Source organism: Nitrosospira sp. Nsp1 (assembly GCF_900100985.1).
Taxonomy (GTDB): Bacteria; Pseudomonadota; Gammaproteobacteria; order Burkholderiales; family Nitrosomonadaceae; genus Nitrosospira.
The window spans coordinates 1-53,627 of the sequence record NZ_FMUF01000021.1; the positions used below are offsets into that span (position 1 = coordinate 1).

The 53,627-nt window shown below is 51.8% G+C and carries 47 protein-coding genes and 1 pseudogene; 31 read left to right on the forward strand and 17 right to left on the reverse strand.

Annotation, left to right across the window (positions count from 1 at the left end):
- Positions 1–270: pseudogene (locus BLP78_RS11975) on the forward strand (IS5/IS1182 family transposase); the annotation flags it as partial.
- A gap of 291 nt (positions 271–561) precedes the next feature.
- On the opposite strand, the gene BLP78_RS11980 reads toward BLP78_RS11975, so the two are convergent.
- On the reverse strand, positions 562–1,476 hold the full coding sequence (locus BLP78_RS11980) for an MlaA family lipoprotein (RefSeq protein ID WP_090459562.1): 915 nt from the start codon (positions 1,474–1,476) through the stop codon (positions 562–564).
- A gap of 353 nt (positions 1,477–1,829) precedes the next feature.
- The gene (gene murJ, locus BLP78_RS11985) at positions 1,830–3,368 is read right to left on the reverse strand and encodes a murein biosynthesis integral membrane protein MurJ (protein ID WP_090459503.1); all 1,539 of its coding nucleotides are present in this window, start codon (positions 3,366–3,368) and stop codon (positions 1,830–1,832) included.
- A 449-nt stretch (positions 3,369–3,817) separates the two neighbouring features.
- Between murJ and rpsT the strand changes: the two genes are divergently transcribed.
- Positions 3,818–4,084, forward strand: coding sequence for a 30S ribosomal protein S20 (rpsT, locus tag BLP78_RS11990; protein ID WP_025040602.1), 267 nt, complete (start codon positions 3,818–3,820; stop codon positions 4,082–4,084).
- A gap of 177 nt (positions 4,085–4,261) precedes the next feature.
- Here rpsT and BLP78_RS11995 read toward each other — a convergent pair whose 3' ends face one another.
- Together BLP78_RS11995 and BLP78_RS12000 are read right to left on the reverse strand one after the other, a co-directional pair.
- Positions 4,262–5,038: a slipin family protein gene (locus BLP78_RS11995; protein ID WP_090459505.1), complete on the reverse strand. Its 777-nt coding sequence runs from the start codon at positions 5,036–5,038 to the stop codon at positions 4,262–4,264.
- A 29-nt stretch (positions 5,039–5,067) separates the two neighbouring features.
- Positions 5,068–6,465, reverse strand: coding sequence for an NfeD family protein (locus BLP78_RS12000; protein ID WP_090459507.1), 1,398 nt, complete (start codon positions 6,463–6,465; stop codon positions 5,068–5,070).
- Positions 6,466–6,609: 144 nt separating this feature from the next.
- Between BLP78_RS12000 and BLP78_RS12005 the strand changes: the two genes are divergently transcribed.
- The 5 genes from BLP78_RS12005 to BLP78_RS12025 all read left to right on the forward strand — a co-directional run bounded on the left by BLP78_RS12005 (position 6,610) and on the right by BLP78_RS12025 (position 13,108).
- Positions 6,610–8,589 carry an aminotransferase class I/II-fold pyridoxal phosphate-dependent enzyme gene (locus BLP78_RS12005; protein ID WP_090459509.1) on the forward strand — a complete coding sequence of 660 codons (1,980 nt, stop codon included), beginning with the start codon at positions 6,610–6,612 and terminating at the stop codon, positions 8,587–8,589.
- 362 nt (positions 8,590–8,951) lie between these two features.
- The gene (locus tag BLP78_RS12010) at positions 8,952–10,124 is read left to right on the forward strand and encodes an aspartate aminotransferase family protein (RefSeq protein WP_090459511.1); all 1,173 of its coding nucleotides are present in this window, start codon (positions 8,952–8,954) and stop codon (positions 10,122–10,124) included.
- Positions 10,125–10,212: 88 nt separating this feature from the next.
- On the forward strand, positions 10,213–11,136 hold the full coding sequence (gene argF, locus BLP78_RS12015) for an ornithine carbamoyltransferase (RefSeq protein WP_090459564.1): 924 nt from the start codon (positions 10,213–10,215) through the stop codon (positions 11,134–11,136).
- Positions 11,137–11,310: 174 nt separating this feature from the next.
- Complete coding sequence (locus tag BLP78_RS12020; protein ID WP_371128881.1) at positions 11,311–12,552, forward strand: argininosuccinate synthase; 1,242 nt, start codon at positions 11,311–11,313, stop codon at positions 12,550–12,552.
- Positions 12,553–12,622: 70 nt separating this feature from the next.
- Positions 12,623–13,108 (forward strand): YajQ family cyclic di-GMP-binding protein, encoded by a 486-nt coding sequence (locus BLP78_RS12025; RefSeq protein WP_090459512.1) that lies wholly within the window; start codon positions 12,623–12,625, stop codon positions 13,106–13,108.
- Positions 13,109–13,514: 406 nt separating this feature from the next.
- Here the strand turns inward: BLP78_RS12025 and BLP78_RS12030 are convergent, their stop codons facing one another.
- From BLP78_RS12030 to BLP78_RS12055, 6 genes are all read right to left on the reverse strand, one after another.
- Positions 13,515–14,231 carry a type 1 glutamine amidotransferase gene (locus BLP78_RS12030; protein ID WP_090459514.1) on the reverse strand — a complete coding sequence of 239 codons (717 nt, stop codon included), beginning with the start codon at positions 14,229–14,231 and terminating at the stop codon, positions 13,515–13,517.
- Between the two features lie 156 nt (positions 14,232–14,387).
- Positions 14,388–14,906 carry a FecR domain-containing protein gene (locus BLP78_RS12035; protein ID WP_090459567.1) on the reverse strand — a complete coding sequence of 173 codons (519 nt, stop codon included), beginning with the start codon at positions 14,904–14,906 and terminating at the stop codon, positions 14,388–14,390.
- A gap of 107 nt (positions 14,907–15,013) precedes the next feature.
- A complete protein-coding gene (locus tag BLP78_RS12040; RefSeq protein WP_090459516.1) occupies positions 15,014–15,433 on the reverse strand; it encodes an ExbD/TolR family protein in 420 nt (139 codons plus the stop codon).
- Positions 15,433–16,197, reverse strand: coding sequence for a MotA/TolQ/ExbB proton channel family protein (locus BLP78_RS12045; protein ID WP_090459518.1), 765 nt, complete (start codon positions 16,195–16,197; stop codon positions 15,433–15,435). Before BLP78_RS12045 ends, BLP78_RS12040 begins: the two co-directional genes overlap by 1 nt.
- Before the next feature lie 3 nt (positions 16,198–16,200).
- Positions 16,201–16,881, reverse strand: a complete 681-nt coding sequence (locus tag BLP78_RS12050; protein ID WP_090459519.1) for an energy transducer TonB — start codon at positions 16,879–16,881, stop codon at positions 16,201–16,203.
- The gene (locus BLP78_RS12055) at positions 16,862–17,344 is read right to left on the reverse strand and encodes a thioredoxin domain-containing protein (RefSeq protein WP_025040589.1); all 483 of its coding nucleotides are present in this window, start codon (positions 17,342–17,344) and stop codon (positions 16,862–16,864) included. The genes BLP78_RS12050 and BLP78_RS12055 overlap by 20 nt, the downstream gene beginning before the upstream one ends.
- Positions 17,345–18,066: 722 nt before the next feature.
- Between BLP78_RS12055 and BLP78_RS12060 the strand changes: the two genes are divergently transcribed.
- The 4 genes from BLP78_RS12060 to BLP78_RS12075 all read left to right on the forward strand — a co-directional run bounded on the left by BLP78_RS12060 (position 18,067) and on the right by BLP78_RS12075 (position 19,929).
- The gene (locus BLP78_RS12060; RefSeq protein ID WP_090459568.1) at positions 18,067–18,639 is read left to right on the forward strand and encodes an RNA polymerase sigma factor; all 573 of its coding nucleotides are present in this window, start codon (positions 18,067–18,069) and stop codon (positions 18,637–18,639) included.
- A complete protein-coding gene (locus BLP78_RS12065; RefSeq protein ID WP_090459521.1) occupies positions 18,636–19,004 on the forward strand; it encodes a DUF3619 family protein in 369 nt (122 codons plus the stop codon). Before BLP78_RS12060 ends, BLP78_RS12065 begins: the two co-directional genes overlap by 4 nt.
- Positions 18,986–19,369: a DUF3106 domain-containing protein gene (locus BLP78_RS12070; RefSeq protein WP_090459523.1), complete on the forward strand. Its 384-nt coding sequence runs from the start codon at positions 18,986–18,988 to the stop codon at positions 19,367–19,369. The genes BLP78_RS12065 and BLP78_RS12070 overlap by 19 nt, the downstream gene beginning before the upstream one ends.
- A gap of 80 nt (positions 19,370–19,449) precedes the next feature.
- A complete protein-coding gene (locus BLP78_RS12075; protein ID WP_371128882.1) occupies positions 19,450–19,929 on the forward strand; it encodes an RDD family protein in 480 nt (159 codons plus the stop codon).
- 124 nt (positions 19,930–20,053) lie between these two features.
- Here the strand turns inward: BLP78_RS12075 and tldD are convergent, their stop codons facing one another.
- The 4 genes from tldD to BLP78_RS12100 form a co-directional block, all read right to left on the reverse strand.
- Positions 20,054–21,514, reverse strand: a complete 1,461-nt coding sequence (gene tldD, locus BLP78_RS12080; RefSeq protein WP_090459524.1) for a metalloprotease TldD — start codon at positions 21,512–21,514, stop codon at positions 20,054–20,056.
- 34 nt (positions 21,515–21,548) lie between these two features.
- Complete coding sequence (locus BLP78_RS12085; protein WP_090459526.1) at positions 21,549–22,412, reverse strand: carbon-nitrogen hydrolase family protein; 864 nt, start codon at positions 22,410–22,412, stop codon at positions 21,549–21,551.
- Between the two features lie 417 nt (positions 22,413–22,829).
- Entirely contained in the window at positions 22,830–23,423 is a 594-nt protein-coding gene (locus BLP78_RS12090; protein WP_090459528.1) for a GNAT family N-acetyltransferase, read from the reverse strand.
- 601 nt (positions 23,424–24,024) lie between these two features.
- A complete protein-coding gene (locus BLP78_RS12100; protein ID WP_256330255.1) occupies positions 24,025–27,858 on the reverse strand; it encodes a YhdP family protein in 3,834 nt (1,277 codons plus the stop codon).
- A 219-nt stretch (positions 27,859–28,077) separates the two neighbouring features.
- Between BLP78_RS12100 and glnE the strand changes: the two genes are divergently transcribed.
- The 5 genes from glnE to BLP78_RS12125 all read left to right on the forward strand — a co-directional run bounded on the left by glnE (position 28,078) and on the right by BLP78_RS12125 (position 34,396).
- Complete coding sequence (gene glnE / locus BLP78_RS12105) at positions 28,078–30,867, forward strand: bifunctional [glutamate--ammonia ligase]-adenylyl-L-tyrosine phosphorylase/[glutamate--ammonia-ligase] adenylyltransferase (RefSeq protein WP_090459532.1); 2,790 nt, start codon at positions 28,078–28,080, stop codon at positions 30,865–30,867.
- Positions 30,868–31,029: 162 nt separating this feature from the next.
- Positions 31,030–31,950, forward strand: coding sequence for a branched-chain amino acid transaminase (locus tag BLP78_RS12110; RefSeq protein ID WP_090459533.1), 921 nt, complete (start codon positions 31,030–31,032; stop codon positions 31,948–31,950).
- Positions 31,951–31,988: 38 nt separating this feature from the next.
- Entirely contained in the window at positions 31,989–32,195 is a 207-nt protein-coding gene (locus BLP78_RS12115; protein WP_090459535.1) for a zinc-finger domain-containing protein, read from the forward strand.
- A gap of 109 nt (positions 32,196–32,304) precedes the next feature.
- Positions 32,305–33,681 carry a phosphomannomutase/phosphoglucomutase gene (locus BLP78_RS12120; protein WP_090459537.1) on the forward strand — a complete coding sequence of 459 codons (1,377 nt, stop codon included), beginning with the start codon at positions 32,305–32,307 and terminating at the stop codon, positions 33,679–33,681.
- 214 nt (positions 33,682–33,895) lie between these two features.
- Entirely contained in the window at positions 33,896–34,396 is a 501-nt protein-coding gene (locus BLP78_RS12125; RefSeq protein ID WP_090459538.1) for a low molecular weight protein-tyrosine-phosphatase, read from the forward strand.
- A gap of 149 nt (positions 34,397–34,545) precedes the next feature.
- Here the strand turns inward: BLP78_RS12125 and BLP78_RS12130 are convergent, their stop codons facing one another.
- Complete coding sequence (locus BLP78_RS12130; protein WP_090459540.1) at positions 34,546–37,395, reverse strand: Rne/Rng family ribonuclease; 2,850 nt, start codon at positions 37,393–37,395, stop codon at positions 34,546–34,548.
- Between the two features lie 465 nt (positions 37,396–37,860).
- On the opposite strand from BLP78_RS12130, the gene BLP78_RS12135 reads away from it, so the two are divergent.
- The gene (locus BLP78_RS12135; protein WP_256330256.1) at positions 37,861–38,832 is read left to right on the forward strand and encodes an RluA family pseudouridine synthase; all 972 of its coding nucleotides are present in this window, start codon (positions 37,861–37,863) and stop codon (positions 38,830–38,832) included.
- A gap of 185 nt (positions 38,833–39,017) precedes the next feature.
- The gene (locus BLP78_RS12140) at positions 39,018–39,968 is read left to right on the forward strand and encodes a S49 family peptidase (protein ID WP_090459544.1); all 951 of its coding nucleotides are present in this window, start codon (positions 39,018–39,020) and stop codon (positions 39,966–39,968) included.
- 20 nt (positions 39,969–39,988) lie between these two features.
- Here BLP78_RS12140 and BLP78_RS12145 read toward each other — a convergent pair whose 3' ends face one another.
- Both BLP78_RS12145 and BLP78_RS12150 read right to left on the reverse strand, forming a co-directional pair.
- Positions 39,989–40,696 (reverse strand): SAM-dependent methyltransferase, encoded by a 708-nt coding sequence (locus tag BLP78_RS12145; RefSeq protein ID WP_090459546.1) that lies wholly within the window; start codon positions 40,694–40,696, stop codon positions 39,989–39,991.
- Positions 40,693–41,289, reverse strand: coding sequence for a Maf family protein (locus tag BLP78_RS12150; protein WP_176752860.1), 597 nt, complete (start codon positions 41,287–41,289; stop codon positions 40,693–40,695). The genes BLP78_RS12145 and BLP78_RS12150 overlap by 4 nt, the downstream gene beginning before the upstream one ends.
- 225 nt (positions 41,290–41,514) lie before the next feature.
- Here BLP78_RS12150 and BLP78_RS12155 point away from each other — a divergent pair, with 225 nt between their 5' ends.
- The 13 genes from BLP78_RS12155 (at position 41,515) to BLP78_RS12215 (ending at position 53,352) form a co-directional block, all read left to right on the forward strand.
- On the forward strand, positions 41,515–42,012 hold the full coding sequence (locus BLP78_RS12155) for a YceD family protein (protein ID WP_090459547.1): 498 nt from the start codon (positions 41,515–41,517) through the stop codon (positions 42,010–42,012).
- Between the two features lie 25 nt (positions 42,013–42,037).
- Positions 42,038–42,217, forward strand: coding sequence for a 50S ribosomal protein L32 (rpmF, locus tag BLP78_RS12160; RefSeq protein ID WP_025040569.1), 180 nt, complete (start codon positions 42,038–42,040; stop codon positions 42,215–42,217).
- Between the two features lie 55 nt (positions 42,218–42,272).
- A complete protein-coding gene (gene plsX, locus BLP78_RS12165; RefSeq protein WP_090459549.1) occupies positions 42,273–43,334 on the forward strand; it encodes a phosphate acyltransferase PlsX in 1,062 nt (353 codons plus the stop codon).
- Positions 43,331–44,290 carry a beta-ketoacyl-ACP synthase III gene (locus tag BLP78_RS12170; RefSeq protein ID WP_090459551.1) on the forward strand — a complete coding sequence of 320 codons (960 nt, stop codon included), beginning with the start codon at positions 43,331–43,333 and terminating at the stop codon, positions 44,288–44,290. Before plsX ends, BLP78_RS12170 begins: the two co-directional genes overlap by 4 nt.
- Positions 44,291–44,497: 207 nt before the next feature.
- Positions 44,498–45,436 (forward strand): ACP S-malonyltransferase, encoded by a 939-nt coding sequence (fabD, locus tag BLP78_RS12175; protein ID WP_090459576.1) that lies wholly within the window; start codon positions 44,498–44,500, stop codon positions 45,434–45,436.
- 82 nt (positions 45,437–45,518) lie between these two features.
- Complete coding sequence (gene fabG / locus BLP78_RS12180; protein WP_090459553.1) at positions 45,519–46,259, forward strand: 3-oxoacyl-ACP reductase FabG; 741 nt, start codon at positions 45,519–45,521, stop codon at positions 46,257–46,259.
- 161 nt (positions 46,260–46,420) lie between these two features.
- Complete coding sequence (gene acpP, locus BLP78_RS12185; RefSeq protein ID WP_011380423.1) at positions 46,421–46,657, forward strand: acyl carrier protein; 237 nt, start codon at positions 46,421–46,423, stop codon at positions 46,655–46,657.
- A 35-nt stretch (positions 46,658–46,692) separates the two neighbouring features.
- Positions 46,693–47,940 carry a beta-ketoacyl-ACP synthase II gene (gene fabF, locus BLP78_RS12190; protein WP_025040564.1) on the forward strand — a complete coding sequence of 416 codons (1,248 nt, stop codon included), beginning with the start codon at positions 46,693–46,695 and terminating at the stop codon, positions 47,938–47,940.
- 324 nt (positions 47,941–48,264) lie between these two features.
- Entirely contained in the window at positions 48,265–49,254 is a 990-nt protein-coding gene (gene mltG, locus BLP78_RS12195; RefSeq protein WP_090459555.1) for an endolytic transglycosylase MltG, read from the forward strand.
- 281 nt (positions 49,255–49,535) lie between these two features.
- Positions 49,536–50,486: an HpcH/HpaI aldolase/citrate lyase family protein gene (locus BLP78_RS12200; RefSeq protein WP_090459557.1), complete on the forward strand. Its 951-nt coding sequence runs from the start codon at positions 49,536–49,538 to the stop codon at positions 50,484–50,486.
- A gap of 345 nt (positions 50,487–50,831) precedes the next feature.
- On the forward strand, positions 50,832–52,022 hold the full coding sequence (locus tag BLP78_RS12205) for a malate--CoA ligase subunit beta (RefSeq protein ID WP_090459559.1): 1,191 nt from the start codon (positions 50,832–50,834) through the stop codon (positions 52,020–52,022).
- Complete coding sequence (gene sucD, locus BLP78_RS12210; protein ID WP_025040560.1) at positions 52,023–52,910, forward strand: succinate--CoA ligase subunit alpha; 888 nt, start codon at positions 52,023–52,025, stop codon at positions 52,908–52,910. It begins immediately after the preceding gene.
- 52 nt (positions 52,911–52,962) lie between these two features.
- A complete protein-coding gene (locus BLP78_RS12215; protein WP_090459561.1) occupies positions 52,963–53,352 on the forward strand; it encodes a hypothetical protein in 390 nt (129 codons plus the stop codon).
- The last annotated feature ends 275 nt before the right edge of the window (positions 53,353–53,627 follow it).

A 53,627-nucleotide genomic window follows, 5' to 3' on the forward strand; every position in this document is an offset into this window, starting at 1 on the left:
CATCTGGTAATGGATCGCGCCTACGAGGGGAATGAAACACGGCAACTGGCGTTGGATCTTGGTTTCATTCCGGTAGTCCCGCCCAAGGCCAACCGCGTTGAGCCTTGGGAATACGACAAGGTTATGTACCGGCGGCGTAACGAGATTGAGCGACTGTTCAGGAGGCTGAAAGGATTCCGCCGTATCTTCTCCCGCTTTGAGAAACTGGATGTAATGTTCACTGGCTTCATCCACTTCGCTTTGATCGTCGAAGCACTTAGATTGTGTTAACAGGCCCTAGCAGAAAGTAGATTGGTTCACGCCGAAACGGGAGCGTCCGGCAAGTCGCTAAGTGTTGCGGTACGCCCGGAAAGGCCAAACGTTACCGTACCAGTGCCTAAGGGACGCTACGGGTTATTGGCTGCGGGATTGCTGTGGGCAGGTAGGCGCGAATATAGCCGGCAACGCAATCATTTACCTAAAACAACCATGGATTGCGTTGCCTTCGCGATTAGGGAACGAAGTAATATCTTTATAAGGAAGCAGAAGGAACGCAGGCGATTTCAATTTCAGAATTCAAAATCAATCGTTATCTTCATCCTCTTTTGGCTGAGGTGGATTTCCGTCATGCACCAAATTGCGCCGCCGCTGGAGGTAGGCTTCACGCATGAACTCGTATTTATCCAGCGCAGCCTCGTCCAGTGTTTTCTCGGATTTGAGCAAGCCAGCGCGCGTGTCGGCGGCTCTGCTTGCGCCTATCGCCGGACCTATGAAGGGAGCAACGAAGAAGCTTCCGACAAAAACAGGATCGGAAGCTGCGTCGATTAAACGCGCGCCCGCATCACGGATAGAGCTGGGACCGAAAAAAGGAAGCACCAGATAAGGACCGCTTGCAACACCGTGATACCCCAAGGTTTGCCCAAAGTCTTCATCATGTTTTTCCAGGCCGACATCGCTCGCCAGATCAAATATTCCCACCAGGCCAAAAGTGGTGTTGACTATCACCCGCATGCCGCTGGTCGCCGCATTGCCGAATTTCAGTTGCAGAAGGTTATTCAGCGTAACCGGTATGTCGTTGATGTTTGAAAAAACATTCCCCACCGCAGTTTGCAGCGGGTCGGGCATCAGCCATCTATAACCTTTGGCCACCGGCCTGAACACATAATCGTCAGCGGATTCGTTGAACCTGAATACGGCGCGATTCATCGGTTCCCAGGGGTCTCTTTTACTAAAACCCGGATAGGTCGCCGGTGGGGCGGCATTCTTGAATACTGGACCTTCAAACGGTTCCCGCTGTTCTTTTATCAGGTTATCAGTCGTTGGGACAATATCACTAACCGACGCGTTCGTGCTCGTGTTGAGCAGGACACCTGTATCATCCGAAGCGCTCGAGTTTATATTGGCCGAGGTGATGGTATTCGTATCGGTGATTTTATCGGCTGTGGTGTTCTTGTTGGTTGTGGCGCAACCAGTGAGGAGAAACCCCAAAAACACCATTGATACGGTGGAATATCTGACAAAGTGAGTCATGGTCGGGAGATAGAATGTTCTGCCATTGATGGGGGTTGATTAACCTAACCATTATAGGGTTAATCCAAGCGGTGCGTGCGAATTTTTTCCAACAAAAAAGAGGGGTTTTTCTTGTGCTTTCTTTTCGATGAACACGCCTGTCGAAAGAAATGACCCAATGCAAAGAAAAGACCTGTTTATAAGGGATTCGCCCGAGCTGATCAGCAAAAGACATCGGAAAATAAAGGTGGAACGGCCTTAATTCATGTGCCCGGTCTCCGACCCTCGAACCGGCCTTGATCTCAACGCCTATGTTCCGATATCAGGGTTCATGTTTATGCTTATTCCGCACCCCGCCGTGAGAAGTTCTTGAGACGGAAACCGAGCAGCCATAATGTGAAAAAGTAACTGGTTGCACCGATGATCACCACCCACGTCAGCCGTACCGCGCGCTCGAAAGTGGAGCCCAGCAACCACGACGCGTCGCCACCCGAGGTGAACCATAGCGTTACGCCCATAATCGCCAGCGCTATCGATATCTTCGCTATGAATATTGCCCATCCCGGCTGGGGTTGGTAGATTTGATGACTGCGCAATTTGTAGTAGAGCAATCCGGCGTTAAGGCATGCGCCTAGCCCGATAGCCAACGCCAGTCCGGCATGGCGCAACGGTATAATGAATGCGAGGTTCATTAATTGAGTAGCAACAAGTGTGATGATGGCAATTTTTACGGGTGTCCGGATATTCTGCCGGGCGTAAAATCCGGGAGCCAGCACTTTTACCAAAATCAGCCCCAGCAGTCCCGAACTGTAAGCCACTAACGCATTGCGCGTCATCCATACATCGTTGGCGGAAAATTCGCCGTGATAAAAAAGGGTGGTGATGAGCGGTGTCGCAAGCAGTGCCAATGCCAGTGCCGCCGGCAGCGTTAAAAGCACGGTCAGGCGTAGACCCCAGTCCAACAGGCGACTGTATTCCTCAGTACTGTTATCCGCATAATGCCGGGACAGCGACGGCAGTAATACCGTCCCAAGCGCCACCCCTAGAAGGCCTGCGGGAAATTCCATCAAACGATCGGCATAGTAGAGCCAGGAAACGCTGCCGGTGACAAGAAAAGAAGCGAATATCGTATTGATCAACAAGCTGATCTGGCCGATCGATACACCGAACACCGCCGGCCCCATTTGCTTGATGACGCGCCATGCGCCGTTATCTCTCGATCTGAGACGCGGGCGTGGCATTAATTTGATACGCATGAGAAACGGTACCTGGAAGGCTAACTGGAGCACGCCGCCGATGAATACGGCCCATGCGAGCGCCAGTACCGGTGGGTCCACCAGGGGAACCAGCCACAGCGAACAGCCAATGAACGACAGGTTGAGCAATGCCGGGGTTAACGCCGGTACGGAAAACCTTCCAAAGGTGTTGAGAATGCCCCCCGCCAGTGATACAAGCGAGATAAAAAGAATGTACGGAAACGTGATACGCAGCAGTTCCACTGTTAATGCGAATTTCTGCGGGCTGGCGCTAAAGCCCGGTGCGCTTACGTAAATTATGAGCGGCGCAGCAATGATGCCTATGGTCGTGACTAAAAATAAAGCGATGGACAACAGCGTCGCCACTTGATTGATTAGCTCACGTGTTTCTTCGGGTGTGCGGCGGTTCTTGTATTCCGCGAGTATTGGCACGAATGCCTGTGAAAACGCACCTTCGGCAAATAATCGGCGCAGCAGGTTGGGAATGCGAAAGGCCACAAAAAAAGCATCGGTTGCGACGCCTGCGCCAAAAATACGGGCAATGAGCACATCCCGAACGAATCCCAGGATACGGGATATCATCGTCATTCCGCTGACGGTAGCGAGGGCTTTAAGCAGATTCATGGATGAGTATGTTAACCTGAATCTTCCCTGGGGTTCGGTTCGGTAGATGAACAACCGAAAAAGTTACGCATGAACCCATGAGTAAGCCTCTTGACAAAAATATTCCGGATTTACCCACAATCAGCAACAATCGGCAGGGTAAGGATTAACTCACCCACGATAAAGCAATGATGATCTGTAGGGCAGGTTTCACCCGCCGCGTCAAGCTGACAAGTTCGCGAGTATATGGGGACTCCCCCTAAGCATCACGTTGCAATGGCGCCGGTGTGAAGGTCGGCAGGAAGCTCGATAGCGTGAGGATCAATAGATATCTTTGAGAAGAACCGGTTGATGTTTCGAACATCGTGAGACGCTCATGGCTTATAATACTCCCCAGTTTTCCTTGCAATATGCCGGAAACATCCGTATCATTCAAAAAATTTGCGTAACATTTAATTCGAGGAATTTTAATGGCCAATAGTGCACAAGCCAGAAAACGTGCGAGACAAAATGTCAGCCAGCGCGACCGCAACACGAGCCTGCGCTCAGAATTGCGCACCGCGATCAAGCATGTGAGAAAAGCTATCGAGTCTGCCGATAAAACCATTGCGCAGGCTGCGTACGCGGCTTCCCTCGGTACGATAGATTCCATTGCGGACAAGGGTATCATCCATAAGAATAAGGCAGCTCGCCATAAAAGCCGGTTATCTGCCGCGATCAAGACGATGGCCGCCTGATCGTTCGGCCGCACAAAAAAAGCCCGGATTACCGGGCTTTTTTTATATGTCCAGCATGGGCATACTCTTGTGAGTGAAAGTTCCACCGTAAGTTGATCGCAGCAAACGAAGTGGAGCTGGAGCGCAACTGCATGAGGCAACCGTGTATGGAAAGGAAGATGGAGCGGAGCTCCCGTGTCAGTGAACTTCTGGATTGCGATTCTTGAGGACATCCATCAGCGGCGATACCAGGTCCATAGGTATCGGAAAAATAATGGTATTGGATTTATCGCTGGCGATGTTCGTAAGCGTCTGGAGGTAGCGCAACTGCATTGCCCCGGTTTGCTGCGAAAGAATTTGCGCCGCTTGCATCAATTTGTCCGATGCCTGCAATTCGCCTTCAGCATGAATCACCTTTGCCCGCCGCTCACGTTCCGCCTCCGCCTGTCGGGCAATGGCTCTTATCATGGATTCATCGATATCCACATGTTTGATCTCGACGTTGGATACTTTGATGCCCCACGCGTCCGTCTGAATATCCAGCACCTTCTGAATATCCAGATTGAGCTTCTCACGTTCCGCCAGCATTTCATCCAGCTCATGCTTGCCCAGCACCGAGCGCAGGGTAGTCTGTGCAAACTGACTGGTAGCGGCAAGGAAATTTTCCACCTGAATGATGGATTTTTGTGGATCGACTACCCGAAAATACACCACGGCGTTGACTTTTACCGAGACATTGTCGCGCGAAATCACGTCTTGGCTGGGGACATCCATGACGACAGTACGCAGGTCGACTCGCACCATTTTCTGAATACCGGGGATTATGATGATCAAGCCCGGGCCTTTTACATTTTGAAAGCGGCCAAGCAGGAAGATCACCCCACGCTCATATTCGCGTAATATGCGAAATGCCGAGAAAAGCACTGCGATAAGAATGATAACGAGAGTACTGAAAAAACCGAAATTGGCTAACATGGAAATCTCCTTTTGGTTATTTCTCTGCCTTATTTCTCTGTCGGGATTACATGTAAAACCAGACCGTCGATTCCTGTTACACGCACTTTCTGCCCTCGGGCCAGAGGTTGCTCACTATGGGCGCTCCACAGCTCGCCATGAACGCGCACCATGCCCTCGCCCGAAGTATCCTCCAGCATCTCGCCTATGGCACCGATCATCGCTTCATGGCCGCTGACGATGGGGCTGCGCCGTGACTTCAGCGCCATGCCGACGACGAAAATCAGGAATAATGCGCTAGCCACGGATATCCCTGCGATCATGGGCCACGGAATGCCGTAGCCGGGGAGATCGGTGTCGATCAGCATCAACGAGCCGGCGATAAAAGCAATCATCCCGCCGACGCCAAGCGCACCGAAGCTTGGCAGGAAGGCTTCCGCCGTGATAAATGCGATGCCGAGCAGAATCAAGGCAAGTCCGGCATAGTTGACCGGCAGCAACTGGAATGCGTACAGGGCAAGCAAGAGGCAGATGGCGCCCGCCACGCCGGGCAACACAAAGCCTGGATTGGAAAACTCGAAGAACAATCCGTAAATGCCGATAAGCATCAGTATGTACGCGACGCTGGGGTTGGTGATGACGGCCAGCAGTCGCGTGCGCCAATCGGGCTCGACAACCTGTATTGTGGCTGAAAGGGTATCAAGGGTGAGGTTCTGCCCGAGTATGGTCACTTCCCGGCCATTCAGCTGCCTTAACAGATCCGGCACGTCAGCAGCGACATAATCGATGACGTTGAGATTCAGCGCGTCGACCGCTGATAAGCTTACAGCTTCATGCACAGCGCGTTCCGCCCATTCCACATTGCGTTTTCGCATCTGCGCCAGCGCGCGGATATAAGCGGCAGCGTCGTGGATCACTTTGCGCGACATTGCGTCTTTTTTCGGCATCTTGTCTTCCGTCGCTATATGCTCACCGCCGCTCTCGTTTGCCTGATTTGCGGATGAGTCCGGAGACGGTTTCGGCCTGGATTCCGGCTCAGGCCCGGGCTCAGGCAAACCGCCGATCTGTACCGGGGTCGCCGCGCCCAGATTGGTACCGGGTGCCATCGCTGCGATGTGGCTGGCATACAGGATATAAGTTCCGGCACTCGCTGCCCGCGCCCCACTCGGCGCCACGAAGGCCGCTACCGGCACGGGTGAGGCAAGAATGCCGCGTATGATCTGCCGCATCGAGGTATCGAGGCCGCCCGGTGTATCCAGCTGCAATACGACAAGTAGCGCCCCCTCAGCGGCTGCACGCTCCAAGCTGCGCTGGACGAAGTCAGCGCTGGCCGGCGCAATAGGACCGTCTACCGTCGTTACCATCACCGGCGCTGCCGGAACGAACGTCGGCAACAGGAGCAGTATCGCTGCCATGCCACTACGCAGCATGAGGACGAACAGTTTCATTCTGTCACTATAGACTGTTCCAATCCAGGCTGCATTTCAGCCGGGAAAAATGCGACTCGCGCAGTTTATTTAGAGGTCCTGCGACTTGCAATCATCATTGTTTTGGCGCATAAAGCGATTTTCATATTTTAAGAAACGGTGTTCATGAAGAAACCGACGAGCCGAATTCTCATCATCAATGACGAGAACCTGATACTGAAGGAATTCATCAAGGGATTGAATGGGGCCGCCAAGTCCCTGGAAAACCCGTTGGGCATCACTTTTGCCGGTGTTACCACCGCACGCGAAGCACTGCAAGCGATCCAGGATGACGGCGATATTCAATCGGTATTGGTGGACGATACGCTTTATACGCTGAGAAATGGCGAGAAGAGTTCCCGCAACCTCCAAATGACCGCATTGAAGCTGGTACAGGAAATTACCCGTTTTCGCCCTGAACTGGATATCTATATTTTAATTGCCCAGGAGAAAGAAGATGAAGTGGTGGATGCCCTCTTTACTGAAACAGTCGATGGCTATTTCTACCGCGAAGAACGTGATTATCGGGGCATGTACCGCATCCTTAATGCTCAGCTTCAGGAAAAAGCACGCACACCTTTTTATGATCAGCTCAAGAATTACGTATTGATGGCAAAGGATGCCTGGCATACGCCGGGTCATTCCTCAGGCGATTCGCTACGCGACAGCCCGTGGGCCAGCGATTTTTATCAGTTTATCGGCGAGCATATTTTCCGTGCCGATCTATCGGTCTCGGTACCGATGCTCGATTCGCTGATGGAACCGACCGGTGTTATCGCCGAAGCGCAAAAGATTGCGGCAAAAGCATTCGGCGCGCGGAGAACCTTCTTTGCAACCAATGGCACCTCCACCGCCAATAAGGTGATATTCCAGACATTGCTCGCCCCGGGCGAGAAACTGTTGCTGGATCGGAACTGCCACAAATCCGTGCATCATGGAGTCGTATTATCCGGCGCTCATCCGATTTATCTCGACTCATCCGTCAACAAGAAATTCAGTGTTTATGGGCCGGTACCGAAACAGACGCTGTTCAATGCCATTGAAGAACATTCCGATGCACAGGCGCTTATCCTGACCAGTTGCACTTACGATGGCCTACGTTATGATTTGCCGCCCATCATCAAGGCAGCTCATGCTAAAGGTATAAAAGTTATCATCGACGAAGCCTGGTACGGTTTTGCCCGTTTTCATCCGGCTTTCCGCCCGACGGCGCTGGAGGCGGGCGCCGATTACGCGACCCAGAGTACGCACAAAGTACTATCGGCTTTTTCTCAGTCCAGCATGATTCATATCAATGATCCCACCTTCAATGAACACCTGTTTCGCGAGAATTTCAACATGCATACTTCCACCAGTCCGCAGTACAGCATGATTGCAAGCCTCGACGTCGCCCGTAAGCAGGCGACGCTGGAAGGGTACAAGTTGTTGTCGCGCACCCTGGAATTGGCGAAGGAGGTGCGCGAGCAGATCAATTCGACCGGCGTCTTTCGCGTGCTGGAACTTGCAGACCTGCTGCCCGATGAAGTAAAACATGACAATATCCAACTCGACAGCACCAAGGTTACCGTGGACATTTCCCGCTGCGGCTTTACCGTGGAGGATTTGATCCGGGAATTGTTCGAGCGTTATAATATTCAAGTAGAGAAGTCTACATTTAATACCCTTACTCTGCTTCTTACCATTGGTACTACCCGGAGTAAAGTATCGCGCCTGTATGATGCACTGATGCGAATCGCGCGTGAGGGTCGTGCCCCCAGAAGGCTCTATCAGATTCCGGAGATTCCCGGTTTTACCGACCTTAGGTATCTGCCGCGTGACGCGTTCTACTGCGGTGGCGAACTGATGCCTTTGCTGGATGAGCAGGAACGTATAAATAACGATCTGGATGGCAAGGTTTGCGCAGATCAAATTACTCCCTACCCGCCGGGTATCCCGGTGCTGGTGCCGGGGCAAACGATTACGCGCGAGGTCGTACAATACCTGGTCAGCATGTTACGTTCCCAGAAACGCGTTGAAGTGCATGGAATCGTTTACGACGGTTACCTGCCATGTTTGAGGCTGCTTACCGCTGCTGAGGAAAAGGGCTTGAAAAAGCTGGTTAAATAGGTAAAGATAAGGGGTCGCACATAACCCGGATGTTTCATAAATTGACGCGCGCCCGCAATCATCACGCGAATTTATGAAACATCCGGGCTAAAAATTATTCTTGCGGCGCACGGCGGCTTTGGCCGCCGTGCCGCTTTCAGGCTTGGCAAACATGAGACCCAACTATGGAATTCCTGAACAAGTCCTTCGCGGACCCGACGGCGGCACCGTCCCATTTGGACTGCAGCAGGAAGATACCTCTACCCTGGTATTGATCCTTTCCCGGCTTTGTATAGTCGGCCCCTGCATTCGCTTTGCGCCACACAATCATCCGGTTTTTCCGGCGGTTTATTTCACATAGAATTTATTCAGAGGCCTCTTAAATGTCCAATTTGATGAACACCTACCTGCCGCTCCCCGTTACATTTGCAAGGGGAGAGGGGGTATGGCTGTGGGATGAGGAGGGCAAACGTTATCTCGATGCCCTCGCCGGCGTCGCCGTGTGCGGCTTGGGGCATTGTCATCCAGAGCTTGTGAAGGCGCTTTGTCATCAGGTCGGGACGCTTATTCATACTTCCAATCTTTACCATATCGGAAAGCAGGAGCAGCTAGCCAGCCAGCTTGCCATACTATCTGGCATGGATAATGCGTTTTTCTGCAATTCGGGCGCCGAAGCGAACGAAGCCGCAATCAAGCTGGCAAGGCTATATGGACATGGTAAAAATATCGATCTGCCCACCATTATCGTAATGGAGAAATCCTTTCACGGTCGAACCATGGCAACCTTGACTGCAAGTGGCAATCGCAAGGTGCAGGCAGGTTTCGAACCGTTGCTCACCGGATTTGCGCGGGTTCCATACAATGACCTGGAAGCAGTGGCGCAGGTGGGCGTGCACAACAAGAACGTTGTCGCCATATTGGTTGAACCCTATCAGGGCGAAGGGGGCGTGAATGTGCCGCAAGCAAGCTATCTGCAAGGATTACGCCACTTGTGCGATCAGAACGGCTGGTTGCTGATGCTGGATGAGGTGCAATGTGGGATCGGCCGCAGCGGTAACTGGTTCGCTTTCCAGCACAGCGGCATCGTTCCTGATGTGGTAACACTGGCCAAGGGCCTGGGTTCGGGTGTGGCCATCGGCGCCTGTCTGGCAAAAGGTGTGGCATCGGAAGTATTCAAACCCGGTAATCACGCCTCGACTTTTGGGGGCAACCCGCTGGCTTGTACTGCTGCGCTGACCACGCTCAGAGTAATCGAGGAAGCCGATTTGCTGAGGAATGCGATGGAGGTGGGCGACTTCATGCGCAGTATGTTCAAGGCACAGCTCGCCGACTTGCCCGATGTAAAACAAATTCGCGGTCAGGGATTGATGATCGGCATCGAACTCTCCAGACCTTGTAGCGAACTCGTAATCGCAGCGTTGAAGAAAGGACTTTTGATCAACGTAACCTCGGATAAGGTAGTGCGTCTGCTGCCGCCGCTAGTGATTCAACGGAGCGAGGCCGAACAGGTGGTAAACATCCTGTCCGGTCTGGTGAAAGAATTTTTGGCGGCATGACAAAATAGTTAATCTCGAAAAATGAGCCTTGAAAAACACGACCAGTTCATGTTTTTCCAAATCGGCTCAATCTATGGTTCAGCATATCATGCAGATCAAGCATTTTTTACAGTTCAACGATTTCTCCCGGGAGGAGTTCGAATATCTGTTCGAACGTACACGCTGGATCAAGCATGAGTTCAAGCAATACCGGCGCTATTGGCCGTTGCAGGACCGTACGCTCGCCATGATTTTCGACAAGCATTCGACTCGTACCCGGCTTTCGTTTGAAGCCGGTATGCATCAGTTGGGTGGTGCAGCAATTTATTTATCCACCCGGGATACCCAGTTGGGTCGAGGCGAACCGGTGGAAGATGCAGCGCGCGTGATCTCGCGTATGGTGGATATCGTCATGATCCGCACCTATGAGCACGACATCATCAGGCGTTTTGCGGCGCATTCGCGGGTGCCCGTTATCAACGGACTGACCGATGAATATCATCCCTGCCAGATCATGGGCGATATTTTTACTTTTATTGAGCAATTCGGCAGTATCTCCGGCAAGACGGTGGCGTGGATTGGAGATTCGAATAACGTCTGCAACACTTGGCTCCAGGCAGCTGAGGTGTTCGATTTTAATGTACATGTCTCCACGCCTCGCGGTTACGAAGTGGAGCCGGAACGAGCCGGGCTCTATGGCACAGATCATTATGAGGAATTTGCCGATCCGCATGATGCAGTGAGAGATGCGGATCTCGTGACGACGGACGTATGGACCAGCATGGGTTTTGAAGCGGAGACCGAGGAACGCAAAAAAGATTTTGCGGATTTTCGCGTAGATGCGGAAATGATGTCCTGCGCCAAGAAAGAAACGCTGTTCATGCACTGCCTGCCTGCCCATCGCGGTGAAGAGGTGGCGGCGGAGGTTATCGACGGTCCTCAGTCCATCGTATGGGAAGAGGCCGAGAATCGTCTGCATACCCAAAAGGCACTGATAGAATATCTACTGTTGGGAAAGCTGGAAGAGATCTGATAACTCGAATTTCAAACAGCTATCCCCTTCTCGCGGCTGATGGAGCAGTTATGTAGGATGGGTAAAGCGCAGCGTAACCCATCAAGATCCGTTATAGCGCGGCACCATCAAGTGTCCATAAAAGGCAAAGTTGTATTACAAAGAACGAATTCGCGCATTTTTTACGAGCCAAGCATGAAAAAAATAAAGCAAGTTGATGTGTCTAAAATTAATAAGGTTGTTCTTGCGTTTTCCGGTGGTCTGGATACATCGGTAATTTTAAAGTGGCTGCAGGATACTTATCAGTGTGAGGTGGTAACCTTTACTGCCGACATCGGGCAAGGAGAGGAAGTAGAGCCGGCACGCGCAAAGGCGATGCAATTAGGGGTGAAAGAAATCTTCATCGAAGATCTGCGTGAAGAATTCGTGCGTGATTTCGTTTTTCCCATGTTTCGTGCCAATGCGGTATATGAGGGCGAATATCTGCTTGGCACCAGTATCGCCCGGCCGTTGATCGCCAAACGGCAAATCGAGATTGCGCAGCAAACCGGAGCAAATGCGGTTTCCCATGGGGCAACGGGGAAGGGTAATGACCAGGTGCGGTTTGAGCTCGGCTATTATGCACTGCAGCCCGATATCCAGGTGATCGCGCCATGGCGCGAATGGGACCTTACTTCCAGGGAAAGCCTTTTGAATTATGCGGAAACACATGGCATTCCGGTGGAGATGAAGAAAAAAGGCGGTTCCCCTTACAGCATGGACGCCAATCTGCTGCATATTTCCTATGAAGGTCGAATCCTTGAAGATCCTGCGCATGAGGCGGAGGAATCCATGTGGCGATGGAGCGTATCGCCTGAGAACGCGCCGGATAAGGCGGAATACATCGAGCTGGAATTCGGGCAAGGCGACATCATCGCCATAAACGGCCAGAAGCTCTCCCCGGCGGCGGTACTTGCCGAGCTTAATCAGTTAGGTGGCAAGCACGGGATCGGGCGTCTGGACCTGGTGGAAAATCGTTACGTCGGCATGAAATCCCGTGGATGTTATGAAACTCCCGGTGGCACCATCATGCTGCGCGCGCATCGGGCCATCGAATCCATCACCCTTGACCGCGAGGTGGCCCACCTGAAAGACGAACTGATGCCGCGCTATGCCGAACTCATTTACAACGGTTACTGGTGGAGTCCGGAACGCAGAATGATGCAAACGATGATTGATGCGTCCCAGGCACGTGTAAACGGCTGGGTGCGAATAAAGCTCTACAAAGGAAATGTAATCGTGGTCGGACGAGACTCAAAAACAGATTCTCTGTTCGATCCGCACATTGCCACTTTTGAGGAAGATCAGGGCGCATATAATCAAATGGATGCGGCCGGATTCATCAAGCTCAATGCGCTACGGATGCGTATCGCCGCAAATTTAAAAAACAGGCAATAATTATTGGGGTCGCACCTCATATTTACTCAGCGTATCAACTTGCCGCAGCCCCGAACCAGGAAGAGATATCATGCCATCATTCGACATTGTCTCCGAAGTTGACAAGCAGGAAGTCAGGAACGCAATTGACCAGGTGAACAAGGAAGTCACCACGCGCTTTGATTTCAAGGGATCGGACGCGCGCGTGGAGCAGGCGGATTACACGCTTACTGTTTACGCAGATGACGACTTCAAGCTGAGCCAGGTTCTGGATATTCTGATGGCCAAGCTCGCCAAGCGCGGTGTCGATGTACGCTGCCTGGACGAAGGGAAGTCGGAAAAAATCAGCGGCAATAAAGTCAAACAGCAAGTCACGGTTAAAACGGGGGTGGAAAGCGAGCTTGCAAAAAAGATTATCAGACTCATCAAGGATAGCAAACTCAAGGTACAAGGCAGTATCCAGGGTGAGGCAGTGCGTATTTCAGGTGCAAAGCGTGATACCTTGCAAGAGGCGATACAGCTCGTCAAGAAGTCGATTACCGAATTTCCGCTGCAATTCCAGAATTTCCGCGAATGATTCACGATATTATCCTAAATCCGGTAGTTGACCGCTCATTTGATAGATCAGTATTATGATTAATAACAATATTTCATATTAGTTGACGCTCGCCTTCCGAGTGAGGGCGCTACAGGGTGAATTGCACGGTTTTTGCGGCACATGGCTGCGTTGCAACTCCTTGGAATGGAACGGCGCCCCGAAGCGTCGCCCGAGGGGCCCCGCGCAGCGGGGATCGGGCAGCGAAGGGGATGCCGCGATCGCGCTCCACACGCAAGGGGGCGCCCCGCATCCCGCTTCGGGGTCGCACCTTCCTGCGAAAGGCACTGCTCCGCCCTGCGCGGTCGCATTCCGCGTCGTTACGCCTTGCCCTGCACCTCAAAAACCGTACACTTCCCCCCGTCCAACTACCGGATTTAGGATTATTTCACTCGGTTGTTTTGTTCATAAGACCGGAAATCCAACGCTCATATAAGCGGCAAGCGACCTGATTCAGTGCCGATACCCGCTCGACCAGGTTCGTCTGTATTGCCTCTGCCGATTGCACCGATGGTCCAGGGTTGTTGGCAATTTCCTCAGCGCCTGCTTTGCACCAGGCCTTCACCATTTCCTCAGTCATTTCGACATGGCATTGTAGCGCGAGATGCATGCCCATTGCGAATGCCTGATTTTCGCAATAGGGACTCGAAAGCAGGAGAGCCGCTCCCTCCGGAATGGTAAAACCTTCGCCATGCCAGTGGAACGCCTCAAAGTTCGACAATTCTCCAAACCAATCACATGCAATAGGATTGTCCGCAACGTTTACTCCACCCCAGCCGATTTCGCTGACTGGGCTCCTGCTTACCACTCCCCCCAGCGCTTTCGCCATCAATTGCCCGCCGAGGCAATGGCCCAAAACCGGAATATCGTCTCTCACCGCCTGTCGGATTAATGCAAGCGCTGGCGCAATCCACGGCAGATCATCGTTTACGCTCATGGGTCCGCCCATGAATACCAGCCCGCTAAAATAGTCGGCACGGGCAGGCAATGCCTCATTGGCGTCGATCTTGACGAGCTGGTAAGGAATAGAATGGGAATCCAGAAATGGCGCAAGATAACCCGGACCCTCTATAGGAAAGTGCCTGAAGATTGCAACGGGTTTCATGAAGCGCGCTATTTACAGTTGATGCGCCTGAGGTTGGCGCCGAGGCGAATATTGCTCTGCTCCTGGTGTCGGTGCAGTGCTGAGGAGAATGATTGAATCATATAGCGGTATCGGTAGCGCATTGGCGGGTTGGCTGCGTGACGCTGTGCCGGATTCTTATTGATTTGGGCGCCACGCCGCTATGTCCGCATCCGCAATCACTCTCTGGCCGGTGACTCTTATGCCGTCGAAATCCGCCTGTTCGTGAGCGCCGACCAGATAGGTTCCCATCTCTACCAGAATCTCCACCTGTCCGTCAGCCACCGCAATAGTGCCGCCATTCACTCGTTTACTGACGCTAAAACGGGTGCCGATATCGTTGATATACGTAGTACCGACTTTCACTTGCAACTTGCCCGGCCCACCGCCTTTGGCGTCAAAATAAGCATTGCCTCGCAGCAATTCGATCTGGGGAGGCTCCGCGTTGCTGACAGTTATGCTGCTGTCGGCATCCAGGCTGATGTCAATATTCGGTGTGGCGGTAATGGTCAGCCGTTCTCCTGGTACAGTTTGGTGGATTCGGGTGGCCATGGGCTTGGCGATGAACCATGACATTAAACCCAGACCGAGAGCCGTGGTAGCAATGGAACCATGCAGCAGGAGGCTTCGCCATCGGGTGCGAGCAGCTAGAGCCATATAATCCTGACCGCTGAGGCAGTAAGGCGTTTGCCACATGGTGTGTATATGCTCGAATTTCTGGCCATTGACATCCCGTTTCCCCAACTATGTTTTGGCGGCCGTTACTATTGTGTAGTCGGATCGGTAACAAATCCAATTCGTACTAATCCGGCTTTTGCTGCGATAGACATCACCCTTGCCACGTGCTCGTACTGGACATGCTTATCAGCGCGGATATGCAGTTCGATATCGGGATTCTGTTTTGCCGCTGCGGCAAAACGGGGTGCCAACTGATCCATGGTTACCGGTTCACCATTCCAGTATAGGCTAGCGTCGCCCCGAAGCGCAAATTCAACGTGATCCGGTTGCGTAATATTTGGGCTACTCGACGCTTTCGGCAGATCGACTTTAACTGAATGGGTCAGCAACGGTGCAGTGATGATGAAGATCACAAGTAATACCAACATCACGTCCACCAACGGCACCACGTTGATTTCGGACATCGGCATCTGACGGTTGCCGCCGTTCATGCTGCCAAATGCCATCACGACCTCCTTTCATTGGGTGCAATCGCGGGATTCATTGCGGGGGTGACTACGCGCAGCAGGCGCTCATCCCCAGCAGAGCTATTATTTTTCGCACCCACCGCAATCAGTACAAATAGATCGTGAGCAAAGGCATCCAGGCGCGCCAGCCAGATGCGGTTGCGCCGCACGAATGTGTTATAGGCCAAAACCGCCGGAATTGCCACGGCCAGTCCCAATGCCGTCATAATCAACGCTTCACCTACCGGACCGGCCACTTTATCCAAGGTACCCTGGCCGGATAGTCCGATTTGTACCAGCGCATGATAGATGCCCCACACCGTGCCGAATAGCCCGATATAAGGCGCAGCGGAACCTGCCGAGGCTATTACCGTGAGTCCGTTTTCGACGCGTGTCGCTTCTTGGTCGAGGCCGTTACGTAATACGCGTGTAATGAACTCGCTGGCGCCGCCTGCCGCAGCAAGCTTTTGCAAGCCGTGTTTTTCAGAGTCAGCCGCAGCCTCGAGCGCAAGTTGCGCAAGTTGCTGAAACGCGTTATCACCCGAGCCTTCGTGCAGCGTCGAGTTGACCTCCTGTAGCGAACCAGCGCTCCAGAAACGCTTGAGAAAAGCTTCGGCGTGCCGGTTCGCCAGAAAATTGGAGATACCTTTGGTGAGTATGAGATACCAGCTCGCCACCGAAAGCGTAAGGAGCAGTACAAGCACGCTGATACCGACGCCATCGAGCTGGGTGAGAAAATTTGAAAAGCCGAGACTTTTTTCCATCGATCAATCTCCTTGGAGTACAAAGTTGAAGGGTTGCAGAGCAATGGCACGGGCCGGCTGGCCATTGCGTACGGGCGGATTGCATCGCCAGGTTTTTACCGCGGCCATGGCGGCTTCATCCAGACGCTTAAAACCGCTACTATCGATTACCTGTACTACGTTAACATGACCTTTTTCGTCCAGTTCCACTCGCAGCATCAGCTTGCCTTCTTCGCCGAGTCGCCGTGAGAGGGCGGGATAAGCGGGCGCATTCAGTTCGGGGCACGCGACAGATAGTTCCGAGGAGAGCGTAACGGGCCCCGGTGACATCTGAGGAGGAGCGGCTACCGCCACTGGCTCCGGTGCTGGTTCGGGCTCGGGTTCGGGAAGGGAAGGGGGGGCGACCCGCTCACTTTCGGCCACTACCGGTTTTTCCGCAACCAATTGCTGTGATTTAGGCTTCTTTGGCGGTTGAGGCTTGGGCAAGGGGGGAGGTGGCTCAGGCTTGGATTCTTCCTTCGGCTGGAAGGAAGGGATAAAATTGACCATCAACGTCGCCAGTTGTTGCGGCGGGGGGATCAATTGTTGCTTGAATAGATAGTAGAGTAGTGCCCCATGAACGGCAAGGACAAACATCAGGCCGGGTAAAAAGGCAGGATTGTGCTTCATCGCTTTATATTCGATATCACGAGTCGGTTGTCGCATTGCGCGCTAGCCAATCTTCTACAAACTTCTTGTTGATGAGGCCGGTCTTGGCCTCACGTTGGTGCTTGCGATCATAAAAATATGCCCGAGGTATTTCACCATACCAGCGACTATCGATTTCAAAACGCAAGCGTTCTGGCATGTCCTCTGCAAAAACCCATTGCTCAACCTTGTTCATACCGTAGCTCTCTGCCCGGGAGACGAGTTGAGGCGTGTCGCTTACTGTATCGGTGGCAATCAATACGACGTCCAGCTTGGGATGGCTGCGTTTGAGTTCGCTCAACATCTTCAACTCGGTCGGGCAATATTGGCATTCAAGAGACCACAAGACGAGAATGAAAGGCTTGCCTTCCCGGGGCGAAAGAACCTTCTGGAGACTCCCCGAGGTAAAAGGGCGAACGCTTTCAGCGGCAGCGACGGCCGTTACGAAACTTAGTATTAACATGAGAACTAAATGGCGCATTATTGAATGTCCTCCGCTGGGCCAAGTATGAGGGACAGCTTCTGTTGACTACCCATGAGCAGTGGTAAAATAACGGTACGATTCGTGATCAGAGCAGAAATTACAGATACAACAATTAACGGGCATTTTTACCATTAAGCCCGGCTCGGGCCCGAACATCAGTAATGTAAATCTAATTAAGAATCAATCGCAATCCGAATTTAAAATTTTACCACTAAACTTGGATATCTACGTATAGATATTATAGAGAGCGATACAGAAATTTTTAGGTTGAAGGCCCCTGCCGGATTTTCCGCAGATTGAAACAAGGCCATAATAGGCGTGAAATATGATTATCACAATGCGGCATATTGTCGCATGCGCGCAAGTCTGAGCTCGGCAAAATCCCGATGCTAACCCCTTCAGATTCCCAATCGGCTGGAGCACAGCATGGAAGTCGGAGTTGATAGCGCGTTCCAGAATCTTTCGCGCTGCTTTACGTGCAACTGCTTGGCGAGGAAATATGGCGCTTCACCTTGGTTCACTGTCGACAAACGAGCCATGTCACAGCGGGCCTGATTGGTATATGTCACTTTTCGCTTTTATAAACTCTTGAGGTATCAGAGCGTTATGGATCGGCTTTCTTGGAGGTAAACTGTTCCGGCAAACCAAAAATTTGCTAGTATGGCAGCGGGGACGTGAGATCATCTCACGTTTTTTCATTTTTCCAAGGGCGAACCCTCCTGGCTACTCAACAGGAACTTTCCGGTTTTTTAGCTGAAATCGAACGGCGCGCGTATAAACAGGCATTGTTCGCGGTAAGAGACGAACATCTGGCGCTGGATGTTGTTCAGGATTCGATGACGAAACTGGTTGAAAAATATCCTGGCAAACCATTGGAAGAATTGCCTCTCCTGTTTCAGCGTATTCTCCAAAATACTATAAGGGATTTTTACCGACGCCAGAAGACCCGCTCCTTGTGGACTACCCTATTTTCATCATTTATACCCCGCAATCAGGAAAAGGAAAATGAAGATTACGATCCGCTGGAAACTTTACAGCTGGATGGCCCCTCCAATTTTGGTGATCCACATGAGCAATTGGAACAATCGCAACTTCTTAATTTACTGGAAAAAGCGATTGAAACCCTCCCAGCACGTCAACGACAAGCTTTTCTTCTGCGTTACTGGGAGGAGATGGATGTTGCAGAAGCGGCAGCGGTCATGGGGTGTTCTGAAGGAAGCGTGAAAACTCACTGTTCGCGTGCAACCCATCGCCTTGCTGCACTGCTGGAAAAAAATGGAATCGAGTTATGAACGAACACGAAGTAGGTAAGAAGATAACGAAGTTATTGGATCTCGGCCTTGATGATATCAAGCAGAGTACGCTAAACCGACTCCAATCTGCACGCAGAGCTTCCCTCGAAAACTACCATATGGCCGAGTCAGTGGCGAATGTCGGCCAAGGCGCCTCAGCGCGGAATGGGAATGAATGGCAGATCAAGACTGGAAAGCTGCTATCGATTATTGCGCTGTTATTTGCTCTGGCAGGTATTTTCTATTGGCAGACCCTACAGCAAAGCGACGAAAATGAGGAAATTGATATCCTGGTGCTTACCGACGACTTGCCGATAAACGCTTATCTAGACGACGGGTTCGATGCATGGCTAGATCAGCACTAGCAATAGCGTTCTGTTTATGTTTTTCACTTTCCGCCGACGCCTTATCCGACGAGCCTTCCTGGGAGAAATTGAAACCGCAGCAAAGAGAAGTCCTGGCTCCGCTTGCGCAGGAGTGGAACAACATGGACTCCGCAAAAAAAAAGAAGTGGCTAGGCATTGCCAAGCGATATTCGGGCATGACCCCTACAGAGCAGCATCGCACTCAGTTGCAGATGCGCGACTGGTTTTCGCTCACTCCAGAGCAGCGCGAGCTGGTCCGGGAGAAATATAAAACCATTAAAAAACTGCCACCGGAGAAGCGTCATGAAATAAAGCGAAAATGGCGCGAATACGAGCAGACACCCGAAGATCACAAGGGAAAATAGCAGATGAACGCGCTAGTTCCAAATATTTCTGGCGCTCTATCAGAGCAAGAACATCATTTAAAAAATAACAAGAACGTCCTGTGAGTGAGTTTTCTGAAGCGATAAAAATCGCCTCCCCGGGATTGGGGCGACGACTGCTGAGCATGCTTTACGAATTTCTCATATTGATTGCCGTTCTGTTTATTGCCGGCTTTGTTTTTCATCTTGTGTTCCGGGATACCAGTTCCCTATTTTTCCGGCCTGGGCTTCAGCTTTATCTCCTGGTAATTGCGGGCATGTATTTCACCTGGTTTTGGACCCATGGCGGACAAACGCTGCCCATGCAGACCTGGAAGCTTCGGGTGGTTAGCGCCAGCGGAGATCGGGTTTATCTGAAACAGGCGCTCGCACGCTATTTATTTGCTGTGATCGGTATTTTTTTCTTTGGCGTCGGAATAGTTTGGGCGTTATTCGATCGCGACCGTCAATTTCTGCATGACAGGCTGGCCGGTACTAGAATCGTGAGAATTGAGGGTAAGGCGGAGCAAATTTCGGATGAGAGCGACACAACCGGAACGTAGCTATTTATACCCTCGGTTGCGGATTATCGATGTTATGCGCGGGGTTTCAGCTTCAGAAAGTGGCTGATTACCGAAGTTCGCAGCGCTAGCGGAGATACTCCAGCTTATTTGCGATTTATGGCCCTTAACCGGTTCCGCCTACCGTCAATCCATCTATGCGTAGTGTAGGCTGACCAACGCCCACCGGCACACTTTGGCCCTCTTTACCGCAGGTACCGACACCGGGATCAAGCGACATATCGTTGCCGATCATCGAAACCCGAGTGAGTATATCGGGACCGTTGCCTATCAGCGTTGCACCTTTCACCGGATAAGAAATTTTCCCATCCTCGATCATGTACGCTTCCGCAGCGGAAAATACGAATTTCCCGCTGGTGATATCCACTTGGCCGCCTCCAAAATTCACTGCGTATAAACCATGCTTCACCGACGCAATGATCTCCTCAGGACTTTTATCCCCGTTCAGCATATACGTATTGGTCATGCGCGGCATAGGAATATGGGCGAACGATTCGCGTCTGCCGTTACCGGTGACCGGGACGTTCATTAGCCGCGCGTTCAAGCTGTCCTGAAGGTAGCCCTTCAGTATCCCGTTTTCGATCAAGACCGTGCACTGCGTGGGATTTCCCTCGTCATCGATATTAAGCGATCCGCGCCGCCGTGCGAGCGTACCATCATCCACCACGGTAACGCCCGCCGCAGCGACACGTTCGCCGATGCGGCCAGAAAATGCGGAACTACCTTTGCGATTAAAATCTCCTTCCAGTCCATGGCCGATGGCCTCATGCAACAGTATTCCTGGCCAACCCGCGCCCAATACTACCGTCATGGTTCCAGCCGGGGCAGGTTTTGCATTCAGGTTGACGATGGCCTGATGTACGGCTTTCTCAGCATAATCGCGCAACACTTCGTCCGTGAAATACGCATAATCAAAACGTCCACCCCCTCCGGCGACACCTTGTTCCCGTTTCCCATTCTCTTCAGCGATGACTTGCACCGAGATCCGCACGAGAGGTCGGACATCAGCTGCCAGCAGGCCATCGCTCCGCGCCACCAGCACTACGTCATACTCTCCCGCGAGAGACGCCATAACCTGGATAATGCGCTTGTCAACTGCGCGCGCGTAGCCCTCGAGTTTTTCGAGCAACGCCACCTTGTCGGTATCTTTGAGGCTGGCGATAGGATCCTGGGGCAGATAAAGTTCGCGTCCCTTGCTGCGCCTGACCGCTTGTACCGACTGCCCGACACCGGTACGCGCAATGGCGCGGGTAGCTTCGGCTGCCGAAGCGAGAGCAGGCATGCTGATATCGTCGGAATAGGCAAACGCCGTCTTGTCGCCGCTCACGGCGCGCACACCCACTCCCTGATCAATATTAAAGGTGCCTGATTTGACTATGCCTTCTTCCAGAGCCCAGCCTTCGGAACGACTATATTGAAAATACAGGTCGGCATATTCGACATGGTGCGTAAGCATTTGACCAAACACCTTCTGCAGCCCGGCGGTATCTATCTGGTGAGGCGCCAGCAGGCACTGGTTGGCGGTGGCGAAAAGATCGCCAGGTTGAATGATGGGTTCTGTGATCATGATATCCAGGGGTCCAAAAAAATCATCGGTAATCTTAACAGTGATGCAAGGTACGGTGATTCAGCGCAGGCAAGCTATTGCGCAAACTGGCCTGATATTCAGGGTTAATCTCCGCAATCACTACGCCTGCTCCGCGTGGCAGACGATTGAGTACTACCCCCCAGGGGTCGACAATCATGCTGTCTCCATGCGTTTCCCGCCCATTGATATGATAACCCCCCTGTGCGGGAGCAACCACATACGCGAGATTTTCAATCGCACGGGCACGAATCAATGTTTCCCAATGCGCCTTGCCGGTAGTTGCGGTAAAAGCAGCCGGAGCAAAAATGATATCCACTTGTCCCATGGAACGGTAAAGCTCCGGAAAGCGCAGATCGTAACAAATCGAAAGACCGATCCGGCCAAACGGCGTCTTCAACGCCACGACTTCACAGCCCGCTTCGATAGTTTCTTCCTCGGCATAGCGCTCGTTCCCGAGCTCCAGGCCAAATAGATGTATCTTGTCGTATCGGGCAACCTGCTTCCCTTTGTCATCATACACCAGGCAACTATTTCTAACCTTGTCCGGCTTCGACGATACCAATGGTATGGAACCGCCCACCAACCAGATACCGAGGCGCTTCGCGATATTGCTCAGGAATTCCTGTATCGGCCCGCTATCCACCTGCTCGCGCACCGCTACCTTATCCGCATCCTCCATGCCCATAATACAGAAATATTCGGGTAGCGCCGCCAGCCTTGCCCCTTGGGCGGCGGCTATTTCAAGTAGTCGGGCAGCCTCTTCCAGGTTGCCGGCTATTTTTGGTCCCGCCGACATCTGAATGGCGGCAATACGGATAGGCCCGCTTTTTACTTCTCTTGAGATATCCGTGTCGCGAACGGCTGAGTTATCAAACATTATGATGCAGATTCCATAGACCGCAATAAGAAGGCTTCAGTTCACCCACACTTGGCGCCCCGGATAAATCAAGCGTGCAAGCGTGCAGCGTGATAAGGCAGGTGAGACAGAGTAACTGAAAACGATATCTTTATAAAGGGCGCGCTTAAAGCGAAATGTAGTGAAACACCGTGTAGTGAAACACCGCATACCATTTTCATTTTACCGTTCTGCTTGGTCTCACGTCATTATTACACCGGGCTCAGACTTGACGAAGTTGCGGGCAAAACCACGAAAAAGCCATCTCTTGGTATTCCAATTAAAGGGCATTTACTAAGCGGGGTTCGGAGTGACCGTTCTACAAGAATTCAGGAGCGCGATACTCGGCCCCGCTTTGGTAAAGATACTACTGGCAGACAAACGCCCTATTAAAAATAGTCAGCGGTTGACAGATTGACTTTGACCTGCCCGTTCTTGAGAGATGATTCTGCGAAGCTCTAATCTGAAGGGCTTATTCCTTATACGCAGGGAAATTTCGATTACAGTTGCCACACGATCCCAGCCAGCGCTTTCGAACGCTCTTAAGGACGGCATGTTCGATCGCCAGATGCGCGCATACACATATTTGAACCCTCTATGAGACATATCTCGTGTAGCGAATTGTATGAGGCTTTTACCGATGCCCTGCCCGCGCATTTCGGGAAGAACGAATAACTGCACTAACTTTGCTTCTTGATCTGTGAGCGGCCAGAAGTTTCTTTTTTTATAGCGCTCACCGTGCCAGAAAAAACATAGACCGACGATTCGAGAGCCTTCAATACAGGCATACGCGTGAGCATTCTGGCCATGATACCAAGCTTGATCGACAATTATCCTGTCTCTGGCGCTGTCAATTTCCTTTTTTTCGATCGTCTCAAACCTTAATTCCTTTGTTAATAATGGTTTTTCTCCCGCACAGTAGCGCCCATAGATATGGTAGAAGGAATAATCTCGAAGCAAAAGCCGAGCCAAGCTTTTAAGGTATTTTGTCATGAACAATCTCAGGTTCCGAATACCAGCACCGTAACTTTATTGACTTCAGGAATTCAGCTTACTGAGTTGCGTAACGTTCGCCTATTGGACTGAAGTACATCTATTGCAAACGGGGTCTATATCATTACTCGCCAATTGTGCCGATTGACGCAGAAACGCGATTTTCTCCCAGCTTTAGCTGTACCTATAGACCTCTAATATCCTATGTTAGCAAGCGAGCTCACATTTATCCTTGGATAAGAATTCCATCTGTGCAAACGGAACAGCAGGGAAGAACGTTTCGGGGTCATCAACAGGACCCGGATCAGTATGGTCAAGCATCCGAGTGGCGCTCAAATTGGATGACAGTCTGATGCCTGATGCCGTTAAATTGAGAGATATTGATCACTACGTTCCACCCTTCATGCGATTGATCCTTACCATCATGGTCCGGTTCGATGAATTTCGGTGTTCGACTGATGCGTTATCTGCTGCGCTCAGTCCATTGGTAGCTAATTTGGTTGGAGCCGTAGACGCCGTTTATTTTAGAGAATCGCCCAAAATACTGGCCGGTGTCGTTTTGAATGAAAGTTGCTAAACGCATTATCTACCTCCCCCAATTTTATTGTTCATATTCGCTTGATTCGTGTGCTCCCCCGACCTTTTTGATAACGGTCGGATCGGTCCAGGTACCGGTAATGTCGTATTCATTGGATGGGGTTGGGTTTTGCATTGCCGTATTTGCAATTGCAGAGGCCATGCCGACCACCGGAGCGGCCAATCCTAATGACGGATTAACTATGATATGCAATTTCTGGGTTTCTGCCTCCAGGTTTATTTCCCCGTTTATGGCAACCCTTGCAGCGGGTCCTTCTATTTTGAGATCATCGGTGACGGCCACCCCGCGGCCGATTTTCACATCACCAGAGATATTATCGAAACCGAAGCCTTCGCTGAATACATCATGGAAGTCCAATGTGATTCCTCGTGGTAATGATCGCAGGTCGAAAATACCGAACAGTCTGCCAATTCCCGGCTCGAATCTAGGAAACTGCCCTCGCTTGGCACTCACCTTGAAGTTGCCCGACAGCGTAGGATAATCTACCGATTGTGGACCGCCGGACCACGACAAAACGCCCTCGAGCTTGCCGCTGCCGCGTTTCACGCGATCTGGATGGCCGAGGCGCGCCAGAAACAGGCCAATATCACTCGCCTCTACCGTAAGATTGGCTCGCATAACGGGTTGTGTGGCGCGATTGTGCCATAGGCCGCGCGCCGTTATTGAACTGTCCGGATTGGATATATGCAATTTCTCGATGTGCCAGTTTCTCTCCTCCTGGTTAGCTATCAGTTCAAGTTGCCCCAGTTGTTTCTCGCCAATAAAAAAGTTATCCGCCGTTACGTCAAGGGCAGGCAAGTCTCTTTCCTGCTGGGTTTGTGCTCGTACCGCTGATTTGGGTGTGCGAGAATTGGCGGGAATTATCAACCTGTTCAATCGAGCCACTATTTTACCGTTGCCGGATGGGTCCCAGCTGATACCACCATTGATTTGCTCGCTTGTGATGGTGGAATACCATATCCCGTCTTCCCGGTCGGCGCTCAGCGTGACATCTTTCAGATGGCTTCCCAGAAAGTCGAGCGCGCCAATATGGAAATTGATGCTTGTCAGACCGAGACCCGGCCCGGGTTCATTACTGCTTTGTGTCAGCAAGCTGCGCCATCGGTCCAGATTCAGGGATGGCATTTCGCCAGTCGCCGATATACCGTTCCGGGGCAAAATGGCGGGCGCCGAGCCAAAACTTACTATACCCCTCTCTACACGATAATTGCCGGCATCATCCCGGCCACGTTCGAATTTTGCCGTTACCAGATCGCCATAGCTCAAGCTTAGCTCATCGCTATTCGAATCCATGGCTCTCCTCTCGAAACGTAGCCGTGCAGTATCGGTGGCAGCCTTCGAAAAAGGCTCGGGTAAATCGGAGGTAATGCCGACCAGCGATGATTCGATGGATACATCTGCCGACTTGTTGCGTATATCGACGGTTGCCAGCCAATCGGTATCGCCACGCAAATGGCGTCTCCATAACGGTGCGGCTCGCGCTGATCCCTGCGGCGGTTCGCTCATTTTGCTGAGGTTAACCTTGCCAACGGCGGATAAACGTATACTACCGTCCGGCATATCAGTGGAGTTTATAACCACTGGTCCGCCAAGGAAATGGGCAGTCATGTTTTCTGCCTTTATCCCCGAGCCGGTAAAAGCCACGACACCGTTAATGTCATTCAGGTTGGGCAGGCGAGAGCCCGGATCAATGTGATTATCGATAAACCGATAGCTACCTGATACGTTGACCGCTTCGGGATGATCCAGCGGAATATCGAGCTCGAGCAACAGTCTTCCCTCTCCAGCGATGTTGATGTTATCGACAAGGCTGCCATTGTCGCTGCTGTCCGTGCGCGATGTGGCGAATTTGAAGAATTGCTGCGTCGGGCCGCTTGCTTCCATTTCGCTTCTTAACGTGGCATCGGGCGCAGCCATGTCGGCAATGTTCAAGTTCACCCTGCTTAATTTTGTTCCAGAGATATAGGCTTGGGAAGCATCAAATTCCATGCGGCTGTTATGAAATTGCAGATTCCCGGACATATCCTCTATGCGAGGCCATCCGGGGATGCGATCCAGCGTTACCCCGGACACCTTTGCCTGTAACCTGAAAATACCGTTTTCACCGTGGGCGAAAGGAAATTGGCTCAGGTCTCCCTTGAGATGAAGCCGGGCATCCAGCGCTCCCGCCTCAACGATCGAATCGTCGAGCCAGTCGCGATAATTCACCGCCATCGGCATGTAATGCATCAAATAACGTGCATCGGCACGCGTCAGATTGGCTACCAGGTCGATTCTGCCTGGGCCGTCAACGGTAAAACGGTAAGTTCCGTAAGCCAACCCCGCAGCATTTTTATTGGAAAAGGAAATATTGTTGAACTTGAATGCAACGGAATCCTTATCGGCTAAAACATTCCAGCTCGCCTGACCGGTGATGATATCCAGCGCCAGCGGCACACGAAATACTTCAGGCAATTCCACGGCGGCATTTTGAGAGTTCAGGGTCAGAGTGCCGCCTCGCTCGGTAATGTCGATATTGCCGGAAACGCCCTTGAACGCAGGCAGCCTGCCGGATTTTCTCATCCCCAGATTGGTGAATCCTCCTTTTGCGCTGAAATGGGGTGGCACTGGCAGTTCACCACTCCAGTTCGCCCTCATATGACGAATTTCTCCGCGGGGCGCCATCTTGTTGAGCCGCTCACGCAATGATGCGCTAATTGGCAAGTATTTCGCCGCATCTTTCAAAACTTCCAGATTCAGGTTGTCGATACTTAATTTCGTCCTATGAGGTTCAGTCACATTAGCAGGCATTGTCTGCAGCGAAAAACTTACCGGCTGTAATATCCACCTTCGTTTGCCACGAGCGGAAGTGCTCAGTTTTTGCGCGAAAATTTCGGTGCCTCCGCCGTTTATCTTTTGCCATCCGACTCTGCCCTGCAAACGGATAAGGTCAAATTCGGGTAAATCCGGTGCCAATTGTGCTCTGACATTACGTAAGCGCATGTCCGCAGTGAGCTTCTTCATATCCGCCCCGTCAATTCCGGCCCACATACGTAGCGCTCCAACGCCTCGATTCAACCTGATTTCTTGTGGGAAAGGCAGCCAGACACCCCAGGCGGCAATGTCGGCATTATCCATCTGCATGAACAGTCGACCTTGCCAAAGATCGGAGTTAGCCAGCGATTCGCCGGTAAAATCGCCGCGCATATCCAACTGTGCAGCAAGCTCGGCGGGCGGCGTGGCGCGTATGCCGAAACGATGGCGGTGACCCCTGTTTTCAAGACGCAAGTTAACGAGTAACTCCAGCTCTGGCGCGCCACGCTGGTCATCCTGCCAGAGAATGCTGGCATTATTGATCCTGACTCGACTCTGATTCAAAAGCCAATCGGAAAAATCGTTTTCACTTTCAGTCAGTTCTTTGCTGAGCGCGAATCCGGCGACGTGGATTACACCTTTGGCATCACGGCGCACGATTAAATCGGGCTGCTCGATCTCGATTTCGCGAAAGTACAGTTTGCCGTGTAATATTGAACGCCACGAAAGCGTGCCTGACAGCTGATTCAACAGCAACGTAATGTCGCCCTCTTTATCATGTACTTTTACGGCGCGCAACATCATATGAGGGCGGAATCCGTCCCAATTTGCGCTGATCTCACCTATCGTTATGTGCTGCCCGGAGGCATGGCTGATGGCGGAAGCGATATTTTCCCGATATTGCTCGATATCGGGCAGCAGCCAGTAGCGCAGCAATAGCAGCAGTAAAGAAAAACAGGCTGCAACCACGATCAGCGCCCATGTCAGCAGCCGGGACAACAAGCCGGACCGTGGAGGAGGGGGAGGCGTTATTGATAAGTTCAATAAATAGATCCGGTTGATATGCGTGGGGCGATATGTTCTTCTCCACCTGCGGCTGAGCGGGAAGTATGTTTGTACTTGATTTAAACGATAAGGCGCAAAAACGTGAAAGAGAGATTAGAGATATCCGTGCCATCTTTGTTCAACCCTGATAGCCTCATAATACCCATGCAGATGGAATACAGATATTTTGATAATTTATTGTAACTCCGAATCTCGACCATGCATACCGATCGTTCTGCAACTGAAATAATCGAACGCATTCTTCCGTTCAGTCGTTACGCATGCCGGATACTGGAGAGTGAGCCTGGATTGCTGATCGAGCTCAAGCAAAACTTGCAATTTCCTTTTCTGCGGAAGGAGATGCAAGTATTCCTGAACACGAATGCCAAAGCTGTAAATGACGAGGCATGTCTGAATAGCATTTTGCGCAGCCTGCGCAAACAGGTAATGCTGCGCCTGGCAGCACGGGATCTGGGAGGCTTGGCGACGCTTGCCGAGGTGATGACGAGCATGACCGATCTGGCGGAGCTCACTATCGATTTCGCCCTGGAACGTCAACAGACATGGCTAGCTGATCCCGGCCGCTATGGCCAGCCAAGAAATACCGAAAACAGAATTCAGGAAATGCTGGTGATCGCCATGGGCAAACTGGGTGGTTGCGAGCTCAACGTTTCCTCGGATGTAGACCTGATTTTCGTCTATCCGGAAGACGGCGAAACCAGCGGCCCCAGATCGATATCCAATCATGATTTTTTTGCTCGCCTTGGGCGGAAACTGATCGGCAGCCTCAACGATATCACGCCGGACGGGTACGTTTTTCGCGTGGATATGCGGTTACGTCCATATGGCGAAAGCGGCCCGCTGGTGATGAGTTTTGCCATGCTTGAAGAATATTTCATCAGCCAGGGGCGCGAATGGGAGCGCTACGCCTGGATCAAAGGCCGGGCAATAGCGGGCCCGCAGGCAGAGAGGGCGGTGATCATCGAACAAATAGCGCAACCATTCGTGTTTCGGAAATATCTGGACTTCGGCGCTTACGAATCCATGCGGGATTTACATGGGCAAATACGCCGGGAGGTAAATCGCCACGAGATGCATGGGGATATCAAGCTCGGGCCGGGTGGGATCCGTGAGATCGAGTTCATTGCCCAATTGTTCCAGCTGATCCGTGGTGGGCGGGATGCCGATTTGCGCATCCGTTCTACACTCGCCACATTGGCGTTGCTGCGGGAAAAACAGCATCTACCAGACAAAACCGTATTGGAGCTCACGGACGCTTATCGCTTTCTGCGCAATCTCGAGCATCGTTTACAGTATCTCGATGATCAACAAACGCAGATGTTGCCGGAAACGCATACCGATCAGTCATTAGTAGCGGTTTCCATGGGCTTCTCTTCCTATGGCGAATTCTTGCAGCGGCTGGATACCCATCGCTGCAATGTTACCCGCCATTTTGAGGATATATTTGCTGCTCCACGCAAACCGCAAACTCATCATTCCTTCGCATGGTTGTGGCCGGAGAGAGACGATGGAGGGATCGAAGCCGAGGTTGCCACTACGCAACTGGTTACGATGGGATTTTCCAGTGCGGAAAAAATTGTGCGACGCTTACAGGAGTTTCATGTAAGTACCCGCTATCGCCAATTGCCGCAAGCGAGCAAAAAGCGCGTTGATGCGCTCGTCCCCGCCCTGATCGAAGTGTCTGCCAGGCTCCCCTCGGCAGACACCACACTGGAGCGTTTACTGCAGTTACTGGAAAGCGTGAGCCGGCGCGCAGCCTATCTCGCGCTGCTGCTGGAGTATCCTCAGGCCCTGGAGCGGGTAGCCAAACTTGTCAGCACGAGCCAGTGGGCCAGCGAGTACCTGGGCAGACATCCCATCTTGCTGGATGAGCTGCTCAATCCGGCTGATCTTCAGACTGTGCCGGATTGGTCTCGAGCCAAATCAAGGTTGATTCAGCAATTAAACGAGGCTTGTGGACCCGCAGGCAATGATATCGAGCAACAAATGGATGTACTGCGGCATTTTCAACACGCTCAGGTATTTCAATTGCTCGCTCAGGACGTGGAAGGATTGCTGCCGCTGGAAACCTTGAGCGATTACCTGACCGATCTGGCAGATCTGATACTTGATTCCGTATTGGGTTTGGCCTGGTCAGGGTTGAGAAAAAAGCACCGGGATGAACCGCCCGCTTTCGGCATCATCGGCTATGGCAAACTGGGTGGGAAAGAATTGGGTTATGCATCGGATCTCGACATCATTTTTCTTTATGACGACAACCATCCCGATGCAGCGGAAATATACGCCAGGCTGAGTCAGCGCATCAACTCCTGGCTGACAAGTTACACTTCAGCCGGCTTGTTGTACGAGACCGATTTACGCCTGCGCCCGAACGGCAGCAGCGGCTTGCTGGTAAGTTCGGTCCAGGCTTTTGATCAATACCAGCGAAATCATGCCTGGGTCTGGGAGCATCAGGCATTGACACGGGCGCGATTCGTAGCGGGAGATGTTCATGTAGGGGAAGCTTTCGAGCGCACGCGCAAGGAAGTGCTTCGCCAGCCTCGCGAACTGGAAAGCCTGAAACGCGAGGTATCGGCCATGCGGCAAAAAATGCTTGATGCCCATCCCAATTCAAGCGGGTTATTCGACGTCAAGCACGACCGCGGGGGCATTATTGATGTTGAATTCATCGTGCAATACCTGGTCCTGGGTCATGCCTGCGACCATCCGGAATTGACCAACAACATCGGCAACATTGCGCTGCTGCGGCTTGCTGGAAAACTTGGGCTTATCCACGAGGAAACTGCGGAGCGAGCGCTCGGCGCCTATCGGGAATTCCGGCGAATTCAACATCGACTAAGATTGAGCGGGGACTCGGGCCTGGCGGGAACACCCTCGACGGAAGGCAAATCGCGAAAGTTTGCACGTGTTGAAGCAGACTATTTGAAAGATGGGTCCTTCGCAGTATTGCGATTGTGGGATGAAGTATTTGGTACATCCCATCTTTAGCCGATCATCTTTGATCTGTGTTGATTCCTTTGCCAACGCTCCGTTGAATTTCAGCGACTGCTGCTGCTAAGCAACGGAGTTGGTGTATGCAGCCAGCGTTTTCATTTTTCAAGGAAAAATGCGTTAGAATACGCAATTCTCAATTTTCTCCGGAGTCCCTGAATGTCAATGTCCAACCGCGACGGCGTGATCTGGAGCGATGGAAAAGTAATTCCGTGGCGTGATGCTACCACTCATGTGCTTACCCACACCCTGCATTATGGGTTAGGCGTATTCGAGGGTTTGCGTGCCTATCAAACGCCCCGAGGCCCTGCGATTTTTCGTTTGCAGGAGCATACGGATCGTTTGTTTAATTCCGCACATATTTTCATGATGAAAATACCTTATGACAAGGCGACGCTGATGGAGGCGCAGCGCGATATGGTCAGGCAGAACAAGCTGGAATCGTGCTATATCCGGCCGATCGTTTTCTACGGCTCCGAAGCCATGGGTATTTCAGCCACGACGCTTTCCGTGCATGTGGCTATCGCAGCTTGGCCATGGGGTGCCTATTTGGGCACGGAAGGCCTGGAAAACGGCATTCGTGTCAAGACATCCTCATTCTCGCGTCATCATGTCAATGTCAACATGTGTCGTGCCAAGTCGGTTGCGACCTACGCAAATTCGATATTGGCTCACCAGGAGGTTGCGACTGACGGCTATGATGAAGCGCTGCTGCTGGATGTGGACGGTTATGTGGCGGAGGGAGCGGGCGAAAATATATTTATCATCAAGCATGGCAAGCTCTATACGCCGGATATGACCTCCTGCCTCGAGGGTATTACGCGTGCTACCATCCTAACGTTTGCCGAAGAAATCGGAATTCCGGTAATCGAGAAGCGAATTACCCGCGATGAAGTTTATTGTGCTGATGAAGCCTTTTTTACCGGTACTGCAGCGGAAGTGACCCCGATTCGGGAACTCGATAATCGTAGAATCGGCAGCGGAAAACGCGGCCCGATAACCGAAAGGCTGCAAACCATGTTTTTTGACTGTGCCAGGGGCAAGACCGAAAATCATGCCGACTGGCTCACCTACGTCTGATTCCGCGAATCTATATTCGATACAAGCTGAGAGAAACGATGCAGAATCACGCCAGCAATAATAAAGAGCGCCAAGTCGAAGTCACCCTTGATGATTTGCCGCTTCATTGCCCAATGCCATCAATGTTGTTATGGAATTCGCATCCTCGCGTGTTCTTGCCAATAGAAGGCACGGGCGAAGCACTATGTCCATACTGCGGTACGCGCTACAAGCTCAAAGGGGGCGCGGCGCCAGGTCATCATTAATGAAAGCCGGTATTTGATGCTGAATACAGAAAGCCATAGTCCTGATCGGTGACTATGGCTGTTTTTTGAGCTGTACTCAAATATTGCTATTCAACCTCACGCTAATCTCATGCACACATTCCCGCGAGAAATTTTCAAGGCTTACGATATTAGAGGTATTGTCGGGAAAACACTGACCGCTGAAATCGTCGAAGCCATCGGTCAGGCTATCGGATCTGAAGCACGAACACGCGGACTTGCATCGATAGCGATAGGGCGCGATGGCAGGTTATCAGGCCCGGAACTGGCGCAGGCACTCGCGAAAGGTTTGCAAAAAAGTGGTATCGACGTGATAGACGTCGGGATGGTCGCCACCCCCATGCTCTACTTCGCTGCCCATATGTTGTGCAATTATTCGGGTGTTATGGTTACCGGCAGTCACAATCCTCCAGAATATAATGGTTTGAAGATGGTATTGGGCGGTGAAACCTTGGCCGCTGAATCCATTCAAGCCTTGAGTGTGCGGATTGAAAATGATGATTTTTCTTACGGTAATGGCGACTATCGCACGCACGATATTGCCGAAACATATCTTCAACGCATAACCAGCGATGTGAAGCTGACGCGTCCCATGAAAATCGTCATTGATTGCGGTAATGGTATACCCGGCTGCTATGCACCTGAGCTATATCGCAGATTGGGATGCGAGGTAACCGAGTTGTTCTGCGATGTCGACGGGACTTTTCCCAATCATCATCCCGACCCGTCCGTTCCCGAGAACTTGCGGGATCTGATTGAAGCGCTTAAAACCGACGATGCGGAAATAGGTCTTGCCTTCGACGGCGACGGTGATCGTGTGGGGGTGGTTACCAAGAGCGGCACCATCATTTATCCCGATCGCCAGTTGATGTTGTTTGCTGCCGACGTATTGTCCAGAAATCCGGGCGGACGGATCATTTTTGACGTGAAATGTACTCGTAATCTTGCTCCCTGGATCAGGCAACATGGTGGCGAGCCTATCATGTGGAAGACAGGACATTCATTTATAAAAGGTAAATTGAAAGAAACCGGTGCGTTGCTGGCTGGAGAAATGAGTGGGCACATATTTTTCAATGAACGCTGGTATGGATTTGATGATGGGCTCTATGCAGGTGCGCGTCTGCTGGAGCTACTCAGTTCCACAACAGATATCAATCTTGCACTCAATGAAATCCCGGATGCCCTTAGCACCCCTGAATTGCAGATAAGATTGCAAGAAGGCGAAAACTACCACGTTATCGCGCAATTACAGAAAACTGCACACTTCGATAATCCGGAGCGCGTGATTACCACCGATGGACTTCGGGTCGAATATAAGGACGGTTTTGGATTGGCACGCTCATCCAATACCATGCCTGTGATCGTGCTACGATTTGAAGCTGACAATGAGGCAGCTTTAAACCGTATACAGCAGGATTTTCGCAAGGTTATTTTACAGGTCAAACCGGATGCGGAGTTGCCGTATTAGGTACCTTCAACAGCGTTCCCGCTTTGCAGTTCAGTTGCCAGCTCAGTTGATCGGCGCGCTCAGCAGTCGTCGCACTTGTTGGAAAGTTCGCCATTATGCGGAATTTCGATTCTTCAACTTGCCGGACGGCGCCGGTAATACGTGATATTGCGATGTACTATAAATAGTATGTTCGGATAAGATGGAATAGGGGCAGAAGGAGGTATTACTGATTATGAACAGAGGAGAAAATACCAAGACTCGTGTTTTGTTTGTTTGCATGGGCAATATTTGTCGCTCTCCCACTGCGGAGGCTGTCTTTAGACATCAAGTTATCGCTGCCGGCTTTGAGAATGCCATCCACATCGATTCCGCCGGTACGCATGATTATCATATCGGTGCACCGCCGGACCCGCGGGCTCAGAAAGCGGCGGCGCGACGAGGTTATGACGCAACGGAATTGCGCGCGCGTCAGGTGGATGAAACGGATTTCGAGGTTTTTGACTATATTCTGGCAATGGACAGGGCCAATCTGGCCATACTCGAACGAGAATGTCCGCCCCAATACAGCCATAAGCTTGGATTGCTGATGCAATACAGTGAGCGATATTCGGAAGGCGTGGAGGAAGTGCCTGATCCGTACTTCGGAGGAAATCAGGGTTTCGAGCACGTACTGAATATGGTCGAGGAAGCGGGACGCGGATTGCTCATCCGGCTTCGTGGCGAAAATAGCTAGCAGCCTGTCGGATTGAAGAATTGCGGCGAAAAAGTGCCTGGCCGGTCCGACAGGCTCCTGGAGAACGGCGCCTGAACAAGTACCTCGCAGGTGCAGTAAAAAGGCGGGAGTGTTCTGTCCCGCCTTTTATCTTTTGCAGATACCGAATCCTATTTATGCGTTTCGACTTGCACTAACGGTTCTTCCTGGCTCACTACCGGAGGAGGAGGTGTTCTTCTCCGCCGGCGTTGCGGTAGCGCTGATTCTACTGCCGCCTCGGTTTCAGCCGTTTTTATCTTCTCCGGTTGGGTTTCGATCATGATTAATCCACTCGCCACCAGGTTCAACGGTTCGATTGCCGGCGATCGCTGGGGCAAACGGGTTTCTTCCCGTTCGGATACAGGGATCATTACCTCGATGTCGGTGGCGGCAGCTCCATTGCTTGTGTTGCCAATTTCAATTTCATCCGGAGACGGTTCCCGTATGGTTGTGATAGAGGCGGGCGAGGTTGCTGTTGCCAGTTCCTTGATGGGTTCATGAGCGGATTCATGAATGGGTTCCTGGACGGTTTCCTGAACGGTTTGCTGCTTATCCCGCTCCGTTTCCGGCTCGGGCGCTACCGGGACAGGTAAGGGCGAGGTCGGTGCTGCCGACACTGGCTGGGCAATTACCGGCATATCAATTACCGGCATATTTTCATCCTTATGCAACGGTTCAGAATGAGGGTTGCCCGTTGACTCTGAAGGTGTCTCCGCTCCCTGCAGAGGAGGGAGGGTAAGGATGAGCGCCGATGCCTCCTGCATTGATGCGGAAAGGGTTTCCGGAACAGGGTTTTTTTCATGCGTAGTCTGGTCAGCGGCTCGCTGAGTGTGTGAATCTGTCACCGCTGACTGTTTATTTTCATGGGGAGCCCGCTCTGTGCGGTCGCCCCGATCACGCTGCCTCCCGCCACGACGTCTACGTCGTCCGCTGTCTTCACCCTGTTGCAAGGTTTCTTCAGCCGCAGGCTGTTCTTCTGGCCGTGGTTTGAGTTCGGTTCGGATTTTCTCTTCGCGTGGTGGCCGCGGATGCTTTTTTTGAGCGGAGCGTTCACCCTGCAACTTCGCATCACTACGTTCCCCACGCTGAGGCGCAGCGTCCCGGGCAAGACTAGCGGCTTCACCGCCATGCTCACCACGATCGTCGCGCCCACGCTGAGTGACTCGCGGTGTTTTTTCGTGCTCGCCATCGCGCACTTCGCGCCCGCGCTCTCGTCGGCCACGGCCGCGGTCTACTCGTTGCGGACCGGTCTTTACCTGCTCTGGCCGCATGTTTTTTTCTGCCACACCCATCTGCTTGAACCAGCTGAATATTCTATCCAGAAAAGAAAGCTGCTCGGGTTCATGATGAGGTTTGTGCTCACGTATCGGAGCGGGTTGCGGCGGCGTAATACCTCGCACAGCAGCTTGCTGCCGTGCCGGCTTGGCCTCTTGCGCAGCTGAGGGTAACGAAATTTCCGGGGCTGGTTTCTCCACCATTTGATAGCTGGTTTGAATTTCACCCAGTTTCACATCGTCATGGCGCAAGCGGGTGATGTTGTAGTTCGGTGTTTCGAGATGAATATTCGGAATCAGTACTACACTTACCTTTAATCGGGCTTCGATTGCATGAATTTCCGAACGCTTCTCATTCAGTAGATAGGTAGCCACATCAACCGGTACTTGAGCGTGAAGCACGGCGGTATTCTCTTTCATTGCTTCTTCCTGAATTATCCTGAGAATGTGCAATGCAGAGGAATCAGTGCCGCGGATGTGTCCGGTGCCGTGACAACGCGGACAGGAGATATAACTGCTCTCGCCCAGCGAAGGACGCAGGCGTTGACGCGATAGTTCAAGCAAACCAAAACGGGAAATCTTGCCCATCTGCACGCGTGCGCGGTCATAACGCAACGCATCATGCAGCCGGTTTTCCACCTCACGCTGGTTACGAGCGATTTCCATGTCGATGAAGTCAATCACCACGAGTCCGCCCAGGTCGCGCAGACGCAGCTGCCGTGCGATTTCTTCGGCGGCCTCCAGGTTCGTGTTGAGCGCGGTTTGCTCGATGTCCGAACCGCGGGTGGCCCGTGCCGAGTTCACGTCAACCGACACCAGTGCTTCAGTGTGATCGATAACGATAGCACCGCCCGAGGGTAGTGTGACTTGACGCGAATAAGCGGTCTCGATCTGGTGCTCAATCTGAAAACGTGAAAATAGTGGCACATCGTCGCGGTAGAGCTTGACCCGGTTGACATTGGCCGGCATGACGTGGCTCATGAACTGGCACGCCTGCTCATAGATACTTTCAGTATCGATCAGGATTTCGCCGATCTCCTGATGAAAGTAGTCACGTATGGCACGGATTACCAGGCTGCTTTCCTGATAAATCAGGAAAGCGCCGCTTTGGCTGCTGGAAGCATCTTCAATGGCGCGCCACAATTGCAGTAAATAATTGAGATCCCACTGCAATTCTTCTTCACTTCGCCCTATTCCAGCGGTACGGGCTATAATGCTCATGCCGGAAGGAATGCTCAGTTGTGCCATGACGTCACGCAGTTCCGCGCGGTCTTCGCCCTCTATGCGGCGAGATACACCTCCGCCGCGAGGATTATTGGGCATCAGGACCAGGTAGCGGCCTGCCAGGGAAATGTAGGTGGTTAGTGCAGCCCCCTTGGTTCCGCGCTCATCCTTGTCCACCTGAACGATGAGCTCCTGGCCTTCACGGAGCGCATCCTGGACACGAACGCGGGCTGGGTCTGCATTTTCCTTGAAATAAGAGCGGGAAATTTCCTTGAATGGCAGGAAGCCATGCCGTTCCCCGCCGTACTCGACAAAAGCGGCTTCGAGACTCGGCTCAAGGCGGGTAATAACGGCTTTGTAGATATTGCTCTTGCGTTGTTCCTTGCCGGCAGATTCAATGTCGAGGTCAATCAGTTTTTGACCATCAACAATGGCGACACGCAGTTCTTCCGGCTGTGTCGCATTAAATAGCATGCGTTTCATTTTATGCCCCCCGCGCTCTGGTCACGGGTAGATAGCCTACGCGCGAAGAGGAAAGTCCCCCGACGCAGCGTATACGAGAGCTTTTAGTCAGGCAACTTTGTCATGTATGTCGGGCTGCTGGTGTAAGATGACTATTTCTCTGGCTTGTCACAGTGGCCCTGCTTTTCTGACAAGCAGAACCAGGAAATTAAGTTTCAATCAGGCTTCGACTATGGCTGCCCGCAAGCGGGCGCTACGAAACTGAAAACTGAAATCGACGTGTGCTTCGAGCGCGTAAATCCATTACTATCGCTACTTTAGTGGTGAGCGACGTTAACCAGATTTCGGGATTGGCTCTTATACCTCGGACAAAATCCCATCAACAGCGCCACTTTACGCACCGGATAAAGGATAGGCTGGAACCCCGAATTGGCAAGTATAAGTAGAACTAAGGATTTAGGCAAAGAATTTCCTCTGAGTCCGGCGGTGACGGAAATTATAGGCGAGGACAGTAAAGGTCAGCGTATCGATAATTTCTTGATCAAACGCCTGAAAAATGTGCCTAAAAGTCATATCTACCAGCTATTGCGGAGCGGGCAGGTTCGACTTAACAGCAAGCGCATCGGCGCGGATTGTCATCTTCAGCTGGGCGATATGGTACGTATACCACCGGTGAGGATGGCGGAAAGAAGTTCTGCACTCAGAAAGAAAGTAACTAAAAGCCAGTTTATTCCATTCGAAATCTTATTTGAGGACGAAGCCCTTATCGTCATCAATAAGCCTGCGGGAGTTGCAGTGCATGGCGGCAGCGGCGTGAGTTTCGGTGTCATCGAGCAATTGCGCGCCCAGCATCCCGACTGGAAATTCCTGGAACTGGTCCATCGCCTCGACAGGGAGACTTCCGGGATTTTGCTTCTGGCCAAGAACCGGGCTGCGCTTGTTGAACTGCACCGGGTGATCCGTGCAGGGATGATGGAAAAGCGGTACCTCACGCTGGTAAAAGGCAAGTGGCGCAATACGAGACAAAGCGTCAAGCTGTTTCTCAGGAAATACGTGACGCCCGCGGGCGAACGGCGCGTGGCGGTGATTGCCGATGGGAAGGGAGGCGAAGAAGGGAAGAGCGCTCATACCGTTTTTAATCTGAAAAAATCCTGGCAGAATTTCAGTCTGCTGGAAGCGGAGTTAAAAACGGGCCGTACTCATCAAATTCGCGTGCATCTCGCTCATCTGGATTTCCCCATAGCAGGCGACGATAAGTATGGAGACTTCGCATTGAACAGGGAACTGATGAGGCTCGGCCCCGAACGAGGTCTCAAGCGCATGTTCCTGCATGCCTTTATCGTTGAAGTTACGCATCCGGTAACCGGGAGAAAGCTTCGTATTGAGGCGCCGCTGACGGAAGATCTACGCAAATTTTTGCTTGAGCTGGATGCCGATAGTACGCCTTTGTGCCCATAATGGGTTCGGCGAGCGATATACCTGATTACCTGATTTTTCTGGCTGGCCGGAGGCCTGCCAGGATTCCATCCCTGACTCAGGCAAGGGGAAGGGGTTTGCGGAAATAGCGTAGAAAGCGTAACGTTTTGGTTGAACTCGGCTCCGCGCAGTTCGCTATATCACTTCATTGGAAGGATTGAAATAACATGGCAGATTCAGAAAATCGCAACGAAGGGTGGGAAAAGCAGGTGCTTGAAAAACTGGCGCTCTCTTCTTTGCAGGAACAGCGCAGGGCGCGTCAATGGAGCATATTTTTCAAGTCGCTTACATTTATCTATTTGTTTATTTTGTTATTCATCTTCTCTGGCTGGTTTAGTGGGGACGATATGTCCATGTCGCGTAAACATACTGCCCTGGTCGAGCTGCGGGGCGTAATCTCTCCCGATAGCGTTAGCAGCGCTGATAATATCAACGCCGGCTTGCAGCATGCGTTCAAGGACGCAAAAACGCAGGGTGTGATCCTGCGCATCAACAGCCCGGGCGGCAGTCCGGTACAGGCGGGGTATATCAATGATGAGATCCGCCGTCTGCGTGCCGAGTATCCGGAAATTCCTCTTTATGCCGTAGTAGAAGACATCTGTGCATCCGGTGGTTACTATGTTGCCGTCGCTGCCGATAAAATTTACGTGGATAAAGCGAGCATGGTCGGTTCCATCGGCGTGCTGATGAACGGATTCGGTTTTACGGGCGCGATGGAAAAACTTGGCGTCGAACGGCGGCTGCTCACCGCAGGGGAAAACAAGGGCTTTCTTGATCCTTTTTCGCCTCCCAATCCGGGTCAGGAGGAATACGCCAAAAAAATGCTGAACGATATCCACGAACAATTTATTCAGGTAGTGAAGGAGGGAAGGGGGGGGCGCCTGAAGGAAGCGCCGGAGATATTCAGCGGCATCGTCTGGACGGGTCAAAAAAGCATAGAACTGGGGCTTGTCGATGCGATAGGCAGTGCAGACTATGTCGCGCGGGAAATTATCAAAGCTGAACACATCGTGGATTACACAACCCGGGAAGGATTCAGCGAGCGTCTCGCCCGGCGTTTCGGCGCAGTAGCGGCGGAGGCACTGATTACCACGGGAATCAGTGGAGGGTTGCGGTGATTACAATTTTGCCTGACCGGTCAGCCCTGCAGCAAAAAGATAGCAGGTTTATCATGAACATCGGGCAAAGCTTGTTTCCATTCCCGGATTGTTCTGGTTGAAATGAATTCATTTGCCAAGGTGAGGTTGCAGGCGATGCAAAGCGCAGTGTCATCACGGCAGGTGGAAAGAATGGATTCCAGCAACTTTTGGTTACGATATGGCGTCTCGATAAATATCTGGGTTTGATCGCCGGTTAACGAATTTTTTTCCAGCTCAACTATTTTTTTGGTACGCCTGTCATTTTCAACAGGAAGGTAACCGTGGAATGTGAAGCGCTGACCGTTCAATCCCGACGACATCAGCGCCAGCAGTATGGAGGATGGTCCTACCAGCGGCACCACCCGGATATTTTTTTGATGAGCAAGGCGCACCAACCCTGCCCCAGGGTCCGCTACCGCCGGAGAGCCCGCTTCAGACAAGAGTCCGATATCGCTGCCTTCGAGGAGGGGTGCAAGCAGTTTTTCATATTCCCTGGCTTGAGTGTGTTCATCCAATACCTGCATGCTGATTTTCTGTATCGGCAGGACGCAACCGATCTGTTTCAGAAACCGCCTCGCGGTCTTTGGGTGCTCGACAATATAATGATCAAGCGCCGCTACGCATTGTCGGACAGCGGGGGGGGTTATCCAGGCGATATCACCTGGGCCCAAGGGAGTGGGAATGAGATAGAGAGTACCGGAATTCACACTATTGCCACACCTTCGCGCGTCAGCATTTCCACTAGTGCAATCAGCGGTAACCCGATCAGTGCACTGGGATCCTCGCTTGCGATATGCTCGATCAATGCGATCCCCAATCCCTCGAGCTTGGCACTTCCGGCGCAGTGATACGGCTGCTCTCTATCGAGATAATTGTCAATTTGCCGGTCGCTTAGTTCACGGAATTTGACGCGGGACGAGACAAGTCGTATCTGCATATTGTCTTTATCGCTATTCAGCAGGCTCAAGGCAGTATGGAATACAACTTCTTTTCCGCGAATGAGGCGCAACTGCCGGGTCGCATTGGCATGATTGAGCGGTTTGCCGAGCTGAATCCCCTCCAATACCGCCACCTGGTCAGCGCCTATGATCAAGGCATCAGGGTGACTCACGGCAACCATGCGCGCCTTTGCGGCGGCCAAGCGCAAGGCAGTCGTGTCAGGACTCTCTTCGGCCAGGGGAGTTTCGTCTATTTCCGGATTATAAACTTCAAATGGAATTTGCAAGCGCCGAAGCAGTTCGTGGCGATATATGGAACTGGATCCCAACACAAGTCGCTGGGCAATTTGTTGTGTTTTCAAAGTTTATCTTTATCAGGTTTTTGACACTCAGAGGCAAAAAATATATTATGCGCGCCGTATACATACTACATACACGCCCACAAGAATACATGCCGGCAGATTTTAATCTTAAATACACAAACTTATCAATTGAACAGCATTGACGGATAAAATTGAAGCGGGGTAGCGGGCAATACGCGAAAGAGAATATTCACATTTCATTTTATAAAAAAGATTTCTACTCTTATGCCGGTACGACTCATCATTGATGCTCTCGATTTTGCCCGTAATGCCGGGGCGCATCATGGTAAAATCGCGTTGTCCGAGCTTGATCGGTTACAGGGCTATCTGACGTCCGGGAGCGGCGAGTTGCAGTATGCGATAACTGGCGCGCTGGACATAAATGCCAGGCCGCTCCTGAAAATAGCTGTTCAGGGGTCGATAAATCTCTGTTGCCAGCGTTGTCTGGGCGAATATGGATATGCGCTGGATTTGCGGGCGTACCTGCTGTTGGCGCAAAATGAAAATGAGCTGTCCCGCCTTGATGAAGATGAGTCGGTCGAGTGTGTTCTGGCGACCCCTGACATGGATGTTGTGGCGCTGATCGAGGACGAAATAATCCTGAGTTTGCCACTTTCCCCACGCCATGGGGAAAGTGAATGCTCGATCAAGCAGGATAGTAAGGATACGGCAGGGGAAAGATCGCTTTTTGCTGCGCTGGCGGCACTGAAAAGCCTGCATTGAAAACATATTTAAGGAGCTGAATACCATGGCAGTCCAACAGAACAAGAAATCCCCATCCAAGCGCGGCATGCACCGTTCGCATGATTCTCTCACCAGTTCGCCGTTGACGGTGGACCCCGGCACTGGCGAAGTACATTTGCGTCACCACATCAGCCCCACCGGTTATTACCGGGGCAGAAAGGTCGTCAAAGCAAAAGGAGATTAAATCGCCCCGCCGTTCTGGGGATCAAATCTATCCCCACCTCAAGGGCGTTCCAAAATTGAATATCACCGTAGCGGTAGACTGCATGGGTGGCGATCACGGCCCTCATGTGACGGTTCCTGCAGTCGTCGAGTATCTCCATCGTAACACCGGAAGTGACATCATTCTGGTTGGACTGCCCGACGTTATCGAAACTGAATTGCGCGCCGCCAAGGTTGCCCCCAGCCCCCGGTTGAGGATTCACTCCGCAAGTGAAGTAGTGGGCATGGACGAGTCGCCCGCTCTCGCGTTGCGAGGTAAGAAAAACTCTTCGATGCGAGTCGCTATCAACCTGGTAAAGAGTGGTGAAGCACAGGCATGCGTCAGCGCGGGTAACACCGGCGCATTGATAGCAACCTCCCGGTTTGTGCTGAAAACACTTCCTGGAATCGACCGGCCGGCTCTGGCCGTGGTATTGCCCACCATAAAAGGGCACACTTATGTGCTTGATTTAGGTGCCAACGTGGATTGTAGCGCGGAGCATCTGCTTCAATTCGGAGTGATGGGGGCAACCTTGATATCTTCCGTTGAAAACAATGAGAAGCCCAGCATCGGTTTGCTGAATATAGGCGAGGAAGAGATCAAGGGCAATGAGGTAGTGAAACGGGCAGCAGAGCTGCTGCGTAACAGCGGCCTTAATTTTTACGGCAATATCGAAGGTAACGACATCTATAAAGGAACAACCGATGTGGTTGTATGTGACGGATTCGTGGGTAACGTGGCCCTGAAAACTTCGGAAGGGGTGGCGCAAATGCTTTCCACTTACTTGCGTGAGGAATTCAGGCGCAATCTATTCACAAAATTCGCGGGACTCATCGCCTCGCCAGTCATTAATGCATTCAAGCGCCGGGTGGATCACCGCCGATACAATGGCGCCAGTTTGCTGGGGTTGCGCGGGGTCGTCATTAAAAGCCATGGCTCGGCTGATAGTCACGCGTTTGGTTTCGCTATTGCCCGGGCGGTGGATGAGGTTCGCAGCGGAATGCTGAATCACATCAGCGAACGGGTTGCGCAGCTGCCGCATCATCCGGAAAGCTCATCCACATATCCTCGGCCGCTGGCGGAAGAGAATCGCGCATGATGTACTCCAGGGTTATCGGGACAGGCAGCTATTTGCCTGAAAAAATTCTCACCAATCTTGATCTTGAGCAAATGGTGGATACCAGCGACGAGTGGATACGCAGTCGTACCGGTATTGCACAGCGACACATCGCGACGGATAACCAGATGGCGAGCGATCTGGCGCTCAATGCCAGCCGTGAAGCAATGAAGGCTGCGAAGATCGATGCTGGAGAGATCGATCTGATTATTGTCGCCACCACGACGCCGGACGTGATTTTCCCCAGTACGGCCTGCATTCTGCAGGATAAGCTCGGCGTGAAGGATTGCGCTGCATTTGACGTACAGGCTGTATGCAGCGGCTTTATCTATGCGCTTGCCACCGCTGATATGTTTATTCGTGCCGGAAAGTATCGTACGGCTCTGGTCGTCGGGGCGGAAGTCTACTCGCGCATACTCGACTGGAGTGACCGTAGTACCTGCGTGCTATTCGGCGACGGCGCAGGTGCTGTCGTACTCACCCGGAGCGATCGCCCGGGAATAATTTCAAGCCATCTTCATGCGGATGGAAGCTATAAGGGTATCCTGACGGCGCCTGGAAGCTTTTCTCATGGCAAGATTCAAGGCAACCCGTTTGTTATGATGGAAGGTAATACGGTCTTCAAATTTGCTATAAAAGTCCTGGAAGATGTTGTGCGCGAGGCTTTGGCGGAAAATAATCTGGAGGTATCCGATATTGACTGGCTGATTCCCCATCAGGCTAATATCCGTATCATTATTTCCACGGCAAAAAAATTGGGTATACCAATGGAAAAGGTGGTTACCACGCTGGACAAGCATGGCAACACTTCAGCCGCCTCCATTCCGCTGGCGCTGGATGTTGCCGTACGCGATGGCCGCATTCAATCCGGCCAGCATGTACTTCTGGAGGGCGTAGGAGGGGGATTTACCTGGGGAGCGGTATTGATTTCATGGTAGAGCGCTAACCTCCGCGTAAATCACAAGAAGCTGTTTTTACCGTCTGATTATTCCTCGCTTTTATTGTTTGTCGCAATAAGGCATTAGAAGAATGCTATTTCCTAACTTAATGCAACACTATTACCCCGGTTTTACTCTCATCCAAAGATATCCAGGAATTATCAACTGCTTCTGTTCAAATGGATGCAGGCAACAATGACTGCTTCCATAAAATTCGCATGTGTTTTTCCCGGGCAGGGCTCGCAATCGATAGGCATGATGAAGGGTTATGCTGATTTCCCCATCGTGCGCGAAACCTTTGCCGAGGCATCTTCTGTGCTCGGGCAGGATTTTTGGACGATGGTCAATGACGGTTCGACCGATGAGCTTAATCTGACGGTCAATACTCAACCGCTGATGCTGATGGCCGGCATTGCGGTATATCGCGCCTGGCAAAGCCTGGGAGACGTGAACCCGACACTCATGGCGGGCCATAGCCTGGGAGAATATACCGCCTTGGTGGCGTCGGGCGCACTGGCTTTTTCGGATGCGCTATCATTGGTACGCTTTCGAGCCGAGGTAATGCAACAGGCAGTACCGGAAGGTGTCGGCGCCATGGCGGCAATTCTTGGGCTTGACGATGAGGTAGTGAAAGCGCTTTGCGACGAAATCACAAATTCTTCCGACGGAGAATTGCTGGAGCCGGCGAATTTTAATTCGCCTGGCCAGATAGTGATCGCCGGTCACAAAAATGCAGTGCTGCGCGGGATGGAACTGGCCAGGTCGAAAGGCGCGAAGCGGGCGCTGATGTTGCCTGTGAGCATACCTTCGCATTGTTCCCTCATGAGCCAGGCGGCCGACAGACTGCAACAGCGGTTGGAATCGCTGGTGCTCAGGGCGCCAGCAACGCCACTGTTGCACAATGCTGACGTGCAGCGGCACGAAAATCCTGAAGACATAAAAAGAATTCTGATACGGCAATTATGCAGCCCGGTGCGCTGGACCGAAATCGTTCGCTCTTTTGCTTCCGCCGGCGTTACCCATGTGGTGGAGTGCGGGCCGGGAAAAGTGCTGTCGGGGCTTACCAAACGTATAGATGCGAATTTGCAGGGCCTGGCACTGGCGGACAGCGTAGCGCTTCACCATGCTGCTGACATATTATTGTAGGTTGCTATACTATTGATGAGCCTGGCGGCTTTTATAGCGCAGAGCTTATCCTTGTTGATCTTGACTGGGTGTACTGGAGAATATGCTGCAAAATCAGATCGCGTTCGTAACCGGCGCCAGCCGCGGTATCGGTCGGGCCATTGCGCTTGAGCTGGCCAGGCAAAATGCCACCCTGATAGGCACTGCCACTACCGAGGGTGGCGCCCAAATCATTAGCGGCTACCTCAAGGAAGCGGGCCTCAAGGGTGTCGGCATGACATTGAACGTAAACGATGCTGTTCAGATTGAGAGCGTCCTTAAAGCCGTACAAGAGGAATTTGGCGATATCGCAATCCTGGTGAATAATGCCGGCGTCACCCGCGATAATTTGCTTCTTCGAATGAAAGATGAGGAATGGGATGAAATCATGGAAACTGATCTCAAATCAGTATTCCGTTTGAGCCGTGCAGTGCTGAGAGCCATGATGAAGGCCCGTTATGGGCGCATAATCAATATCTCCTCGGTGGTAGGCTCTACCGGCAATATGGGTCAGGCTAATTATGCCGCTGCCAAAGCCGGCATAGCCGGCTTCAGCAAATCTTTAGCGCGTGAAGTGGGTAGCCGCAACATCACTGTCAATTGTATTGCACCGGGTTTCATAGAGACTGACATGACGCGTTCTCTCACCGAAAAACAACAGCAACTTCTGCTCCAGCAAGTCCCCCTGGGCAGATTGGGGCGTCCGGAAGAGATCGCCTCGGCAGTCGCTTTTATTGCGTCGCCGGGCGCAGCGTATATTACCGGCGCAACACTTCATGTGAATGGCGGAATGTATATGGATTAATAATGCGTCCATGAATTTTTATGCCGTTCAACCTGCAAATTACCGAGGAAACCCTTTTATGGACCAGGTTGATTACTTTTGAGCTTCAAAGCGTTCAGATTTTATTAATACCAAAAACTTGCTAGAATGACGGCGTTTTTCTTACCGGAAGAGGTATTTAGATGGAAAATGTAGAGCAGCGTATAAAAAAAATAGTGGCCGAGCAGTTAGGCGTGAATGAGGCCGACGTCAAGAGTGAATCTTCTTTTGTGGATGACCTGGGTGCCGATTCGCTTGACACCGTAGAGCTGGTCATGGCACTGGAAGAAGAATTCGAATGCGAAATCCCTGATGAACAGGCAGAGAAAATCAACACTGTTCAGCAGGCTATCGACTACATCAATTCCCACAGCAATTAATTTTTGCTTCAAGCACATCCCATATCGGAGCCACCTTGTCCAAGCGTAGGGTAGTTATCACCGGACTGGGCATGATTTCGCCTGTCGGTAACACCGTCTCAGATGCGTGGACTAACGTTCTCGCTGGAAAATCCGGCATTACACGAATTACTCGTTTTGATGCTTCCACATTTGCCTCTCAGATAGCCGGAGAAGTAAAGGATTTTGACGTTACGGAATATCTTTCCGCCAAAGATGCGCGTCGTATGGATATCTTCATCCACTACGGTATGGCGGCAGCCATCCAGGCGGTCCGGGACGCAGGTATTGACGATATAGCCAATACCTCTCTCGATGCCGAGCGCGTTGGCGTCAATATTGGCTCCGGCATCGGCGGTTTACCGATGATCGAGGCCACGCATGATGTTTTTCACGCTGGCGGTCCGCGCAAGATATCTCCATTTTTCATACCCAGCACCATCATTAATATGATTGCGGGTAACTTGTCCATTATGTTTGGCTTCAAGGGACCGAATCTCGCCATTGTCACTGCCTGTACCACCGCTACTCACTGCATCGGCGACTCAGCCCGGCTGATCGAGTATGGAGATGTGGATGTGATGGTGGCAGGCGGTGCCGAGTCATGTGTAACGCCACTTGCCATTGGCGGTTTTGCCTCGGCGCGGGCGCTGTCGACCCGCAACGACGATCCTGTTACCGCCAGTCGGCCATGGGACAAGGGTCGGGACGGCTTTGTCCTGGGGGAAGGCGCCGGGATTCTGGTTCTGGAAGAGCTGGAGCATGCCAAACGTCGTGGGGCGAAAATTTACGCTGAGCTAGCCGGCTTTGGCATGAGTGCGGACGCCTATCATATGACAGCACCTTCGGAAGATGGAGAAGGTGCTGCGCGCTGTATGAATAATGCGCTCAGAAATGCGGGGATGAATTCCACTGAAGTGGACTATATCAACGCGCACGGCACCTCGACGCCGTTGGGCGATATAGCGGAGACTGTCGCGGTGAAGCGCTGCTTTGGCGAACACGCGAAAAAGCTTGTAGTGAACTCTACAAAATCGATGACTGGGCACCTGCTCGGGGCTGCTGGCGGGATTGAAGCCATATTCAGCGCCCTGGCCTTATATCATCAGGTGGCTCCGCCCACTATCAATATTTTTGATCAGGATCCCCAATGCGATCTGGATTACGTTCCCAATACCGCTCGGAAAATGGAAATTAACGCTGCCATGTCAAACTCGTTTGGCTTTGGCGGCACAAATGGCACACTTGTTTTCCGTAAAACCTGATTTTCGGTTAAGGTAACGATAAACGAAGGCTCACTATAAAAGTGAGCCGGATCGTGCAGGTGGGGTAATGCCTTTCGAGGGACGTGCCATTCCGGGGGAAACACGAACTCCCTATCTTGCTTCGGGATATCTCGTGCAGCGCCAAGGAGCTTTCTTCGGCCTCAAACTGGCAACGCCGTCCGCGAGCCACATATCTTCGAGTTGCGGTAAAATAGTTCATCCACTACGTCATACTTGTGGCTGACCCTTCACGCATTGTGATCATCCCGATTTTGCCAGTCGAGCTGCCAACCGAGCGCTTCACAGACTTATTCAGAGGTTCTTTTGCGTACGCTAAAACGCTTGATCTTTCTTGCCTTTGCCGGGGTCTTGCTGTTCGCTGGATGGTTCGCTTACCAACTTAATGTTCCCGTTCAGCCCCCTACAGTTCCTTACGAATTTTCCATCAAGCCGGGCAGCAGTTTAAAAAGTGTCGCAAGGCAATTAGCCGACGCTGGCATTTTGCCGGATATGTGGTCCTTTGTCCTGCTATCGCGGGTAATGGGGGCTGCGTCATCGGTCAAGGCGGGTGATTATGAGATTGGTGCAAGTATCTCGCCGCTGCAATTGCTTGAACGCATCACCAACGGTGACATCAATCAGACCGAGATCAGATTCATAGAAGGCTGGACTTTTTCCCAGCTCAGGCAGACGCTGGATGAGCACCCGGCGCTTCGGCACGACACTGCTGGTTTGACCAGCGGCGAAATCCTGCAACTGATCGGCGCAATCGAAACCGCCGCAGAAGGATTGTTTTTTCCCGATACCTATTTTTTTGCACGTGGCAGCAGTGACGTGGCAATATTAAAACGTGCCTATCACGTGATGCAGAACCATGTCGCCACCGCATGGGTTGAGCGCGCGGCAGATCTTCCGCTGGCAAGCCCCTACCAGGCTTTGATTCTGGCTTCAATCGTCGAAAAAGAAACCGGAAGGGAAAGCGACCGCGTCCTGGTAGCGGCTGTCTTCCTCAACCGGTTGCGATTAAACATGTTATTGCAAACTGATCCCACCGTTATTTACGGTCTTGGTGACAAGTTTGATGGCAATCTCCGAAAAAAAGACCTTTTAACTGATCAGGAATACAATACTTATACGCGCCGCGGCTTGCCGCCGACGCCCATTGCTTTGCCAGGGCTCGCTTCCATTCAGGCTGCACTCAATCCCGCCCGGACCAATGCGCTCTATTTTGTCGCCAAAGGGAAGGGTGAATCGCACTTCTCCAATGATTTGGCAGAGCATAACCGCGCCGTATCAAGATATCAGAAGCAATAGCGCCAAAACTCGCTCTTATTCATAATGCATTTAATTCGTAATAAAAAATACGGCCGAATTAATGCTGACCGATCTACGGTTTGCCTGGACTCCAGCCAATGATTTCCTCCATTACCAAAAAGTAAATTGACATTACCGTCTTCAAAAGTAGAATGGCGAGTTATCAATAAACAACAAAATGGGGCCCAGGTTGCATTGGTTCAACCAAGGCTGAACATTGAAAATCCGTAGTCCTCTCCCAACTACGCCTCCAAATCAATTAAATTCGATCAGGAAGATTAATGAGTCATACATTATATGAAGCATCCGTTTTGCGCATCCAACGTTGCGAATTGGCTGTTCCCGGTTCAAACCCGGGCATGTTTGAGAAGGCGTTGAAAAGTGGTGCAGATTTCATCTTCCTCGATCTTGAAGACGCAGTTGCTCCCGACGACAAGCTGACTGCGCGTAAAAACGTTATCGAAGCGCTCAATGATCTGGACTGGAAAGCGCATGGCATTACCGTCTCTGTGCGCATAAATGGCCTGGACACGCAATTCATGGTGCGTGACGTGGTTGATCTGGTCGAGAAAGCAGGCGACAAGGTGGATACCATATTAATTCCGAAGGTAGGGGTTTATTCTGATGTTTATATGGTTGAAGCCATGCTGAACCAGCTGGAAATGCAACAAGGGCTAAAAAACAGAATTGGTATTGAAGCGTTGATCGAAACCGCTTTAGGAATGGCAAACGTAGAAGACATTGCCCGAAACGGAGCGGCGGGCCGCCTTGAAGCGCTACATTTCGGGGTAGCTGATTATGCTGCCAGTAATCGCGCCAGAACAACAAATATTGGGGGACTCAATCCGGACTATCCGGGTGATCAATGGCATGCCGCCATCAGCCGCATGACCGTTGCGTGCCGTGCCTTCGGATTGCGCCCTATCGACGGCCCGTTTGGCGATATTAAAGATCCGGATGGCTTCAAATTGGCGGCGAGAAGAGCCGCGGCACTAGGCTGTGAAGGTAAATGGGCTATCCATCCGTCTCAAGTCGCGCTCGCCAACGATATATTTACGCCGCCTGCCGCGGAAATCGAAAAAGCACAACGTATCCTGGTTGCCTTGAAAGAGGCGGCTGCTCAAGGTAAAGGCGCAGCCGCATTGGATGGCCGGCTCATCGATGCCGCTTCGGCGAGAATGGCCAACAACGTAGTCAGAATGGCAGAGGCGATGCGCGCCAAAGGCGTGTAATGCACTTTTCGAGGCCGCGATTAGCGGCCTTTTCTTTGTTGGTTGTTGACTTGTCGGAATGGGTTATGGAATTGCAGGAAGCCATTTCTATTGAAACAGTTAGCTGTACCGGAGCCCTATCTGTGCATGGCAGGTTTGTCCATCCTGACGGAGCGTAGAGAGGCTGGCGCCTGTGAAGCCCGAATCTGCTTCGGCTGAGGGTTCCTGCCTTCAAAAACGATCAATTCCGCACCGGGACCCGTTAGGACGGGCATGGCTCTCATTGATTGACGTGGTCTGTTCTGCTGAACAGACTCATGAGATAACCGGATAAGACTATTTGATAATAAAATAAGGTGATGCATCTTGGATATACACGAGTATCAGGCGAAAGAGATTCTGACGAAATATGGCGTCAAGATCGCGGAGGGCGGTCTGGCTTACAGCCCCGATGAAAGTGTGCAGCGGGCTAGAGAAATTGACGGAAATGTTTGGGTAGTAAAAGCACAGATTCATTCAGGAGCGCGCGGTAAAGCCGGCGGTATCAAGATCTGCAAGACGCATGATGAAGTCAAAGCGGCTGCGGAAGAATTATTGGGAAAATATTTGATAACGCATCAAACCGGGCCGACGGGTAAAATTTGCTCAAGGGTTTACGTTGAAGCAGGGACGCAAATTGCCAAAGAAATCTATCTTTGCTTTCTGATCGACCGGAGTTCAGAGCGGGTCGTCATGATAGGTTCTGCCCGAGGCGGAATGGAAATCGAGGAGTTGGCTGAAACAGATCCTGATGCCATAAAAAAAGTTTACATTGAACCCTCCGTCGGTCTCCTGGATTTTCAAGCGCGGGAGATGGCTTTTGCGCTAGGGTTGGAAGCTACGCAATTAACCCATGCCGTCAAAACGATAAAGGGTTGCTATCGCGCGTTACGCGACCTCGATGCGAATATGCTGGAAATCAACCCCCTGGTTGTTACGGGCAGCGGCGAACTCATCGCATTGGATGCAAAAATGAGTTTTGATGACAATGCCTTGTTTCGACGTCATGAAGTTGCTGAGTTGCGCGATAAAACTCAGGGAGACCCACGGGAAATGACGGCTGGTGATCAAGGACTGAGTTATATCGGCCTGGATGGCGACATCGGTTGCGTGATTAACGGCGCCGGTCTGGCTATGGCCACCATGGATATGATTCAACTGGCTGGCGGAGATCCGGCAAATTTTCTTGACGTTGGCGGTGGCGCATCCGCTGAGCGTACAGAAAAGGCGTTTCGTCTGGTACTGGCCGATAAAGGGGTTAAAGCAATATTGGTCAATATATTTGCCGGGATCAACCGTTGTGACTGGATCGCTGAAGGCGTCGTGCATGCCGTGAACAATATCGGTATTAAAGTCCCACTGGTTGTACGTTTATCAGGCACAAATGTTGAAGAGGGTCAACGCATCATTGCTGAAAGCGGTCTCCCCATTATCACGGCAAAAACGTTGGCGGAAGCGGCGGATAAAGTTGTCCAGGCCCGTAATGAGGTAATTGCAGAAGAATGCAAAGGAATGTAAATGGCTATTTTAATTGACGAAAACACGCGCATCATAATCCAGGGCTTTACCGGTAAAACCGGTACTTTTCATGCACAGGATATGATTAACTACGGTTCAAACGTGGTGGGAGGCGTAACCCCCGGCAAGGGCGGACAGCAACACCTGGGTCTGCCCGTCTTCAATACGGTAAAAGAAGCTGTGGAACAAGTCGAAGCGGACGCCACTATCGTATTTGTGCCACCCGCGTTTGCAGCGGACTCGATCATGGAAGCGGCGGATGCCGGTATCAGATACTGTGCGGCCATTACTGACGGGATTCCCACACAGGATATGATGACCGTCAAGAACTTTTTGCGGCGTTTTTCTATCAAAGATAGAATGGTGCTCACGGGTCCTAATTGTGCCGGCACGATCAGTCCAGGCCGGGCAATGCTGGGAATCATGCCGGGGCACATCTATAAGAAAGGGAATGTCGGGGTTATTGGCCGCTCTGGAACGCTGGGTTATGAAGCAGCGGACCAAATGAGGATTCTGGGTATCGGCATATCCACTTCGGTGGGCATTGGCGGGGATCCGATCATAGGCAGTTCTCATCGTGATATCCTGGAGAAATTCGAAGAAGATCCTGAAACGGAAATAGTCGTCATGATTGGCGAAATCGGAGGGCCGCAGGAAGTTCAAGCCGGTATTTTTGCCAGAGATCATATGAGCAAGCCGGTAATCGCCTATATCGCAGGCTTAACCGCACCGGAAGGTCGTCGCATGGGGCATGCCGGCGCGATTATTTCGTCTCCGGGCGAAAGTGCGGCGGAAAAAGTTGCTATGCTGAGGGATCTTGGTGTCACGATCTGTCCGACACCTTCTGCCATTGGTGAAACCGTTGCAGCGGTATTGTCCAGAATGTAACTTCTACGCGGATCATGGTTTTGCCAGATGTGATTGAGAGCGAGGTTTAAAAATGGCAATCTGGATAACGGCGTTAAAAATCATTCCATGGGGAAGCGTGCTGGAATCCGCACCTCATATCGTCAAGGCCGCGAAACAGGTTTTTTCCGCGGCAAAGTCCGACTCGAGCGGTTTTGCGGACGCATCAAGCTCGCCAGTCGGCGACGGGTCGGTTAATCCGGATAAGCTGGATAAACGGGTTCGTCTGTTAGAGGCAAAAATCATTGAATTGAGCAATGAACAGAGAGCGTCCGCTGAACTGATCAAATCACTTGCTGAACAGAATGCACTTGTCGTTGAGGCTATCGAAGTTTTTAGGGTTCGGGTAAAGATCCTGCTGATCGCATGTATTTCATTGGTTGGGGTGCTGGCCGGTGTCGTATTCTGGCTTGCGACGAAATAATGCCCGGATCTTGAACGCTTCCGCTAGACCCGCATCTTTTTCCTCCATTGTTTTTTCCAACTTCGTACTACATATCCCACGCAGCCGCTCCATTCATTTTTCCGCGCTTTTTTCGGAATGACAGGGCCCGGACAGATCATTTTCACCGGCGCGGACAATTTATTTGTTCGCTGCGCTACCCTCAATTTTCTTGACACGAAGTAGTTGTACGTTTAGGCTACGCGGTGTTTTAGGGAGGCCTTGGGGATAGCCCTGGGGGTTTTACAGAAAAGACA

Excerpts from the sequence above, each read along its gene's own strand:
- fabG (WP_090459553.1), top strand. The coding sequence starts at position 45,519 with ATGCTGCAAAATCAGATCGCGTTCGTAACCGGCGCCAGCCGCGGTATC.
- BLP78_RS12040 (WP_090459516.1), bottom strand. The coding sequence starts at position 15,433 with ATGGCATTTGGCAGCATGAACGGCGGCAACCGTCAGATGCCGATGTCC.
- BLP78_RS12050 (WP_090459519.1), bottom strand. The coding sequence starts at position 16,881 with ATGCGACAACCGACTCGTGATATCGAATATAAAGCGATGAAGCACAAT.
- BLP78_RS12085 (WP_090459526.1), bottom strand. The coding sequence starts at position 22,412 with ATGTTTGATAACTCAGCCGTTCGCGACACGGATATCTCAAGAGAAGTA.
- BLP78_RS12130 (WP_090459540.1), bottom strand. The coding sequence starts at position 37,395 with ATGAAACGCATGCTATTTAATGCGACACAGCCGGAAGAACTGCGTGTC.
- BLP78_RS11995 (WP_090459505.1), bottom strand. The coding sequence starts at position 5,038 with ATGTTAGCCAATTTCGGTTTTTTCAGTACTCTCGTTATCATTCTTATC.
- BLP78_RS12155 (WP_090459547.1), top strand. The coding sequence starts at position 41,515 with ATGCCGGTACGACTCATCATTGATGCTCTCGATTTTGCCCGTAATGCC.
- BLP78_RS11980 (WP_090459562.1), bottom strand. The coding sequence starts at position 1,476 with ATGGTGTTTTTGGGGTTTCTCCTCACTGGTTGCGCCACAACCAACAAG.
- BLP78_RS12200 (WP_090459557.1), top strand. The coding sequence starts at position 49,536 with ATGAGTCATACATTATATGAAGCATCCGTTTTGCGCATCCAACGTTGC.
- acpP (WP_011380423.1), top strand. The coding sequence starts at position 46,421 with ATGGAAAATGTAGAGCAGCGTATAAAAAAAATAGTGGCCGAGCAGTTA.
- tldD (WP_090459524.1), bottom strand. The coding sequence starts at position 21,514 with ATGATCACAGAACCCATCATTCAACCTGGCGATCTTTTCGCCACCGCC.
- BLP78_RS12125 (WP_090459538.1), top strand. The coding sequence starts at position 33,896 with ATGAACAGAGGAGAAAATACCAAGACTCGTGTTTTGTTTGTTTGCATG.
- BLP78_RS12090 (WP_090459528.1), bottom strand. The coding sequence starts at position 23,423 with ATGACAAAATACCTTAAAAGCTTGGCTCGGCTTTTGCTTCGAGATTAT.
- BLP78_RS12065 (WP_090459521.1), top strand. The coding sequence starts at position 18,636 with ATGAACGAACACGAAGTAGGTAAGAAGATAACGAAGTTATTGGATCTC.
- glnE (WP_090459532.1), top strand. The coding sequence starts at position 28,078 with ATGCATACCGATCGTTCTGCAACTGAAATAATCGAACGCATTCTTCCG.
- BLP78_RS12115 (WP_090459535.1), top strand. The coding sequence starts at position 31,989 with ATGCAGAATCACGCCAGCAATAATAAAGAGCGCCAAGTCGAAGTCACC.
- BLP78_RS12110 (WP_090459533.1), top strand. The coding sequence starts at position 31,030 with ATGTCAATGTCCAACCGCGACGGCGTGATCTGGAGCGATGGAAAAGTA.
- BLP78_RS12005 (WP_090459509.1), top strand. The coding sequence starts at position 6,610 with ATGAAGAAACCGACGAGCCGAATTCTCATCATCAATGACGAGAACCTG.
- murJ (WP_090459503.1), bottom strand. The coding sequence starts at position 3,368 with ATGAATCTGCTTAAAGCCCTCGCTACCGTCAGCGGAATGACGATGATA.
- BLP78_RS12170 (WP_090459551.1), top strand. The coding sequence starts at position 43,331 with ATGATGTACTCCAGGGTTATCGGGACAGGCAGCTATTTGCCTGAAAAA.
- BLP78_RS12020 (WP_371128881.1), top strand. The coding sequence starts at position 11,311 with ATGAAAAAAATAAAGCAAGTTGATGTGTCTAAAATTAATAAGGTTGTT.
- BLP78_RS12030 (WP_090459514.1), bottom strand. The coding sequence starts at position 14,231 with ATGAAACCCGTTGCAATCTTCAGGCACTTTCCTATAGAGGGTCCGGGT.
- sucD (WP_025040560.1), top strand. The coding sequence starts at position 52,023 with ATGGCTATTTTAATTGACGAAAACACGCGCATCATAATCCAGGGCTTT.
- BLP78_RS12070 (WP_090459523.1), top strand. The coding sequence starts at position 18,986 with ATGGCTAGATCAGCACTAGCAATAGCGTTCTGTTTATGTTTTTCACTT.
- argF (WP_090459564.1), top strand. The coding sequence starts at position 10,213 with ATGCAGATCAAGCATTTTTTACAGTTCAACGATTTCTCCCGGGAGGAG.
- rpmF (WP_025040569.1), top strand. The coding sequence starts at position 42,038 with ATGGCAGTCCAACAGAACAAGAAATCCCCATCCAAGCGCGGCATGCAC.
- BLP78_RS12120 (WP_090459537.1), top strand. The coding sequence starts at position 32,305 with ATGCACACATTCCCGCGAGAAATTTTCAAGGCTTACGATATTAGAGGT.
- BLP78_RS12025 (WP_090459512.1), top strand. The coding sequence starts at position 12,623 with ATGCCATCATTCGACATTGTCTCCGAAGTTGACAAGCAGGAAGTCAGG.
- BLP78_RS12140 (WP_090459544.1), top strand. The coding sequence starts at position 39,018 with ATGGCAGATTCAGAAAATCGCAACGAAGGGTGGGAAAAGCAGGTGCTT.
- BLP78_RS12045 (WP_090459518.1), bottom strand. The coding sequence starts at position 16,197 with ATGGAAAAAAGTCTCGGCTTTTCAAATTTTCTCACCCAGCTCGATGGC.
- BLP78_RS12010 (WP_090459511.1), top strand. The coding sequence starts at position 8,952 with ATGTCCAATTTGATGAACACCTACCTGCCGCTCCCCGTTACATTTGCA.
- rpsT (WP_025040602.1), top strand. The coding sequence starts at position 3,818 with ATGGCCAATAGTGCACAAGCCAGAAAACGTGCGAGACAAAATGTCAGC.
- BLP78_RS12000 (WP_090459507.1), bottom strand. The coding sequence starts at position 6,465 with ATGAAACTGTTCGTCCTCATGCTGCGTAGTGGCATGGCAGCGATACTG.
- BLP78_RS12215 (WP_090459561.1), top strand. The coding sequence starts at position 52,963 with ATGGCAATCTGGATAACGGCGTTAAAAATCATTCCATGGGGAAGCGTG.
- BLP78_RS12035 (WP_090459567.1), bottom strand. The coding sequence starts at position 14,906 with ATGGCTCTAGCTGCTCGCACCCGATGGCGAAGCCTCCTGCTGCATGGT.
- BLP78_RS12055 (WP_025040589.1), bottom strand. The coding sequence starts at position 17,344 with ATGCGCCATTTAGTTCTCATGTTAATACTAAGTTTCGTAACGGCCGTC.